Genomic DNA, 57,319 nt, shown 5'->3' on the forward strand with positions numbered 1-57,319 from the left:
CAATAGGGGCTCAAGTTATTCCAAACCCTTCTGGAACGGCACCTGGAATAATTTGGAGCCCTACAAAAAATTTCACAATAATCACTTTACCTGGTGTTCCATTAGAAATGAAAAAAATGTGGATTCAAACCGTGGTTCCATGGCTTCAAGAAAATATTGAAATAAATTCAACATTTATAAGCAAAACACTTCATTTTGCAGGTATTACAGAATCCAAACTTGCAGAAGATTTAAAAGACCTTCTAAACAATGAAAACCCTACAGTTGCACCTTATGCCTCAATCGGAGAGGTGAAGTTAAGAATAACGGCAAAAGCGAAAAATTTTTCCGAAGCGCAAAAACTTATAACTCCTATAGAGAATAAAATCAGACAAGTAACTGGTTTTAAATATTTTGGATCTGATGAAGAAAGTTTAGCTTCAGTTGTGATAGAACTTTTACGACAAAGAGGAGAAAAACTAACACTTGCTGAATCTTGCACAGGTGGAGGGATATCAGCTGCACTTACATCCATTCCAGGTTCTTCTGATGTATTCCTTGGGGGGGTTATTGCATACAACAATTCGATCAAAATAAAATTATTAAATGTTTCTGAAAGTCTTATCAAAAAGTATGGAGCAGTTTCTGTCGAAGTAGTTGAGGCTATGGCTAAAGGTGTTTTAAAAAAATTTGATGCTGACTGGAGTATTGCTGTAAGTGGTCTTGCCGGGCCAGGTGGGGAAACTGTTTCCAAACCAATTGGCCTAGTTCATATGTGTATTTCAGGTCCATTTGGCGAGGAATTATGTACCGAATCATTTAATCCCAAAAGAGGAAGAACCTGTATTCAAAAATTGAGTGTTTTAAAAAGCCTTGATCAACTTCGCTTATTTCTACTCAATAAGAGTTAATGTCAGGTATTAAATAGGAATAGCAATTGAGCTCAGGAACGCTCTACGACAAGGTTTGGGATCTTCACCGGGTAAATGAATTACCCGGTGGTTCTACTCAATTGTTTGTAGGGCTTCATTTAATACATGAAGTTACAAGTCCTCAAGCTTTTGCTGCTTTAGAAGAAAAAAACTTGAACGTTAGATGTCCCAATCTCACAGTGGCCACAGTTGATCATATTGTTCCAACAATTAGTCAGCAACGTCCCTTTGAAGATCCTTTGGCTGAAGAAATGTTGACTACTTTAGAGAAAAATTGCAAGAATCATAAAATCAAACTTTATGGACTGGGTAGTGGTAGCCAAGGCGTTGTTCATGTAATGGCTCCTGAATTAGGACTTACTCAACCTGGAATGACAGTAGCTTGTGGAGACTCACACACATCCACTCATGGCGCGTTTGGAGCAATTGCATTTGGGATAGGCACAAGCCAAGTAAGAGATGTACTTGCCAGTCAAAGTCTTGCAATGAACAAACTCAAAGTCAGAAGAATTTGGTTTGATGGCGTACTGAAAAAAGGTGTATATGCAAAAGATCTAATTCTTCATGTTATTAGTCATCTAGGAGTCAAAGGTGGCGTTGGCTATGCCTATGAATTTGCAGGACCAGCAATTGAAGCTCTAACTATGGAAGAGAGAATGACTATATGCAATATGGCAATAGAGGGTGGAGCAAGATGTGGTTATGTAAATCCTGATTCAACTACCTTTAATTATTTAGAAGGTAAAATAAATGCTCCCAAAGGCGAAGCTTGGACTCTTGCTTTAAAGTGGTGGAAAAGTCTTTGCAGTGACAAAAAGGCAATATTTGATGATGAAATTGCATTTAATGCAAATGAGATAGCTCCAACAGTTACATGGGGTATTACTCCTGGACAAGGAATAGCTATTAACGAATGCATTCCCACTCCAGAGTCACTTGAGGAAAAAGATCGATCTATAGCAGAAGAAGCCTATAAATATATGGAGTTAACTCCTGGAACTCCAATTATTGGAGTTCCAGTTGATGTTTGCTTCATAGGAAGTTGTACTAATGGTCGACTTAGCGATTTAAGAGCTGCCGCTGTAATTGCTAAAGGTAAGCAAGTAGCAGACGGAATTAAAGCATTTGTTGTTCCTGGCTCAGAGCAAGTAGCAAAAGCAGCTATAAAAGAAGGCCTAGATCATATTTTTACTAAAGCTGGCTTTGAATGGAGAGAACCTGGATGTTCAATGTGTTTAGCAATGAACCCAGACAAACTCCAAGGCAAGCAAATTAGTGCAAGTTCAAGCAATAGAAATTTCAAAGGCAGGCAAGGCTCATCAAGTGGAAGAACTCTACTTATGAGTCCGGCAATGGTTGCTGCAGCAGCTATTCACGGAAAAATCACTGATGTAAGAGAAATGCTTTAAAAATACAATCGAGATCTAACTCAAATCATTTATAAATTAATGGAAGCAAATTTCCCGTCAGGAAAAATCAAAGAAGTTTCAGGCAAATGTCTTGCCTTAAAGGGAGATGATATAGATACAGATCGCATAATTCCCGCAAGATTTCTAAAATGCGTAAGCTTTCAAGCTTTAGGCGAACAAGTATTTGCAGATGACCGAAGTGAAGTAAAAGGCTCTCATCCTTTTGATCAAAAAGAGAATCAAGGCAGTTCAATTTTGATAGTTAATAATAATTTTGGATGTGGATCAAGTCGAGAACATGCACCACAAGCACTTATGAGATGGGGCATTAGAGGAATTGTAGGAGAAAGTTTTGCTGAGATCTTCTATGGGAATTGTTTGGCTCTAGGTATTCCATGTTTCACTTCGAGCTCAAAGCAAATCAATGAATTACAAGCAAGTATTACAACACAGGAACCAAATCAATGGGTATTACAAATCAATGAAGAAGTAATAAAGCATAAAAATATTGCATTTAAAATCAAAATTGAAAGTGGTTCAAAAGAGATGCTTACAACAGGTAAATGGGATGCAACTTCCCAACTCATTTCCGAAAAAGAAAAATTAACTCATCTTATGAAGAAATTACCTTACTTAAATAATTTTTCTAAAACCTGAATTTCAATAATGAGTATAAATAAATTACATTTAAAGAACATCTACTAATTGGTTAACAAAGGTTCACCCGTCTCACTAAAATCAAATCCATTTAATCTAAACATAATGCCACCAGCCTTTTGATAGGGCTGATAAAAAAGGCCAAATCCATATGCTCTTCTTTGTATTATGGTCGCGACCTGAGATTTAATAGATTTACCATAATGATTAGATCTTTTATCTATATTATATTCTAGTTTAGAGGCGAAAAGTAAAGGCCCATAAATTTGCTGATCAAGTTCTAAACTTATAGTTCTTAGGTCAACATTATTATCAAATCTAAAAGGACTTGATCCGTCTTTTATCGTAATTCCTGGCATAACTGAAAATCTTGTATAGTCCAAAAAAGATTTGGTATATGTTCCAAAAGTAATTTCTGGTCCCAAATCAAAATTTATCAATGCCTGATTAGTACTATTACCATAAAAAGAATATGAAGTACTTATTTTAGTATTAAAATCTAATCCAGGTTGAATAACATTAGGAGAATAGCGATATTTTAAAATTCCTGAAATTTCATCTTTTTTATTTCGGTAAATAGGAAAGCTTGAATCTAGTGAAGCAAAAATATTTGTTTTCCATAACTCTATTAATTTATTATTTTCGTAGTAATCTTCTCCCTCATAATGCCCTGAACCAAGACTCATATTATATCTATGAGAAATTTGATTAAATTTAAATTCTCCATGTTTATTTAGTTGAACTCCTGATGCAAAATAAATATCACTATCTCCTAATGAACCATTCCAAACCTTGTCCCTGTAAGAAGTAAAAAATGAGGTATTAACTTTATCTATATTATAAATTTTTAAATCTCTGCTTAAAGTTCCATTATACCTATAACCATTAGAAAATCTTTGGCTATCAAATGTAGTTATTTCAGATGAAAGATTTATATCCCAATTAGATTTTTTACCTTCCAAAGCAACATTCAGACCAAACAGATCTGCAAAATTTGTCTCTGTTGATATTTTATCGCTCAAAGGTCCAGCACCATTCTCAATATAATTATTTGTTTTTCCTTTCAAAGCTCTTTGAAGTAAAAATTGTGGTTGAAAATATAATTTAAAATCTTTCCCTATATCCAAAGGTGAGATTTTCCTTCCAAGGAACAAACCATCTTTCTCTTTATAGTCTAGGCCTATAAACCATTTAACTGCTTCACTTTTACCTAGTTTTCTATTTTTTAATAAAGGAATAGAAAATTTTTCTTCAATTATTAAACGACTTTTAGAGCATGAGATTAACGTAGAGTTATTGTCTTCCTTGGCTTCAACATCTTGAGCTTCGATTCTTGCTTGAGTAGGATTTAAGGGGTCATTCGTAAAGCTAATTTTATCAGCAGACCATCCATTCTTTCTTATTATTATCCTTGGAGATTGTATCCTCCAATTATTAATAACTCCATCTTTATCTGTAGAGTTAGCTGATAAGCCTAATTCAGAATCAATACTTCCGCCTTTAATAATATAACCATCTTTTAGTATTATATTTTTGATAGGTGATACCCTAATTTGATCTTCAGCTAAAACTAATGCTTTTTCCGATTTAATTAAATTTATATCATTTGAAATTGATTCAATAGAAAGGAGTCCATATACATCATTTACTTCACCAACCTCGCGGATGAAATCATAATTTAGTGAAGACGCTTGAAAGTATTGGGAGCCCTTTTTAAAAACAACATTTCCTGTAGCAACTAGAATTTTTTTCTGTCTATCATACTCGATTCTATCTGATGCAAGTATAGCTCCATTGAGAATTGCTTTTACATTTCCTTCAGCAACAAAAACTTTCTCATTTAAATCATATTGACGATCGGCATATAAATTAAGTTCTAGTGGAATTTTCTCTTTTCCAATTTGAAAACTTAATTCTTCTATATTATTGGAATTGTCAGAATTATTTTTAAAGGCCCCCAAAGCTTCTATAGGTGTGACACATAAGACTCCTAAGGCAAATATTCCAAAGACTTTTTTGCAATCTAAAGTTTCCGAAAACATACTATTTAATCAACAACAAAATATTGCACGATATAGCCATCTATCAGCCATATCCAGTCCAGTATTTTTCCTGTCTAATTCAGATCCTTTTGGAGGTGAATTTAGTCCTGAGGGCTTTCAAGGTCCTTTCTAGCAGGAACTCTTGACGGATCACTAGCTAAGAATCCAAACAAGAAGACTCCTACAAAAAAGAAGACGATGGTATATACGGAAATCTTTAGAGCAAGCATAAATAATAACTACTTTATAAAAACCAAAGATATCCTAATTGATCCCTCTTTTGACGCAGAGTAAAAAAGGTGTTACACATCCTTGAATTGGAATGGATTGAAATGTTTCCTTTGAAAAAGTTTAAGCATCTAAATGCACTCCAAAATTCTTGATAAAAACCAGTCTATGGTTTGATTTCCAGTAATTCTTATAGTTGAAAAGGAATCATTTCATAGAAGCAAACCAAAACAATTGAATAAGTGTTTATAAAATGGTCGTCGGTTGTACGAAAGGTCCCATACAATAATAAAATTCAAACTCTAAAAGAGGACAAAGCTTCGACATGGGACAGAAAACTGCTATAGGAAGCCTTCTCAAATCAATAGGCAATTCTGGACAAGGCAAGGTTGTGCCAGGATTTGGCGCGGCACCAGTTATGGCCCTTATTGGTGTTCTTCTACTTGTTTTCTTAGTAATAATGCTACAGATTTACAATCAATCACTGGTTCTGCAAGGATTTACAGTTGATTGGAATGGAGTGAACTAACTAAATTTAAATTTCAGATGAGGTTGCTTTAATGAATGTCTTTGGCATTGGCCTGCCTGAGATAGCAGTTGTTGCTGCTATAGCATTGATCGTTTTTGGTCCAAAGCGATTGCCTGAGCTTGGAAAAACTTTAGGAAAAACTCTTAAAGGCCTACAAGCAGCCTCATCAGAATTTGAAAGTGAGATTCAAAAAGCAATGAATGAAACAGATGATTTAAACAATGAAACAGAAGAAGAAAGTAAACAATAAACAGAATCTGCTAATGCAAAATAAAATTAATCACAAGCAAAAGCAAGTGAAGATATTTTAATGAGCGAAATTGGCTTCAAACTATTAGTAGGCTTAGGTAACCCAGGCTCAAAATATAAACAAACTCGCCATAATATAGGTTTCATGGCATTAGAAAGACTTGCAGCACAACAATCAGTTGAATTCAAAGAATCTAAAAAAGTTTTTGGAAGAATTGCAGAAATAGGAATCGGAGATACTAAGCAACGGTTATTGCTACCTAGTACTTATATGAATGAAAGCGGGAGATCAATAAATGCAGCCATTTGTTGGTTTGATATAGAGATTAATCAAGTCATAATAATTGTTGATGATATGGATCTACCCTTAGGGAAACTAAGGATTAGAAATAAAGGTGGTTCAGGTGGCCATAAAGGTTTAAAGAGTACTATCTCGCATTTAAAGACTGAAGATTTTTGTAGATTAAGAATTGGTATTGGCGCTCCATCATTAAATCCCATAGAACGAAAAGTAAAAACATGTGAACATGTTTTAGGTTCATTTAGTTCAACTGAATTACTGGTGGTTGAAGAAGTAATTAAAAAAATATTGGCCAGTTTAGATTTAATAAAAGAAGTGGGTTTAGAAAGAGCTAGCAATGAAATTAATTCATATAAAAACGAATTAATAATATAAAGTCATATGTCAAAAAAAAAGCCTTTAACTACTGCTTATGTATGTGTAGAGTGTCAAAATTTCTCTAAGAAATCTATAAAAGGTAAAGTTTCAGCAAGTAATTTCGAATGGAGCTTTATTTGGAAATTTGGGACTGGAGAGCTAATTATCAAGCCTCCTCTAGGAAGGGCTTTAATTAAAGACTCTCTTGAGCGATTTTTAGTGAAAGACGATTACAAATTGGAACCGGGAGGAAGTTATATGTTTACTATTCGGGCCAAATTTTAAAACTAGTTTGCACTGACCAGGTTAACTTTACATTCAAAAAGTCTTCAGCCAAAATCAATGCTGCTAAAGCATCTAAATTCTCAGATGGTAGTACCATACCATCTGGTAATAGACGAAGAAAAAAATTTTTAGGCCAAATGTCCCAGTATCTATCTCTCGCCCTTAAGGTAGTATTTTTTTCTTCTTGGAAAATAGTTGGAATATTCAATTCTGAATTAATTTCTAAGTTTAAAGAATTACTACTTGTCCCATTCCCAATAATTATTAAATCAACTGAAGCTTCACTTTCCCAGGAATTAATTAAATGGATAGTTGATGCTGTCCTTGCAACTTTTGCATCAATAACACTTTGCAGAGATTGATTTACTAAGACTAATCCACATTTGTGCTTACCTGGGTCTATTGCTATCAATCTCGACATCTTAGAAGTTGAAGCTAATTTTCATTTAATTTATCATTAACCATCAATTTTATTGATATTGGATCAGCAGTAAAACTATTATTTACAGATACAGCATTCAATTTGAGTTTTACCTTTTCTCTTAGAAGTATGCTTTTAGAAATTTTGTTTATCTGAGTTGGATTGATTTTAATTTCAGAACTAAGAGACCCCCTTCTCTTTACCTCCGCCAAGGTTGAAGAAAGAAGGATCTTAAGATTTGAAGTAAAGTCATCTTCAGTATTTATCTCTTTCAAATCCAAGTTTATACTTGCTATGATTTCATCCTTAAGAACAATTTTGGAGTTCTGGATAACCTCAGGGAAAGCATATATATAATCCTCACCCTTTAAGACATTGTCAGCTGAACGAATATGAACCAACCAACTTCCTCTTTTTCTTATTATTTGCTCTAATTTTTTTATATGATCTTTCCTAATTAATAATATTCTTTTATCAGGCTTTTCTCCTGGCTTTATTTTTAAATAAGAGTAATAATTGGCGATTTGAAGAAGATTCTCTATTTTTTTCTGAATTTGATCTGTATCTTTTATAGAAATAACAGAACTTGCCAAAGACTGACCACTGCTTATCACTACATCACCTCTTCTAAGTGCAATGAAATTATTCTCAACTTGCTTTAATACTTTTTCACCATTAACAATTCTATCTTCTAAGGTTTGTCTTTCATTTTGTAAGGCTAATAGATCTTCTCTATTATTCTGTAATTTAGATTGGAGATCTTTTAATTCAAATAATCCTACTCTCAGTTCCCTACTAACCAATAACATAAGACTTAGTGAGATAGCACTAATCAAACTGCCTGTAATAACAGTTATAAATACAGCTGTTCTTCTAGGCCTTAACTTAAAGAGACTTAGTCTTGCCTTACCAATACGACTTCCAAGTAAGTCCCCTAGAGTCGACAGGAGTCCACCAAGAATTAACAAAGAAATAATTAGGAGCCAACCTGTCACGGAAAAATCAAAATTGGTTTATCAGAAAGACAAACTAGAACTATATTTTGACACTAATGGGTTTCAGTTGAAACGTTTTGCAAGGGCAATGGGATCAAATACCGTAATTTTCTTACGATCAATTTGTAAAAGTCCTGAATTTCGTAAATCTCCTAACAATCTTGTAATTGTTACTCGAGTCGAGCCAATTGCTTCCGCAATTGCCTGATGAGAAAGTCTTAAGTCAATGGTGATGCCTTTCTCTCCAGGCATTCCAAAATCTCTGCAAAGGACTAAAAGGAAACTTACCAATCGTGAAGACATGTCTCTATGAGTCAAAGTTTCTATCATCGTCTCTGTTTGCAAGATTCTGCTTGATAAACCTTGCAACAAAAGTAGTCCTACAGCAGTATCTTCTTCAATAGCTTTCCTAACAGATGTAGCTGGAGCTGTAATCATCTCCACTCTTGTAAAAGCAACAGCATGGTAAAAACGGTCTGAGCGATGACCTGTAATAAGGGATAAAACTCCGAATAAACTATTTTCCCTAAGCAAAGCTACGGTTATTTCCTCACCTGATTCATAAACTCTAGATAATCTAACCGCACCGCGTTTGATTAAGTACACCCTTTCGGCAGGATCTCCTGGGAAAAAAATTGTTTTAGATCTATCAACAATCTCTGTACAAGCTCCTTCAAGAGATTTAATTACTTCAAAAAGTGTGGCTTTAGTTAATGAGCCATCTACATTAGAAGAATTAACCGAGTAGTGATTTCTCAATTTCGTCTGATTTGAGCGACTAAAGCCTCTTAGGGGGGTAACCATAGCGACAAAGCCAATGCATGGAGATTAATTTGACACTCCAAAAGCATATGTAGCTATGAGTACTTTTTTAAGTCTTAGTGAAAAGGAATCAAGTTAAACAAATTCAGCAAAAAGATTTGCAGAAAAAGTAATCCACGCCTTTCAGACACAGGTTTCATTTGATTCATAGTAATTTTCTGCACTCACTTCTCAAGAGCACTACCTATAGTGTTAAAAAAGTTGTTATACAGAGCAACAACGCTAGATTGAAAATCATGACTGACTTTTCAGTGAATAAATGACTTCAAGCCTTTGGGACATAAAGGATTACTCAGATAGCAGGGCTGTTGGATTGCAACCAGTACATCAAGTATCTAGTAAATTCCCTTTACATTTAGTTGTCCCGCAAGGACAATTACAAATTCATACCGCTTCTTTTAGAGGAAGTTTCTCAATAGTATTAAGCGAGGCCATAAGAGCAGCTGGATTAGGAAGCAATGTACTAATAGCTCAATTTCTAAAAGGAGGAGTAAATCAAGGGCCTAATCAAGGAATTAATCTTTGTGGCGGACTAACGTGGATAAGACCAGATTTACCTTTCTGCTTGAACAATAAAAAGGAGAATACATCAACCCAAAAGGAAACCGATATTCGCAAAGCAATAGGAAATGTATGGGAGAGATGTAAGGAGAGTTTATCTTCAAAAGCAATCAATCGATTAGTACTAGATGAAATAGGTATGGCAACTTCATTAGGTTATATAGAAAAAAGTGATTTAATTTCTACTCTGAAAGGACGGCCAGCCGAAACAGATTTAATTCTGACAGGACCTTCAATACCAGAAGAAGTCCTGGCAATGGCCGACCAAGTAACTGAACTTCGTTGAACTTCAAATAATGCTCAAAAACGATCTCTGGATAAAGCAACAAGCAGATGCAGGAATGCTGATTCCCTTTCAAGAAAAGTTAATTCGGCATCTAAACCCAGAAGAAAATAAAAATCCTGTTCTAAGTTTTGGATGTTCTTCTTATGGATATGACCTTCGGCTTTCAGCCAAAGAGTTTCTAATTTTTCGTCATATTCCTGGAACAGTAATGAATCCGAAAAAATTTAATCCAGACAATTTAGAAACTACAACTCTTCATAAAGATAAAGATGGTGAATATTTTATTCTTCCTGCCCATTCATATGGACTAGGTGTAGCTCTAGAAAAAATGAAAGTTCCGGAAAATATAACAGTCATTTGTCTTGGTAAAAGTACATATGCTCGCCTAGGAATTATTGTCAATACGACTCCAGCAGAAGCAAGTTGGGAAGGACATTTAACACTTGAATTTAGTAATAGTTCAGGTGCTGATTGTAGGGTTTATGCAAATGAAGGTATTTGCCAACTACTTTTTTTTGAAGGAGACCCATGCCAAACAACTTATAGTGACCGCAAAGGAAAATATCAGCATCAACCTGAAAAAGTAACACTTGCTAAAGTTTAATTATGAAAATAGTTGAATTTATAACAGCAACGCCAGATGCAGAAAAAACTATGGCTTATATAGCAAGAGTAAGCAATCCAAGTAATCAAAGTAATGATAATTTTGAGAAGTTAATTAAATATTGTATTACCCATGAACATTGGAGTGTTTTTGAGCAATCTTATATGACTTTGCAAATAGAAACTAATCGTGGAATAGCTGCTCAGATTCTCAGACATCGTTCATTCACATTTCAGGAATTCTCTCAGAGATATTCAGATAGTACGCAGTTAGGAGAAATACCAATACCAGAATTAAGGCGACAAGATGTAAAAAATAGGCAAAACTCAACCTCTGACTTATCTGTAGATGTTATCCGAAAATTCGAAAATAAAATCAAAGAGCAATTTGAATTAAATAAAAGTCTTTACGAGGAAATGCTTAATTCAGGAATTGCCAAAGAGTGTGCACGATTTGTTCTGCCACTTGCTACCCCAACAAGAATATACATGACAGGTTCCTGTCGATCATGGATACACTATATTTCATTAAGAACTGCGCATGGAACACAGAAAGAACATATGAAGATAGCTGAAGAATGTAAAAATATTTTCATCAAACAATTCCCTACAGTTTCTTCAGCTATGAATTGGTAATAATCAACCATGACTTCTTGGTTTTATTGAGTCTTGATTGTTTTTTATAGCTAATTTTATATTTGATTGAATTGAATTTTGATTGTTATTTGTAATGTTTTTACTAGGTATTCTTTCATTTAACAAATAATTAATTGATTTATTAATTTGCTCTTCTGACTGCAAACCTTTTGATACATATATAACTTTAGCATCCTTATCTAGGAAAGTTAACTGTGGAACTCCATTGACCTCATATTTATCTATAAGTTCTCCCCACCTTGGATTATCCACATTCAATAAGACAAAGTTAACCCTATCAGAGTAATTCTTTTCTATATTGAACATAGAGGGTGCCATTTTCTTACAAACTTCACACCAATCTGCATAAAACTCAAAAACTGTTGGCTTTTCATTATTAATTGCTTGCATAGGTTCCATAGATTTTTCTGCTAACTGATTTAAAGGGGCTTGAGAATTTAAATTCCCTCTAAGAAATAATAAAATTATTATCAAAGACAGGGTCGATATAGTTAAGATTATTTTTTGGAGATTAGTTATAGATTCTGAGCTAATACTTTTCGGCATAAGAAGAAAATATAATATTTCCAAATTATATCTTAAATAATCGATTTAATAATTAAATTACCTTTTGAATATTCCGCTTAAATTTATGTCATTAGCATTCCTTCTATACAAAACCCTGTAAATCTTGAGTTGATTAGCCATTGCATAATGCTCACGTTCAGTAACAACAGAAAAAGGGTTTTCATCCAGCCATTCAAAATCATTCAATGGTTCGCGAGTAAAGCATTGACTGGAATCAACTAAATCTATCATTGGTTTAATAACAGAAAACACATCACTTTGAAGAAAGAGTTCGGCCCCAGGCTTAAAGGATTTAATTAGTGATAAAAGTAAACTAGGCTGCAGGACTCTTCTCTTATAATGCCTTCTTTTAAACCAAGGATCTGGGAATTGAATCGAGACTCTTCTCAGGTTCCCATGGTTAAGTGTATTAAGCCATTTTTCTAAGCTTACATTTGCATTACAATATGAGAAGTTTAAGTTAGCCAACTTCAATCTATCCTTATCTTTTTTCGCGGATAAGACTAGTTTATTGCGAATCTCTATACCTAAGTAATTCCAAGTGGTATCTAGAGAAGCAAGGTCTAGAAGAAAGCGACCTTTTGCACAACCAATGTCTAGATGAATTGGCAAATCAATATTCGCAAAGAGATCCTTTACTTGAGGTATCTCTATCGGTAATTGAAAAAATCTACTAAGAGGGTTTACATGCTGCCGCATTATGGAAAAAAATTTTTAACATTCCTTTTAAAAGAAGAATAAACAAATAATGACCAAAAAGCGGTATAACAATTAATGATGAACTATTTTTGAGTAAAGCCACCTTGACTGAGATCCAATACAGAACTTTAGTTTGGCTAGCCTATAGGCTTGCAGCCACCTTTGCATTCGGACTACCTTTAGTCCTTTTAATATGGTCATCTATTAAAAAAGAACAAGCGATTTCAAGATTGCTCTCAATATATTGGAAGGTTTCAAGTTTAATTTTCATAAGTATTCTTTTATTAACTAGTAATCAACCAATTGGATATATAGCTTCTTTTTTCTCTCTAATCTTAAGCATAGTCTCAATATGGTTTTGGGTCGACCTTAATGAAGAGATTGGAGAAATGCCTCTCTGGAAACCTTTACCTCTTGCTACAAAGGTTTGGAGATGGGGATTAAGCTTCTTGGGAATATTATATGTTGCCTTAAATTCATTAAGTTTAAAATGTTTTCAAGTTATAGACCAATCATTTTGTAATGCTTGGATTATAGGACCTCAAAGTTTACATGAAACAAATAAAATCATCCTAAGATTTCTTTTTGGAGGTAGCTGGAGTCAATCTTTAGCTGGTGTTATAGGTTATTTAGCTTTAATTATTTATATAATTGGCTTAATACAATGGCTCCTAATTAGACTACCTAAACATGGAAGAATAGCTGGTGAATTTTAATCAAATAAAAGATCATATGAGAATTAAGTTTGTTATTAAGATAGTTTTATTTATCTTATATTAATTACAATCTATTTATTATTTCCAAGCACCTAGAACATAGTTTTGGATGTTTAAGATCCTTACCAATATCATTCTCAAAATGCCAACATCTGTCACATTTCGAACCTCTGGCTTTTGATATCTCCAAAAGGCAAGTATCATTTTCTATAATTACAAATGTTTCTGCCCAAGGTTCTCCATCTATCTGCAAAGAAGAGACAAGCAACCAGTCACGCAAATTATCTACTTCTTTAAAAGATGATTTATCTAGCCAATTCATAGCCTCAGCAAGATAACTATCTCTAATTTCAATACGTAATGACGCCTCAAGTGAGGATCCAATGTTATTACTAACTCTACATTCTTCTAACCCTCTATTGACTTCACTTCTTAAATTCCTTAAATAAGAAATTGGTTGAGTTAGGGAATCGTTTACCCATATATTTGGTACTTTAGGCCATCCATTTTTAAAGACAGATTCTACTTTTGTGTCATAAGGGATATTTTGCCATATATCTTCAGCCATATGGGGTAAAACAGGAGCGATCATTCCAGCAAGCCTTTCAATAATTAAGGACAAAACTGTCTGACAAGTCCTTCTAGTCCTATCATTTGGTGCACTAATATAAAGTCGATCCTTCGCAATATCTAAGTAAAAGTTAGACAAATCAACGACACAAAAACTTTGAATTGTCTGGAAAAATTTTGAAAATTCATAATTTTCAAATGCACTTGTTACTTCATCTATAACTTCACCAGTTCTATGAAGCATCCATTGGTCTATAAGAGGTAATTCATTAATATTAATTTCATTTTTATGAGGATCAAAATCATGCAAGTTTCCCAATAAGTACCTAGAAGTATTTCTAATTTTTCTATATACATCAGATAATTGCTTCAAAATATTTGATCCTATCGGCACATCAACCGAATAATCTACAGAGCTAACCCAAAGTCTTAAAACATCAGCTCCGAATGGTGGTTCTTTTTTTTGATTAGAACCACCGTTAATTATAATTAATGGATCAACAATATTGCCTAAAGATTTGCTCATTTTTCTCCCATTTTCATCTAAAGCAAAGCCATGAGTTAAAACTCTTTTATAAGGAGCTTGATTATTCACTGCAACCGAAGTAAGTAGGGAAGATTGAAACCATCCTCTATGCTGGTCTGAACCTTCTAGATATAAATCAGCAGGGTAATTCAATCCATTGTTCTGACAACATATAGCTTTCCAACTTGATCCTGAGTCGAACCATACATCCATAGTATCTGTGCCCTTAATCCATCTAGATGCCTCATTCTTATATGAAGGTGGTAAAAGATCTGATTCATTTTTTTCCCACCAAATATCAGCACCATGGTCAGCAAATAATGTCTCTATATGATTCAATGTTTCTTCATTTAAAAGAACATTACTTCCATTTCTCTCATAGAAAACTGGTATTGGAACTCCCCAAGTTCTTTGTCTAGATATACACCAATCACCTCTATCTTTAACCATTGAAGTAATCCTATTTCTCCCTGAATTTGGTAGCCAATCAACTGAATCTATAGACTCTAAAGCATTTTCACGAAATCCTTCCACTGAGGCAAACCATTGTTCAGTTGCCCTAAAAATTGTAGGTTTCTTTGTTCTCCAATCATATGGGTACTTATGTTCATAAGGGACCTGTTTTAATAAAGCGCCAGTTTCTTCAAGGGACTTGATAATTACTGAATTAGCATCTTTCAAAACATTTAAGCCTGCAAATTCACCAGCTTCTTCAGTGAAAATGCCACTTTCATTTACAGGGCAAAGTATTGGCAAGTTATATTTAAGCCCTGTATTAAAGTCATCAACACCATGGCCAGGAGCAGTATGAACAAGTCCAGTGCCTGAGTCTATATTTATATAGTCGCCTGCAATGACTACGGGACTATTCCTATCAAACAAAGGATGTTTATATAAAATTCCTTCTAATAGAGAACCTTTTACTTTCGCTTCTTCAAGAAATTTTATTTGAGTAATTTCAGAAACTTTTGAAAGCAATGATGAAGCTAATATAATTATTTGACTCTTTCCATATGAAGCAAATGTGTAATCTAGTTTTTCATTAACTCCAATTGCTAAATTTGCAGGAAGAGTCCATGGTGTAGTTGTCCAAACAGCAACTTTTATAGATTTGTTATTTAATAACGCAGAGTCTAAACCCTGTTTAATTAATTCCTTGATTAGTTGCTCAGGAAGTTTGACTACTTCAAAAGTTAAATACACACTTGGGCTAATATGACCTTCTGGATATTCCAGTTCCGCTTCAGCTAAAGCAGTTCTAGAACTAGGACTCCAATGAACAGGCTTAAGTCCTCTATAGATATATCCCTTAAGCGCCATCTCACCAAATAATTTTATTTGAGCCGCCTCATATTTTTTATCCAGAGTTAGATAAGGGTTTTGCCAATCTGCCCAAATACCCCATCTCCTAAATCCTGACATTTGACTGGCGACCTGTTTTCTTGCATAGCTGGCTGCCTTTTTTCTAAGTTTTAGAGGAGTTAAATTTTTTCTTTGTTCTTGATCAAGCGTCTGAAGTACCTTTAATTCAATTGGAAGACCATGACAATCCCAACCAGGAACAAAGTTAACTCTTTTCCCTTGCAGAATTTGAAATTTATTGATTATGTCCTTAAGTACTTTGTTAAGAGCATGCCCCATATGAAGCTTCCCATTTGCATATGGAGGTCCATCATGCAATGTAAATACAGCACCTTTATTATTCCTGCCAAGCTCTAGATCAATTCCGTGATCACTCCAAAAAGCCTGGAGCTCAGGCTCTCGAATAGTGGAATTAGCCCTCATCCCAAAATTTGTCTTCAACAGATTTAGGGTTTCCTTGTAGGACGTAATTATAGTTTCGTCCTTTTTTTTATCCTTAGTCACGTTGATAATTAATTAAAATGATTATGAGTCCTAGGAGGGACTATTTTCAAAATTAAACTGATTTGCAAAAATCTTCAAAGCCTATATTGCATCTCGCCAAGATTAAAATAAATAAATGTTCTCAACTAATAAAATTTGAGGAAACTTCGTCTTTAAGTCCAAACGTAACAAATTAGAAATTTGTAAATAATTGCCTTAGGGACACTGAGTCTAGCTAAAAGTCAAAACCAAGAAATCTCACAACCAAAAAAAATCGGAAAATAATGGCCAATAAGGGTAAGTCTTCAATTACAATTCCTTGAAATCCATTGCCCACCTGGCGGAATTGGTAGACGCGCTGGTTTTAGGTACCAGTGACTTAGGTCGTGGGAGTTCAAGTCTCCCGGTGGGCATAAATTTCTTACACTGGTAAGGTCTTTATCTTTATTGCTCTAATGTTGAATGGCAATAAATCAAGACTTAGCGAAAACTAGTCCAGCATAGTATAAAAAAATTGAAGTCCTCCATTGACTGGCAAAAAGAACTACAGGAGTTCCTGGACCCTCCCAGCGAATGGAACATCACTGTCTTTTTGTTTATTGGAGGTTATTTACTAGCAGGATTAAGCATATGGGAATGGTATAGAGGTGAATGGCCATTACCGCTGTTGGTCGGCTTAGCTTTTCTTGCTCTTCATATGGAAGGCACAGTAATTCATGACGCCTGCCATAACGCTGCTCACCCAAATCGTTGGATCAATCAAGCTATGGGGCATGGAGCTGCAATTCTTCTTGGATTTAGCTTTCCTGTCTTTACCAGAGTTCATTTAGAGCATCACAAATACGTAAATGACCCCAAAAACGATCCAGATCATATTGTCAGTACTTTTGGCCCTGTTTGGTTAATTGCACCAAGATTCTTTTATCACGAATACTTCTTTTTCGAAAGAAAGCTCTGGCGACGTTATGAATTAATGCAATGGGGAATAGAGAGAGGTTTATTTATATCAATTGTTTTGGCTGGACTTAAATTTAATTTTATGAATATTATATATAATTTATGGTTTGGACCAGCCTTAATGGTTGGAGTAACATTAGGGATTTTCTTTGATTATCTACCACATAGACCTTTCTTGTCTCGCAATCGCTGGAAAAATGCGAGAGTTTATCCTAGTAAAACGATGAATTGGTTAATTATGGGCCAAAACTATCATTTAGTTCATCATTTGTGGCCTTCAATTCCTTGGTTTGAGTACAAACCAGCTTATGAAGTGACCAAACCATTATTAGATTCAAAAGGTTCTCCACAAAGAATGGGAATTTTTGAATCAAGTAAAGATGGATTTAATTTCTTGTATGACATAGTTCTCGGTATTAGAAGCCACAAAAGAAATAGAAGTAAGATGAGAAATATTGCTAAGATAATTCCTAATAAAAATTTGAGGAAAAAATTTATTAGCCTTATTCATTCAACAGCCATTATTCCTATAGCTAAAGGCAAGTAACTAATCAGATAATATTTGAGGAACACGAAAGTAATCTGCCTCTCTGCATGGAGCCAAATCGATCAATTCTTCCCTAACTTGAGTAGGCTCAACAATATCTTTTCTCAAGACATTTACAACTTCAACTGCACGGGTAGTTGGCTGAACATCATTGGTATCAATTCTTTCAAGTTGCTCTATATATCCAAGAATGCTCTCTAATTGCTGAGAATAAATATCTATCTCTTCATCTTTCAAATCAATACGAGCTAATTGAGCGACTTTACGTACATCATCAGAAGAAATGTTTGTCATTAACTAGATAAAATAATTTTTTTAATTTCCAAGACTACTCTTTAGATTAGCCTTGGAAAAATTTTGTATATATAAATTATACTAAATTCAGCTTAAGATTTTATTATTACTTCTAGAAATACAAATTAACTTTGAAGATAGTAATTTATTATTAAGGTAAATCTTCGTTCTTTTATCAAAATAGATCAGAAATTATTATCTGAAGATTTTTTTAAGCGCCCAGCAAATTTAGTTGCGCCTGATTTAATTGGATGCAGATTAATCAAAAAAGCATCTAATGGATCACTTCTATGGGGTGTGATAGTAGAAACAGAAGCATATTCTCAAGAGGAGCCTGCATGTCACGGTTTTAAAAAAAGGACCTCCGCTAATGAAACCTTGTTTGGACTCCCAGGGAGATTATATGTATATCTAACTTATGGGTCACATTATTGCGTAAATATAGTGACCGAAAAAGCAAATTGGGCTAATGGGGTTTTATTGCGAGCTATCTCCATACCAGGAGAGAATGAGCGAATAGCATCTGGGCCAGGATTGTTAGCAAAAAAATTCGGCTTAAACAAAACCCATGACAATTTACCTATATCAGTAGAGAATAATATATGGCTTGCAGAGAAAACAGCTTCCATAAGCATGCAAAAAATAATAGAAACAACAAGGGTGGGCATATCAAAAGCTAAGCAATTAAAATGGAGATGGTATTTGCAATCCAGTAGAAGCGTAAGCAAACGAGAAAAAGGAGACAGAGTGCCTCCTAAGGAATTGTCTTGGTACCCGACACATCTTGATGGGCTATGAATAATTGGGCACATAAACATGTTTTAGATCTTGCAAGTTTCTCTCTGGAAGATTATTCAACAGTTATTGCACTTGCTGATCGATTCAGATCTCTTCCTGAAACAGGAACAAGAAAGCTGCCTGCATTGCAAGGTAAATTAATAACCACTTTATTTTTCGAACCCAGTACCCGCACAAGAAGTAGCTTTGAATTAGCAGCTAAAAAACTGTCAGCAGACGTTCAAAACTTTGCTCCCCAGAGCAGTGCTTTAACCAAAGGAGAAAGTCCTCTTGACACAGCAATTACATATATGTCTATGGGAGCAGATGTTTTAGTTATTCGCCACAATTTATCTAACATCTCAGCAGAAATTGCTAGTTATATAGATCAAGAAGGACTAAATACTTCGATACTTAATGCAGGGGATGGTCTTCACAGCCACCCAAGCCAAGGTTTACTTGATTTATTTACCCTTGCAAGTTTTTTTAATCCAAATGAACCCAGCACCAAATCACTTTCAGGCAAAAATATAGCAATCGTAGGGGACATCCTTCATTCGCGAGTGGCCCGTTCAAACTTGTGGGCACTAACTGCATGTGAAGCAAATGTCATTTTATGTGGTCCTCAAAATCTATTACCAGATGATTTCGTACAATTTATAGATTCTCCACCACCCGGAATAAAAAAAGACCCAATTAATAAACGAGGCAATATTTCTATTGAAAGATCTTTAAAAGATTGTTTAAAAGATGTGGATGCAGTAATGACATTAAGGCTCCAGAAGGAGAGGATGAAAAAAAGTCTTATTACAGATATAAATAGATATTATTTTGACTATGGGATAACTCATGAGAATCTTAAATATTGCCGAAGAAAAATACCTGTAATGCATCCTGGTCCAGTAAATCGAGGGATCGAGATTAGTAGTGAAGTTATTCAAGATAATTCAATAAGTTTGATTAACCAGCAAGTTAGAAATGGAATTCCCATAAGGATGGCGCTGCTTTACTTACTTACAAACAGAAAGTTAACGGAGTAGTAAAAAAGTATTTTAGTCCTGCTTTCTATAAAAGCTTAAACCCTTCCATAAATAGTCCATATATCAATCCCATTCTCAACATATCCATCATATTTAAAATAATTAAAGACTTTCTTTTAGAGTCAAACTGTCTTCTTAGCCTAACCATTATCTCAATAATTATAACTACTATAAAAGCACCTACCGGATCCATTAATGCCAAGGTTCCATTAATCATTCCCAATGAAGATCCTAGAAAGAATCCTGAAAGAAAAATAATCAAGTATAATGAATATCGTCTCCATGGATTTCGCCCCCAATCACTTAGTCTTTCGAGGGCCATCCAAAAGGTCTTATGTAAATTTGTAGGTTGAAGTTTCTTTGTCATATCAATAAAGATAAAGAATTAAATAAAGAAAAAGATTGGTCAAGGATGCTTTAAAATTATTTTTGGTTAATTTCCATAAATTTTTGGAGAACATAACTCAATTATCTAAACAGATGTTCTGTTTTTGATTCATTAATTGATCTCTTTTCTTTTTTATTCAAAGACCTTTAGCCTCAAGTAATTATGATTAAGATTATTTTAGCGTCGAAGGGATAAAATAAATATGAAACTAATAATGACTTCAAGCTATTAACTTTTTATCCATTTGAATTAAAAAGCAGCAATCCATCAATGAATAATGAAGAACTACAATCTCTACAAGGAGTAAAAGTACTGGTAGGAGTCGCTGGAAGTATTGCCGCGACGAAAACTCCAATGCTTGTTAGCAATTTAATTAAAGCTGGAGCAGAAGTTCGTTGTGTTGTAACTAAAAGCGCTTCTATGCTTGTTAGCCCAATAGCCTTATCAACACTAAGTAGAAATAGATGTTTTCAAGATGAAGATCAATGGGATCCAAAAGAATCAAAGCCTCTACATATATCTCTCTCCGAATGGGCAGAAATAATTGTTATAGCTCCGCTCAGTGCTACCTCTTTAAGCAAATGGGTAAATGGCTCTGCCGAGGGGCTGCTGGCAAGCATTCTTTTAGCATCTGAGAAACCTATCATTGCAGCAGCTGCAATGAACACAGGCATGTGGCAAAACAGCTCTGTTATAAAGAATTGGAAATCTTTAGATGATTATCCGAAGGTACTTAAATTAAACCCTTCTTCTGGAATCCTGGCATGCGATCGAATAGGAGAAGGGCGAATGGCAAGTGTAGAAATTATTCAATTAGCTATAAAGAGTGCATTAATTACAAAAAATGCAAATCTTCTAATTAAGAAAGACTTATTAGGAAAAAATGTCTTAATTACCGCAGGAGCAACAATTGAATATTTAGATCCTGCAAGACAAATCTCTAATAGAAGTAGCGGAAGGATGGGAATTTCAATCGCTCAAGCAGCCAGATTTAGAGGAGCCAAGGTTGATTTAATTCATGGAGCTCTAAATATTCAAGAACCTTTACTAGAAGGATTAAATACATTTAACGTTAGCAATGCGGATCAAATGCAGGTTTCTTTAAGAGAACGACAAGTTTCTGCAGATTTAATAGTAATGACAGCAGCTGTTTCGGATTTACGGAAGAAAAGAGGAGCTAGCAAAAACAAACTGAGTAAAGCTGAATTAATTGCATCATTACCAGAGGAACTCGAAATTGTCCCGGATTTGCTCAAGGAAGTGACCAGCAGAAAAGAAACAAACCAATTAATTCTTGGCTTCGCCGCATTAACTGGTCAAGATGAGCATATAAAGGCGCTTGGAGAAGAAAAAAGAGTTAATAAAGGTTGTGATCTGCTAATGGCAAACCCAATAGATCGACCAAATGAAGGATTTGGTGAAAATAATAACGGTGGTTACTTATTAGGACCAAACAACATGTCAATAAAACTTGAAGTTCAATCAAAATTTGAACTGGCGCACAAATTAATTGACCATTTATTAGCGTTTAAATCAAAAAATTCGTAGCAAAGCAAAAATTACTACATCTTTCCATTTCTTAACAGAATTGCTCAAAAAGCCTGCCCTGCAAGACATCTCAAAAAAAAATATGCGATTTTTCTGGCTTCAATAAGCTACGGGTTGTTGAGAGCTATAAAAGGCTGGCCATAAGGACCATTTACCCTTGTAAGCTCCCAACTGATTCATTGGGCGGTTTATACCGCAGTCATTTGGCCTTTAACGGCTTCCCTCCCATGCGATTTCGTCCTCTATTAGCCTTGGTTCTGGCTTTCTGCCTGGCCTTCATATCTGCCCCAAGTGATGTTTCTGCAGCCTTTGTCAAAGGTCCTGAAAGGGGTAATGCCCGATTTGGGAACGTTGTAAATACAGGCCAAGCAGGAGAATGTACGACCCTTCCAGAGGGTTCTTCAGGATCCATCAATGCTGATGGAAACTTCAAAAGCCTTTGCTTACAGCCAACCCAAATTTTTGTAAAAGCTGCAGCAAGCAAGCGTAAACAAGCTGAGTTTCAACCTGCAAAAATCATCAGTCCTCGTTTTAATACCAGTATTGACGAGGTTTATGGAGATCTTTCAGGTGGCAAATTCACTGAAAAAGGTGGTATTGATTTTTCTCTAATTACAGTTCTTGCTCCAGATGGAGAAGAATTTCCATTAGCTTTCTCTGTTAAAGATATGGTTGCTGATGGTGGCAAATCAATAGCCCCAGGAGCTGAATTTAAAGGCACAACTTTCACTCCTAGTTATAGGACTGGTGCTTTTCTTGATCCTAAAAGTCGCGCCAAAGATACTGGTGTTGAATATGCTCAGGGTCTAGTTGCTCTTGGTGGAGATGATGAAGATCTTGCCAGAGAAAATGTGAAGAAAGATATTTCTGGCAAGGGTGAAATAACCCTTTCTATCGAAGCTGTCGATTCTGACACTAACGAGTTTGCCGGAACCTTCGTCGCAGTTCAACCATCTGATAATGATCTTGGTTCTAAGGATCCAACTGATATAAAAATCACTGGTAACTTCTATGGCAAAAAAGCTTAAGGAATAGCTTTCTTTCGCTTTAAAACCAATACCAACAAAAAAAGGTGAGAGTCATAAAGACTCCACCTTTTTTTTAACTGAATCAGCTTCTTTTCATTTTTTGTACCATCATCTGGGAGAATTTGCGAGATACAAAAAACCTTTAATGAGCCCTAATAAATATTCTTATGCAAATCAATTAGATTTGATCCCTCCATATGGAGACGAGCTAATTAATTTAATGGCACCAATCAACGAGCTCAAGAATCTCAAACAAAGTGCCAACAAAACCCTTGAATGCTCAGACCGCAATGCTTGTGACATCGAATTACTAGTGATTGGAGGTTTCTCTCCTGCTAGAGGTTTTATGAATAAAGCAGATTATGAGTCAGTTGTAAGAAAGCACCGAACGACATCAGGTCATTTGTTTGGATTACCAATAGTGCTTGATACAGATCAAGAAGATCTGCAAAAGGGAGATCGAGTATTACTCAAGTACAAAGGGCAAGATCTTGCTGTAATTGATATAGAAGAAAAATGGATTCCGGACAAAGTAACTGAAGCAAAATTCTGTTATGGAACAACTTCCCTAGAGCATCCAGCAGTCAAAATGATTGCAACAGAAAGAAAAAAATACTACTTAGGAGGCAAAATTCAAGGAATCGAACTACCCGAGAGAGTTTTCCCTTGTAAAACTCCTTCTGAAGTGAGATCAACACTTCCATCAGGAAGTGATGTTGTTGCTTTCCAATGTCGCAATCCTATACACAGAGCACATTATGAGCTTTTTACAAGAGCTCTAAAAGCAGACAATGTAAAAGAGAATGCTGTTGTATTAGTTCATCCAACTTGCGGGCCCACTCAACAAGATGACATACCAGGTCCTGTCAGATTTCAAACTTATGAACGATTAGCGAAAGAAGTTAATAATCCAAGTATTCGTTGGGCATATCTTCCATATTCAATGCACATGGCAGGCCCGCGAGAAGCTCTTCAGCATATGATTATCAGAAGAAACTATGGATGCACTCACTTCATCATTGGAAGGGATATGGCTGGTTGCAAATCGAGCCTTACAGGTGAAGATTTCTACGGAGCTTATGACGCACAGGAATTTGCAAAAGAATGTGCAAAAGAACTTGAGATGAAAACCGTACCTTCATTAAATTTAGTTTTTACAGAAGAAGAAGGTTATGTAACAGCAGAGAAAGCAAAGCAACTGGGGCTTCACATCAAGAAACTCAGTGGAACTCAATTCAGACAAATGCTACGTTCTGGCGAAGAGATACCAGAGTGGTTTGCATTCAAAAGCGTAGTGGATGTTCTAAGGGACTCCAAATAAGCACTAAATCCTATTAACATTACTTTCATAACAGAAAAAGAACCTTGAACAAACGCTGGCGAAACATTAGTCTCTATGTACTAATGGTTATTATTGTAATTTTTGTTGGTAGTGCTTTCTTCGACCAATCTGATACTGCTAAGACTGCCAAAACCCTTCGATATAGTGACTTTTTACAAGCTGTCGAAGGGAATCAAGTTAGTAGAGTCTTAATATCTCCAGACAATGGAACTGCTCAAGTTGTCGAAAATGATGGAAGTCGAGCAAAAGTAAATCTTGCACCAGATAAAGATCTGATAGGACTGCTTGAAGAACACAAAGTAGATATAGCTGTTCAACCGACAACTGAACCAAAACCCTTACAGCAAGCCGCAACTAGCTTGCTTTTTCCCATAATTTTACTAGGGGGTATATTCTTTCTTTTTCGAAGATCTCAATCAGGCGGTGGTGGCAACCCAGCCATGAGTTTTGGAAAAAGTAAAGCCAGATTGCAAATGGAACCATCCACCCAAGTCACATTTGGGGATGTTGCTGGTATTGAAGGAGCCAAGCTTGAATTAGCAGAAGTTGTGGACTTTCTAAAAAATCCTGATCGATTTACGGCAGTTGGAGCGAAAATACCAAAGGGCGTTTTGTTAGTTGGCCCTCCTGGAACTGGAAAAACACTTCTTGCTAAGGCAGTTGCAGGAGAAGCGGCAGTTCCTTTCTTTTCAATATCAGGATCAGAATTTGTAGAAATGTTTGTTGGAGTTGGAGCGAGCAGAGTAAGAGACCTCTTTGAACAAGCTAAAAAAAATGCGCCATGCATTGTATTTATAGACGAAATAGATGCCGTTGGTAGGCAAAGAGGAGCAGGACTTGGAGGAGGTAATGATGAGAGAGAGCAAACTCTAAATCAACTATTAACAGAGATGGATGGATTTGAAGGTAATACTGGAATTATCATTATTGCGGCTACTAATAGACCTGATGTACTTGATGCAGCTCTAATGCGGCCAGGTAGATTTGATCGTCAAGTAACTGTAGATAGACCAGACTACCAAGGCAGATTACAAATATTAAACGTACATGCCAGAGGCAAAACTCTTGCTAAAAATGTTGATCTAGATCAAATCGCAAGAAGAACACCAGGCTTTACTGGAGCAGACCTAGCAAATCTTTTAAACGAATCTGCAATTCTTGCTGCAAGAAAAAATCTAACGGAAGTTAGCAATGAGGAAGTAGGAAATGCTATCGAAAGGATTATGGCTGGACCAGAGAAAAAAGATCGTGTTATGAGTGAAAGGCGCAAAAAACTAGTTGCTTACCATGAAGCTGGCCATGCGGTTGTGGGCGCATTAATGCCCGATTACGATCCAGTGCAAAAGGTATCTATTATTCCAAGAGGACAAGCTGGCGGGCTAACCTTTTTCACACCTAGTGAAGAAAGAATGGAATCAGGACTTTATTCAAGATCATATTTGCAAAATCAAATGGCTGTAGCTTTAGGAGGGCGTGTAGCAGAAGAAATTATTTTTGGAGAAGATGAAGTAACGACTGGCGCATCTAATGACCTCAAACAAGTGGCTCAGGTCGCAAGGCAAATGATCATGAAATTTGGGATGAGCGACAAACTAGGCCCTATTGCATTAGGGAGATCTCAAGGAGGAATGTTTCTTGGCAGAGATATTGCTGCAGAGAGGGATTTCTCAGAAGACACTGCTGCAACAATAGATTCAGAGGTATCTGAACTTGTTGAAATTGCATATAAACGAGCAAATAAAGTTCTCAAAGAAAACCGAGTAGTTCTTGATGAGTTAGCTGAGATGCTGATTGAACAAGAAACAGTTAATTCAGAAGAGTTACACGAACTATTAATAAGAAACCAAGTTAAGATTGCAGAATACGTTTAACAACAATAATCAATCCATATGGATTAAAAAGCAAAAGGTGTTTATTAATGCCTTAAAAGAGCAAAAAATAATAGTAGTTTTAAGAATAAATGAAAGTATTTTAATAGATAAAGAATCAAAGCATAAATTTTTGCAGAAAATAAGAAAGATTAATGATGCAGGTATAAAGAATATAGAAATAGGCTGGTTTCCTCATGAGGGATGGCCTTTACTAATAACAGAAATACTTGCAAATTTCCCAAATATTTATTTAGGTGCGGCCTCTATAACAAATAGAGAGGCCTTAAAAGCAGTTATTGAAGTTGGCTTAGCATATTCAATGAGTCCAATTTGGGATGAAGATCTACAAGAAGAAGCTCGTCAAAAGAATCAACTCTTGATTCCAGGAGTTTTCTCCCCCACAGAAATTCAACGGGCTAAATCATTTGGATGGAGAATAGTAAAACTTTTTCCTGCTTCTACTTTGGGAATTGACTATATACAAAAATTACATATCTCACTGAAACCTCTTCCATTTATCATTGCTGCAGGAGGAATTAATCCTAAAGAATGCTCTAAATGGCTCATTGCTGGTCATGGTGCAATTGCAATTGGCAGAGAGATAAAAACAGATAAAGAGCTTGACTTACTAGTCAATATATAACTTAAGACGAATATATAAATACTAATAAATATAAATTATTTACCCCTTTAATTCCATAAAAGTTCTATTTAGTTCATGTATTTAATATTAAATAGATAATGTCAATTCTCAATAGTTTAAAGATTTACTTTTAACCACACTGTCCTCTTTGTCTTAAGAAATGATCCGCAAGGACAAGAGAGACCATAGCTTCAACCATTGGTACCGCCCTTGGAACCACACAAGGATCATGCCTACCTTTGGACTCTAAATCCACTTGATTTCCTTCTGAGTCAATCGTTTTCTGATTTTTCCGAATAGTAGCTGTTGGTTTAAAACCAACTCTTATGACAATTGTCTCTCCATTACTGATGCCACCTTGAATACCGCCAGAGTTATTTGTTCTTGTTTTTAGTCGACCATCTTGGGAAGGAATAAACTCATCATTATGTTCACTACCTTTTTGCAAAGTACCTTGGAAACCTGAACCAATCTCAAAACCTTTTGTAGCAGGCAAAGACATTAAACCTTTCGCAAGATCTGCCTCTAACTTGTCAAAAACTGGCATACCCAGACCGACTGGAGGGTTCCTGACAACACACTCAATAACTCCTCCACAAGAGTCTCCTTCCCTACTTATTTCCTGAATTCTATTAATCATTAATGCAGCAATATTCGAATCTGGACATCGCACTATATTTGATTCAACATCTTCTATTTTCACACTGCTTTGATTAATATCAGCTTCTATATCATGTATGCGTTTAACCCATGCTAAAACTTCTGTATTAGATTCTTTAAAAAGTAATTGCTTTGCAATAGCTCCTGCTGCGACTCTCCCAATCGTCTCTCTAGCAGAAGCCCTTCCACCCCCACTTGAAGCCTGAATTCCATATTTTACTTGATAAGTTCCATCAGCATGTGAAGGTCTAAAAACCTTTCTCATCTCAGCATAATCGCCAGGCCTCTGATCTTTATTTCTTACAACCATAGCTATAGGCGTACCAAGAGTTTTATTTCCATCAAGACCACTAAGGATTTCTATCTGATCAGTCTCTTTTCTTGGGGTAGTAATTTGACTTTGCCCAGGTCTTCTTCTTGCCAATTCAAATTGGATATTTTCTATATCTACTTCCAAACAAGGAGGACAACCTTCTAATATGACTCCAACTGCACCTCCATGAGATTCTCCAAAGGTACATATTCGAAATAAAATCCCAAAACAACTTCCCATAATTAAAGTTATCTAAAAAAAAATGCAGAGAGAAAATATTTTCTACAAATAATTAAATAAAAAAATAAAAAGCCCCCTAATAATAGGAGGCTTTTTAAAAAAACAACTAAACCTTAAGCTCAACCAATGGAAGGAGCTACAAGTGCAACTGAAGTTGTTTCAGCAGAAGCAAGGTCTAGTGGGAAGTTATGAGCATTACGCTCATGCATTACTTCCATACCTAGGTTTGCACGGTTAAGTACATCACCCCAAGTAGGAACAACCACGCCATTTGCATCTACAACTGACTGGTTGAAGTTAAATCCATTCAAGTTGAAAGCCATGGTGCAAATGCCCATTGAAGTCAACCAAACGCAAATAACAGGCCATGAAGCCAAGAAGAAGTGAAGGCTACGGCTATTGTTGAAGCTGGCATATTGGAAAATCAAACGACCAAAGTAACCATGAGCGGCAACAATGTTGTAAGTCTCTTCCTCTTGTCCAAACTTATAACCATAATTTAAAGACTCAGTCTCAGTTGTTTCACGGATTAGTGAAGAAGTCACCAAAGAACCGTGCATTGCAGAGAAAAGAGCTCCTCCAAACATTCCAGCAACACCAGCCATATGGAATGGGTGCATAAGAATGTTGTGCTCAGCCTGGAAAACAAACATGAAGTTGAATGTTCCAGAAATTCCTAATGGCATTCCATCAGAGAATGAACCCTGACCAAATGGATATACAAGGAAAACAGCAAAAGCAGCTGAAACTGGTGCAGAGTAAGCAACACAGATCCAAGGACGCATACCTAAACGGTATGAAAGCTCCCACTGACGACCCATCCAGCCGCAGATACCAATGAGGAAGTGGAAAATAACTAGCTGGTAAGGACCGCCGTTATATAGCCACTCATCAACGTTTGCTGCTTCCCAGATTGGGTAGAAGTGAAGACCAATAGCGTTACTTGAAGGAACTACAGCTCCAGAAATGATGTTGTTGCCATAGAGGAAAGATCCTGCAACTGGCTCACGGATACCGTCAATATCAACTGGTGGCGCTGCAATAAAAGCAACAGTAAAACAAATAGCTGCGGCAGCTAAGCAAGGAATCATCAATACACCGAACCAACCGATATAAATACGGTTGTCAGTTGAAGTGACCCACTCGCAAAACTGTGGCCAGCCTTTGAGCAGCGAAGAACGCTGCTGCCTAATGGTGGTCATGAGGACGAAATGAGTATCCCTAATTAAGGGAGTAAATAAGAGCAGGCATACACCTGCCAGGGAGACTTTAAATGATAAAAATCCTTTTTGTGGCAAGAATGAAGGACAATGTATGAAGAAAATACAAAATTGGCATTATAAAGTCTTAAGATTTTGCCCTGTAATCGGTTAGAGCAAGAAATTGGTATTAATCAAGTGGTTAAAAAACGGCTGTCATCTTGAAGAAAAGGTTCCTCTAGCCTTAGCTAGGCATCGGAGAATAGAACTAGAGGAGGAAGGGGCTACTGTTTATTGGAGTGAAAGGTTGCTAATTTATAATTAAAAAACTTATTTAAATTGATTTGAGCAAATTTTCAGCTAAAAATCTAAATAATTTTTTTTTAAAACCTTTTATACTGCTTATTAGTTGTTTTTTAATATCTAGCTGTCAAAAAAATAGGCCTCCCGCAGGGGATGAATTAACTGTAGAGACTTATCCATATTTAGAATCTGAACTAAATCAAATTAAAGTTCAATTGTCTCAACTTGAAGAGCATGTTCAAATTAAAAAAAATATTAATGACATACAGAAAATAAAGTCTCTTTCAAAGTCTATAAAGTCAATAACTTTTAGATTTGACTCCAAAGACGACAGAATTAGAATTTATTGGTCAGATGGTAGTAAAACTGACCTTCCTTGTACAAAAGAACAGAGCATTTGGGCCTGTGGTTAATTAATAATTAAATCTCGCAAGGCAAATTTCCACTGTTCTTCTAATCTCCAAGTTTCTTTACTGGTTAATCCCATAGCTATATTTTTTTCTAAATAAGCTGCCTCGTTAATAAATACTGGCGTATAAGAATTTTCCTTAGAAGCCCGAACTATTTGATTATCTAGACTCTGAAACAAAGGATCTCCAAATTGAATAGGTTGCCAATCTTTATCTTGAATCTGATTATGAATAAAATAATTTGGAGATCCTTGTAAATCTCTAGGAAAATCAAGATTTCTCAAATGCCTGTGAATAATAATTTCTTCTGGGAAACTATTTTCATCACTTCTAATTTTGGAAATCTCTTCAAGGAAAACTTCCAAAATTAATTTTATTTGTAAAACAATTCTTGTATGTAATAGAGCTTGGGCTACTGGGCCAATTTCTATTACCAATCCACAAGGCCATCTCTCAACAAGAAATCCATTTTGACATTTATCTCCTTCATGTAAATATATTGGTAATCCCAATCGGAACTGGATCAAAGAAGCTAGTGCAAGATCTTCTGGACGACGTCCATAAATAACCAAGCAAGATCCCATTGAAGAAGTAGTGCTATGAAAGTCAAGCGCTATTTGACATGGATTTTCTCCAAGAGTCCCATATAAGTTAAGTAATTCCTTCGCTCTTTGACTCTCTCGATCACCTGCATAATCTGATTCGATTAATTCACTGGAAAAACTTCGATTTAAATCTCTATCTAAATAACGTGTACATTTCTCTCTAGAAGCTGGATTTCCTATTACTCTTAAGACATTTACTCCGCTCGTTTGTATTAAATCATCATTTTGATCCCACTGATCAAATAGCCATGGCGCATTAATCTCATTCCCATGAGTTCCTGCAACCAAAAGCACTTGAACTCCTGACATTTTATCTCTCAATAAATTATTAGTTTTGAAAATAGCCTGAATTCATGCCAATACCCCCACTTATTGTTGCTACTGCAAAAAAAGGTTGGCACTGGCAATGGAATCAATTGATGAATGGATTAGCACCTAGTGATATAGATGGAAATTATTTAAGACCAATCAGTCAAAAATTAAATGCCATTGCTCCTTCTGCGAAAGATCTTCTTCATAGGCCAAATGAAAGTTCTCTAAAACTTATAATTGGAAGAAGCTGTCCTTGGGCTCATAGAACATGGTTAGTTTATAAAATTAGGAAAATAGATAATAAGCTTGATATTTTTTTAGCCAGGCCAAATCTTGAAAAAGGGTTATGGGATCTTGAACCATCATTATTAGGCTGCAAATCTCTTATAGATCTTTATAGACTCTGTCAAACGCCTCCTTCCCATAGAGCAACTGTTCCTGCTCTAATCGATCCAGGAATAGAAGCAAATCAAAAGCCAAGATTACTTGGTAATGAAAGCGCACAATTAGTAGAAGTTCTTAATAGCTGGCCAACTCAAGAAGAATCACAAAATCTTGCTCCAGTTCATCTTCAAAATGAAATACATGAATGGTCAAAGATATTTCAGTTATTTGTAAATGATGGTGTATACCGCTGTGGGTTTGCACGTAATCAAAAAGCTTATGAAAAAGCATCTAATAATCTTTTTAATGTCCTCGAAAAACTAGAAAAACATTTATCTCAATATGGTCCTTGGATATGCGGAGAGACTCTTACTCTTGCTGACATAAGATTATTTCCAACTTTGATAAGATGGGAAATAGTTTATGAGCCTCTATTTATATGCAGTGGAAAGGCTTTATGGATTTTCCCTAATATTTGCAAATGGAGAAAACGATTTTTCGAAATGTCTAATATTGCCGAAACTTGTGATTCCAGAGGTTGGAGACAAGACTATTTCGGCGCATTATTCCCTCTAAGGCCGAGTAATATAATTCCTAAAGGATTAGATATAAAAGAAATTGTGAAAGGACCACAAAATTAATTCTATGAAAGACCAGTTAAAAGATGAATTCCTTGGATTTTATGGTCCTTATACCATTAATGCTCAAGATAAAAATGAAGTCAAGCTCTATAGAGTCTCATTGTTAATTTGCGGTTTAGGGTATTTTTTAGGAATATCTCAATGGATTTTACTTGGTCCTTCTTATGCATGGTTATGGTTAATCCCTATGACATTAGGACTAGGATCATGTCTTAAGTGGATTCATATATATATAAAGATTCTGCATCAATTACTTCAACTCTCATGGATTATTGGTTGCATTGGAATACTTGCCTTGTTATTCAATTATGGAGGAAATAATCTTCTTTCAGAGTTATCTTTAAATCCACTACTAACAATTGCAATTGGTCCATTTTTTATATCATTAACTGGTTTAGGCTTTAAAGAATTTTTTTGTTTTAGAAAGCCAGAGGCAATTGGTTTAACTTTTCTATTACCTATCACTTTAATTTCTCATATAGCTCACATTCTGAGTGGGAGAATCATAATGGGTATGCTTCTAACATCTTCAATACTTTTACTGTTATTAGCAATACGTAAACTTGGCTCGGACCCTTCTGTTGACATTGGAGACAAAAGTGTTTTTGAATACTTAAAGAAACAAAAAGCCTCTAATTCCAAAATAAATAAATAAGAATTAACTACGACTATCTAATTATTATCTATATCGACTGGTAACTAGGGATACATTCTCTATCCAAAGTGTTGTAAACCCAACCAAAAAACCTTTACACAAATCACATATCTGCTCAAGCTAATTATTATAAGAGAGATTAAGCTCTGGCTAAACCCAAGACTCCATGAAATCTATCGAGGAACACATTCTTAAGGATCAATCTGAGATCCAATCCGCTAAAGAAGCAGGGGATACCCCAAAAGTAAGACATCTAACTGAAGAGCTTCACTCTCTTGAAGAGTATAAGGAGCACCATAAAGAAGAGATCGAGGCTGGTGATCATCATGATCCAAATGCCCTAGAACTGTTTTGTGATGCAAATCCAGATGAGCCGGAATGCTTGGTATATGACGACTGAATAACAATAAAAAAAGCGGTTAACCAACCGCTTTTTTTATTGTTTTAATTTCAATATAACTTTTATCCATAATCCATGTTGAAATCTGAAGGACTGCTAGTCAAAGAGCAGACAACTGCTTCTTCGTTTTTCATTTGACGAACTTCCGCGATAGGTCTTCCCATCCTTTTTAGAACCTCAATTTCTTGATCTGTTTGACATCTTGCTATCACTTGGCCATTCCCATCAAAACAAGAATAGAAATTCATAATCTAAATAATGCCTTTCTATTTATGACCAATAATTAAGAATTAGACAAGTCAATTTTCAAACCTTTAAACATAATCGGCACAAAATCTTATTTATCTAGTTCATGCCAAACAAGATTCAATAAATCATCTAGTCCATCTTTCAATAGAGCAGAAATGTAAATAGCTTGATGTTGAGTTGCTAAGAAAACTTTATCCAGCAATTCTTTTTGGGAAATTGGATCTATTAATTCCTTTTTACTCAATACCAATATTCTTGGACGCTTCATTAATTCGTGACCATAATCTGCCAGCTCTTTTTCAATGACACGAATATCTTCAAGCGGGTCGAGAGAAGCTGCATCAACTAAATGAATCAACAACTTCGTTCTTTGTATATGTCTCAAAAAATCGTGTCCCAATCCAGCACCAGTAGCAGCTCCTGAAATCAAGCCAGGAATATCTGCAAATAATGTTCCATCACCACTTGGTCTTCTTACTACGCCAAGATTAGGAATCAATGTAGTAAAGGGATAGTCTGCAACCTTAGGTCGGGCCGCAGAAATTGAGGAGATTAATGTACTTTTTCCTGAATTAGGTACTCCAATAATTCCCACTTCCGCGAGTAATTTTAATTCAAGTTGTAATAACCATTCTTCTCCATCCTTGCCTTCAGTGCATTTTTCCGGAGCACGGTTACGGTTACTTAAATATCGTGCATTCCCAGCACCTCCACTTCCTCCATAAGCAACTACTAAATTCTCCCCATCTTTAGTTAAGTCTCCAAAAATTATTCCTGAGGTGAAATCTCTTACTTCTGTTCCTGGAGGGACACGAAGAACTACATCTTTCCCGGCAGCTCCAGAACGCTTATTAGGGCCTCCTCGTTTTCCATCTTCAGCCAAAAAAAGTTGCTTATATTTAAAATCCAATAAGGTCTGAAGATTAGAATCAGCCTGAAAGATAATTTTCCCCCCATTACCACCATCACCTCCAGACGGGCCTCCAGCTGGGACATATTTCTCTCTACGGAAGGCGACAATTCCATCTCCGCCTCGACCTGCTTTAACTGTTATTCTCGCCTGATCTATGAACTGCATTTGATTCTAATCAAAGAAATAAGTAGATTATAAAAAATATATCTCCTCGCAAGAGACAATTAAGCAATAATTTTTTCAACGCAACCAAATAACACTACATCCTGCTCCTCCTTCAGATTGAGAGGCATCTTCCACTCTCTCTACGTAAGAAAGTGTTTCCAACCAAACTCTTAATCCTCTTTTCAATTTACCGGTACCTATTCCATGAATGATCCAAATAGGGCCATCCACATTACGTATTTTCTCATCAATAACAGCCTCAGCTTCATGAACACGTAAACCTCGAACATCCAAAGTATTCTGCTTATTTCGTAATACTGCCCCCTTCCTAGCTGAAGATTTTATTTTTAAGTGAACCTCTGGTTTAGGAATTGTCGGTTTTAATCCATCAATACTTTCAACATCAGAAAGATCTACGGTACTCCGAAAGACACCACAAATAACTGTTAATTGCAATCCATCATCAGATATATGAATAATTTCACCTGCCTTACCCAAGGCGATTAATCTAACTCGATCACCTTTTTTAGGAAACCATATCTGAACATTTTTTTTCATATGCTTCGGATGGTTTTTGCTTTGCAACTCGCGTAATCGCTTACCAGTTGTCCTTGCAATCTCACCATTAGCACCAGCATCTCTCAATCGATGAATTAGTTGCCGTACTTCCTTCTGTCCCTCACGAATAGACATCTCTAATTTATGTCGGCCACGCTCTTGAAAGTCATCAGATTTTTTCTGCTGTTTTTTCCAATTACCTAGCAACTCCTCATGTAACAATTCTGTGCGAGCTAATAATCTAGCTGCATCCTCGGCTGCAACTTGTTGACGTTCTCGCTCTTTTTCAAGTCCTTTGATTACTTCATTTACGTCATTTATACCTTTACTACCAATAAGTTTTTGCGCATTATCAATTACCAATTGGTCTAAGCCTAGTCGTGAGGCAATAGCCAACGCATTGCTTCTACCCGGTATACCCCACTGCAAGTTATAGGTTGGTTGAGTCGTTTCACTATCAAATGCAACAGATGCATTTTCAAAGCGAGGATCATTATATTTTAGTGCCTTAAGCTCTCCAAAATGAGTAGTGGCAATTGTGAGTCGTGCTCTGTCTGCTAAAACCTTTAATAGAGCTATAGCTATAGACGTTCCCTCAGTTGGATCAGTACCAGCTCCAATCTCGTCGAGTAAAACAATTGCCGGTCCAGGTAGGGTAGCTATGTCATCTAGAATTTTTGATATTCTTACTAAATGTCCACTAAAAGTTGAAAGATTTTGCTGAAGAGATTGTTCGTCTCCGATATCAGCTAAAACTTGATTGCACCATGGAATAGAAGGAGTTCCGATGCATGGCAATAACAATCCAAACCTTGTCATGAGTATTGCTAATCCAAAGCTTTTTAAGGCTGCTGTCTTCCCACCAGTATTGGGACCGGTAATAGCAACAACTCGTAAGGTTGAATCTATTTCGAAACTTATGGGAACAACTTTATCTCCTCCTTCATATACCTGCTGCCAAAGCAATAGAGGGTGACGAAAATTTTGAATAGAAAAAGAATTATCTTGATCATCCTTGATAGAGGGGGGAACCCCTCCTAACCAACTTCCATAACGAGCTCTTGATAAAGCAAGATCCAACTTCAATATCACACCAGACAAATAATCCAATTTTAAAAAATTCTTACCAACTTCTTTACTCCATAAAGCTAATAAACGTTGTTCTTCTTGAAAAGCAACTGACTCAACTTGCGAGATTCGATTACCTAATGAGATAACACTTTGAGGTTCAACAAAAATAGTATTACCTGAAGAAGATGTGTCATGAATGATGCCAGCAATTTGATCAGTGGCTCCTAGTTTCAAAGCCAATACGGGGCGGCCAAATCTTTCAGAAATAATAGTGTCTTGAATAATAGAATTATTCTTTCTTAAAAGATCCAGCAATTTTTCTTTTCGTTCTTTACGAAGGTCTTCTAATTGACGACGGGTCATCGTCAATTTCTGACTAGCTCTATCAGCGACTCTTCCACCTTCTTCTAATCCAAATTGAAGAAGTTTTTCTAATTCAGGTAATGTTGACAAATTTTCTAGTAATAATGAAAGTGATGGTCTTACTTCTGGATCATCTATTTGTCGTCTCAACTGTCGAGTAGCTCTTAAAGTTGAAGCAACTTTAAGTAAGTCTTCACCTGAGACAACACCTCCCTTTTCACATATCCTAAGAATGTTATTTAAGTCATAAATTCCATAAAAGCTAATGCCACCCTCAATTAATTCATCTAAAGCACCTATTTCTAAAGTCTCATCTAAATAACGACGAGTTATAGAGACATGCTGAGGTATCAATAAATTTTTACATTGAATTTCACCTTGAGGAGTACTTGCAAAAGTAGCCAAATGAGCACATAGCCTTGGCCATTCCAATAACTCCAAGCTTTCATGAAACGCCTCTCCGATCGAGTTATGCGAAATATTTTTTAATTGCTCATTCAAAAAACTATTAAACCTCTTTTTGATTAGTTGGTATCCCCTCAGGAGGCTCATAAAGCATTTCCAACCAATTACCCTCTGGATCTTTTAAATAAAATGAGGCTGTTCCATCTCGGTGATCATGTAAAGAACCTACTGAGACACCGGATTCACTTAATTCAGAATGCAAGAGCTCAACCTCTTTTCGGTCTGTAAAATGAAAGGCAAAATGAGGTCCAGCAGCTTTATAGCCAGGACCTAACAATGCAAGGCCATCATTAGTAGGTCCAGCTTCCAAATAGCACCAATCTTGATCATCCCAAATTAATCGCATACCTAATTTTATATAAAAAGATTTCGCACGATCGACGTCCTTAACCCGTATGGCTATATGCCCAAGCCTTTTAACAAAAGTAGATCTTTTTTTTAAAGATGTTGGAACCATTCGCGAAAATGATAGAAGCTTGAGAGAAAAGGTTATTTATCAATTTTAAAACAAATACTTCATTCTTGTTTTAACCATTCCGCTGCATCACACGCGTGATAGGTCAAAATTAAATCCGAACCGGCCCTTTTAAAACTCAATAATGTTTCTAATACTACCGATTTTTCATCTATCCAACCCTTCTCTGCAGCTGCTTTAACCATGGAATATTCACCACTAACGTTATATGCGGCAATAGGTAATTCAGACTCTTCTCTGAGCCGATGGATAATATCTAAATAAGCCAAGCCAGGTTTGACCATAAGTATATCGGCACCTTCTTGCTCATCAAGCTGGGCCTCTATGATTGCTTCTCTAGCATTAGCAGAATCCATTTGATAAGTACTTTTATCTTTGGGAATTGGCTTCTCGCTAATAGATCTAGGAGCGGAATCAAGAGCTTCGCGAAAAGGTCCATAATACGCAGAAGCATATTTAGCGGTATAACTAATTATTCCTACCTGTTCAAATCCTTCATCATCAAGAGCTTCGCGAATTGCACCTACACGTCCATCCATCATGTCACTGGGACCAATTAAATCAGCTCCAGCTTGAGCTTGAACAATAGCCTGTCTACACAAAAACTCAATAGTCTCATCATTTAGGACAATACCTTCAGGACTAACAATCCCATCATGGCCATCGATGGAATACGGGTCCAAAGCAACATCAGTCATTATTGTCATCTCAGGCAATTCTTTTTTTAATAGTTCAATAGCCCTTGGAATAAGTCCTTTTTCGTTAAAGCACTCTGCTCCATCTTCAGTTTTTAAAGATTCATCAACTTTTGGAAATAAGACTACGCATCTAATGCCTAGGCTCCATGCTCTTTCCACTTCTTTTATTAAAGCTTCCAAAGGCCATCTATACGAACCAGGCATAGCCCCGATTTGTTGAACATCATTTGCTTCATGAACAAACAACGGATAAATGAAATCAGCAGGACTCAAACTGTTCTCTCTTACCATGCTTCTTAAAGCATGAGAGCGACGAAGACGACGTGGACGATAAGTAAGATCCATAAGGACCAATTAAAAAAATAATGATGATCGTATAGTCAAGCTAAGACTGTGAGGATTCATTCCACTCTTTTCTAGGATCAAAGCTTCTAAATTTTTGCAATTTGTGAATAAGTTCAAGCTCATTAGATGACCAATTAGGAGGAAATTTTACTTTAAGAGTAAGAATTAAGTCTCCTCGACTTCCCTTAGAAGGCCATCCTTTGCCTTTTAAACGCAAATTTTGACCAGGTAAAATTCCAGATGGAATATTTATTTCAGTCTCTCCATCAGGTATTTGTATTTTAACTGTTGTACCTAAAGCAATTTCGTCAAATGTTACTGGTAATTCCCCACGAAGATTATCTCCATCTAATTTCCATATAAAATGAGGCTGGATATCTACTTTTAAAAACAAGTCTCCTCTTCTTCCTATGCCAGGCTGAATATTACCTTTTCCCTTAACTCTAAGACGCAACCCTGTTTTTACTCCCTTTGGAATTTGAATTTGAAAACGCTCATTATTTACTGAGAGCGTTCTTTGAGTACCATGAAATGCCTCCAAAAAACTAATTGATAAATTCACCTCAGCGTCTAAGTTTATAGGCTTTTTAGAAGTGTTAGCCCCAGCAAAGCCATTAGAACTTGAATAAGTATTAGTACTTACCCCTCCGAAACGCCCTAAAAGCTCATTAATAAAATCATCGAAGTTACCGTAATTTCCAAAGTCTCTATTAAAACCAGAAGTAAAATTAGAATCCTGGCCAATTCCTCCTACTTGATTCCAATATTTTCCATATTGTTCATATTTAGCCCTTTTCTCTGGATCAGATAAGACCTCATATGCCTCATTAATCTCCTTAAACTTTACTTCTGCAGTGGAATCACTTGGATTTACATCTGGATGCAAAGTACGTGCAAGTGCTCTATATGCTCGCTTAATATCCGCTTCTCCAGCATCACGCTCCACTCCAAGGATTTTGTAGTAATCTTTAAATCCATCAGAAGCCATTTAAGACCTTACTTCTACTGCTTCATAACATCACATCCTCCCAATTAAAATTGCAACTTGGGGCAAATTTAATGGAGGGAAGCCCGAACGAATTACACCTTTAAGATATAGGCTATTAAGAGTTATTAGGCATTCGGAGAGCTTCAGTGTCGATTATTCATGGCTTTCATCTAAAAAACATAAGAGGTGACATTTTAGGCGGTCTTACCGCTGCAGTAGTTGCATTGCCTCTTGCACTGGCTTTTGGTAATGCAGCGCTAGGACCTGGAGGAGCAATATATGGGCTATATGGGGCAGTTGTTGTTGGATTCCTTGCTGCCTTGTTTGGCGGCACTCCAGCTCAAGTCAGTGGTCCTACTGGCCCTATGAGCGTCACAGTCGCTGGCGTAGTAGCCAGCCTTGCAGCAGTTGGAGTCCCTAGAGATCTTTCAGCCGAACAGATTTTACCTTTAGTTATGGCCGCAGTTGTTATTGGCGGCTTATTTCAGATTTTATTTGGAATATTGCGTCTAGGTAAATACATAACGCTAGTTCCTTATTCAGTTGTCTCAGGATTTATGTCTGGGATTGGCGTAATCATTATTGCCCTTCAAATTGGACCATTACTTGGAATTAGTACTAGAGGCGGCGTAATTGAATCTCTCAAAACAGTATTTACTAACTTTGAACCCAATGGAGCAGCTATAGGTGTTGCAGTAATGACTCTTGGAATAGTTTTTCTAACACCAAGGAAAATCAGTCAATGGGTTCCTTCTCCACTACTAGCTTTATTAATAGTTACTCCTATTTCAATTTTTCTATTTGGAGAAACAGCACTGGATCGAATAGGTACAATCCCAAGAGGAGTACCTTCATTAAGTATTCCAAGCTTTACTCAATATTTGCCAATAATTTTCAAAGCAGGATTAGTGCTTGCAGTGTTAGGAGCCATTGATTCTTTATTAACTTCTTTAGTTGCAGATAATATTTCTCAAACTCGTCATAACTCAGACAGAGAATTAATAGGTCAAGGTATAGGTAATGCTGTGGCTGGACTTTTTTCAGGTCTTCCTGGTGCAGGCGCAACAATGAGGACAGTAATAAATGTGAAATCCGGTGGAGCAACTCCTTTATCAGGAATGGTTCACTCAATAGTTCTATTAATTGTCTTAGTAGGAGCAGGGCCTCTTGCAGAGCAAATCCCTACAGCTCTTCTTGCAGGAATTCTTATAAAAGTAGGCTTAGACATTATTGACTGGGGCTTTCTTTTAAGAGCACATCGTCTTTCACTAAAAACAGCAGCTGTAATGTATGGGGTTTTATTAATGACTGTTTTTTGGGATTTAATTTGGGCAGTTCTAGTGGGAGTTTTCATCGCAAATATGCTGACTATTGATTCAATTACTCAAACCCAATTAGAAGGAATGGATGCAGATAATCCAATAGATATTGCAGACAATAGTTCTGTAGATGAGCCACCATTACCTTCGGATGAACAAGCTCTCTTGGATCGCTGTTCTGGTGAAGTAATGCTATTTAGACTTCGCGGACCATTAAGTTTTGGTGCTGCTAAAGGTATAACAGAACGAATGGTACTTGTAAGAAACTACAAAGTGTTAATTTTGGATATTACTGATGTACCAAGACTAGGCGTTACAGCAACTCTCGCAATAGAAGACATGGTGCAAGAAGCGAAAATAAATTCAAGAAAAGCTTTTGTTGCAGGGGCGAGTGGAAGAGTTAAAGAAAGACTTTCTAAATTTGGTGTTCAAGTAATAGGCACAAGAAAAGATGCGTTAGAAGCAGCCATTAATGAATTAAAAACTTAAGTGAAAATTAGATTATTTAACTACATATAAAAACTATTCAATCCATGGAAGCAAACTTAATACTGCAAAATGTATTATCACCGCCAATTTTATTTTTCTTTCTTGGCACAATCGCAGTAGCGCTTCGCTCTGACTTAGAAATACCTGCTCCTTTACCAAAACTATTTTCTCTTTATCTTCTATTAGCAATAGGGTTCAAAGGAGGAGTAGAGCTTCAAAAGAGTGGTTTAGGAGGACAAGTCCTGCCTACGGTCAGCGCTGCAATATTGATGTCTCTTCTAATACCTATTATTTGCTTTTTAATATTAAGAGTCAAATTCGATGTATTTAATTCAGCTGCAATAGCAGCTGCTTACGGTTCCATTAGTGCAGTTACATTTATTACTGCAGAGAGTTTTCTCGAAAGTCAAAATATTCATTTTGATGGGTTTATGGTTGCAGCATTAGCTCTGATGGAATCGCCTGCAATTGTTGTTGGTCTTCTTTTAGTAAAGATTGGAGCTACAACAAAAAGGCCTAATGCAAAATCAATGAAGATAGGTTCTATCTTGCATGAATCGATGCTGAACGGATCAGTTTATTTGCTCCTAGGCAGTCTTTTAATCGGATTCCTAACAGCTGGAAACAATCCAGCCGGAGTGGAGAAGATGCAACCTTTTACTGGAAAATTATTTTACGGAGCTGAATGTTTCTTTTTACTAGATATGGGAATAGTCGCGGCTCAAAGACTTCCAAGGCTTAAAAAAGCAGGATCCTTTTTAATTGCCTTTGCGGTTCTAATGCCAATTTTTAATGCAATTATTGGTGTATTTATTGCCAAATCTTTATCTCTAGGTCCTGGTAATGCTCTTCTTTTTGTAGTTCTATGCGCAAGTGCTTCTTATCTAGCTGTTCCAACTGCAATGCGTATGACAGTTCCTGAAGCAAAATCAAGTTACTACATCTCAACTACGCTTGGCTTAACTTTTCCTTTTAATATTGTTATTGGAATACCAATGTATATGACTTTAGTTAACAAGCTAATCCCAGCAGGTATTTAAGTAAATGAAAAGACTAGACCTAATCTTCAGTGAAAGAGAATTAGAAGAGGTGCTAGCTGCTCTTGAAAAAGCAAATGCGCCTGGATATACAGTCATGAAACATGCAACTGGGCGAGGCCCAGAAAGAGTAGTAACAGAGGACATGGAATTTACTGGATTTGGATCAAATGCTCATGTAATTGTTTTTTGTGACCAAGAAGTAATTGATAAAATCAGAGAGAATATAAGGTCTATTCTTAATTATTATGGTGGTGTAGCTTACTTATCTGAAGCAACACCTCTGTAAGATCTGGTTAAATCTTAAGCGTCTAACTAGATAATTAAAATTTATATTTCAACTAAAAGTAAAACCTTTTCTAATTAAGAGTGAACCCAATCAACTCTTATAGATTTTCTACTATTTAAAAATCTATCGATAGCCATAGCAGCAATACAACCATCTGATGCTGCAACAACAGCTTGCTTAAAAGGTGTATTTCTAATATCACCTATCGCCCAAACCCCCTCAGAAGTTGTTGCCATAAAATCATCTACTACAACACCTCCATCATCATTTAATGCAACTTGCTCACCAAGAAAATCAGTGATGGGCTTAGAACCACTCATATAAACAAAAACACCTTCTAATTTTAAAGTTTGATGTTCTTCAGAAGCTCTATTTTTAACTTGAATTCCAGTCACTCCAGCTTCATTTCCCTCTATTAACATCAAGCGTGTCTTACTCCAATGCTTAACATTTTTCCTAGACAAGAGTGCTTGAGCCTGCAAATCTTCTTCTTTAGGGTCATTCGATGTAATCCAATGAACAGTAGATGCAAACTTAGTTAAAACTTGGGCTTCTTCTATAGCTTCTTTATTTACTCCTATGACTGCCACCTCTCTATCTCTATAAAAAGCGCCATCACAGGTTGCACAATAACTAACTCCTCTTCCTAAAAAGTCAGCTTCACCCTTAAAAGATGCAGGCCTTCCCATGGCTCCACTTGCAAGAACCAGTGATTTACCTTTAAAAGTCCCTTCTGGCGTATAAACCGTCTTCCAATCACCGCTAACGTCAACACCAAAAACCTGGGCTCTCCTGTAATCCGTTCCATATTGAATTGCCTGCTCACGCATTAAATCCAAAAGAGCCTCTCCACTCATTTCTGATGAAACCCCAGGATAATTGGCTATCTGATGAGTAATTGCCAAAGCACCAACTGCAGGATTCTTGTCAAGAATGACTGTCTTTAAATCAGCTCTAGATGTATAAAGAGCACAGGTACAGCCTGCAGGCCCTCCTCCAACTATGACAACATCGGTTTCTATTGTTTCCAAGGCTGGGTCTTCTCCTGTAAGAGTCTGATTATGCTTTAAAGCGATAGAAGCTCAGGCTGAAGTGAGCCAATGCAATAAGATCACCTTAGCCATCAAATAGCTTCTATTAAAGGATCTTAGGAATTGACTTACTATAAATTAAAAAAAATTTTATAACTGTAGTTTATGAAATCAAATAAAAATACTCATTATCGAAACTACATTCAAGGGAATCTAAGCAAAAAATCATATCGAGGAATAAAAAAAAACAAACAACTCCAAAAAATCTCTGAATTTTGGATTACACCATTGCTAATAGGTTGTCTGGTAAGTCTTGGTTACAATTTTACTAAGCGATCTCTGTTAATCACAAAAAATACAGAGGTCATTCTGCCTTCAAACAAAAATAAGCCAAGGATTAAAAAGGAATATACAAAAGTGAATAAGGGTATTAATAAATCAGAAAACTCAATACCTAATCAAAGTATTGAGAAAAAAGAGAAGGAGCTATCAATAGAAAAGGAAATTGAACACAAGCTAAAACAAAGTCCTGAGGAAGACAATATGCTGAAAACGGAAAAAGTCAAATTAACTATTGAAACAAGATCCAAAAAGCAACCACTAAAAAAGGCAGCTAAAGAACCTGAAAAAGAAGAAAATAAAAATCAGCTAAATGATTTTTTTTCTTTAGAAGCTAACGAGTATTTCGAGAAATTCAATGCAGAAGAACTCTTGAAAACTCTTCCTTCAGAATAAAGTCGCGCCAAACTCACTAAAATATTTTATTCTAGATTTTTCATTAAGGCGTCATGAATTCTTCTGACACCTTGCTAAGAGCAGCTTTAAATCGGTTGTCAGCAAGACTAGGAAAAAAAATAGTTAATACAGCAGCAGAGATTGCAGTTTTAGCTAAAGACGCCCCAGACCAACTGAAAAAAGAATGGGAAATTCTCAAAGAAGAAATATATGAAGAAGCTGAAAAACTAAAATCCGATTCAAATAACGAAAAAAGATCTGACTCGGATTTTTCTGAGGAGTTTGATTCGAGCTTCTCAGAAGAATTTAATTCAGATCAAATCAGAGATAAGATTGATCGAATCAGAGGAAAAGTAGCAGCATTAAATAAAAAAATTTAAGCCAAAAATTGACCATAATAAAGAGATTCTAATTTTCATGCGCAAAGTTCTTCGTTCAATCCAAATATGGCTAGTAGTCATAAAACTTGTATTTTTTCTTTGGTGGGATGCTCGAAGATGGTCTTATATCGGCGGGCATACTCAGATCAAGCAAGAATTTAGGCAATCTCTGAGAGCGCGATGGTTAACTAGAAAACTTCTTCAGCTGGGGTCAGCATTTATAAAGTTAGGTCAATTGTTATCTGCAAGACCTGATGTATTACCTACAGGCTGGATAAAAGAATTATCGGATTTACAAGATAAGGTACCTCAATTCCCTTTTGAGATAGCAGAAGAAATCCTTCAAAAAGAACTTTTAGAAAAATTTGAAGAAATTAAAACACTTAATAAAACTCCTTTAGGAGCAGCATCAATAGCGCAAGTCCATTTAGCTGAATTATCAAATGGACAAAAGGTTGTATTCAAAATTCAACGTCCAGGGTTAGAAGATTTATTCATACTTGATCTTGAAGTGATGCAACAAGTAGCTGGATTGCTACAAAAAAACAAATCATGGAGCTATGGAAGAGATTGGATAGGAATTGCGAAAGAATGTAAGAGAGTTTTGATAAGAGAATTAGATTTTGGAATTGAAGCTCAATACGCAGCAAGATTTAGACAACAATTTTTAGATAATCCAAAAGTATGTATCCCAGCAGTGGTTTGGAATCTAAGTACAAGTAAGATTTTATGTCTTGAGTATATAGAAGGTATAAAAATCAATGATCGCAAGTCTCTAGAGAAAAAAGGAATTGATCCCTCTTCAATAATTGATATTGGAGCACAAAGCTATCTGAAACAACTTATTGAATTTGGTTTTTTTCATGCAGACCCACATCCAGGAAATCTTGCTATTGGGAGTGATGGATCTCTTATTTACTATGACTTTGGAATGATGGGTTTAATATCTGAGCGACTAAGAGAACGAATAGGTTCTATGGTACGAGCGGCAGCCTTACAAGATGCAAAAGGACTAGTTCAAGAATTACAAATTGCAGGAGTAATTGCATCTGACATAGATACTGGACCTGTAAGACGTTTTGTAAGATTAATGCTCAAAGAAGCTCTTACGCCACCTTTTAATCCAAATATATTCGAAAAACTTTCTGGTGATCTATATAATTTGGTTTATGAAAAGCCATTCAAGCTCCCAGTTGAATTAATATTTGTTTTCAGAGCACTTTCCACTTTTGAAGGAGTTGGAAGAAGCCTTGATCCAAATTTTAATCTAATTTCAATCGCTAAGCCATATCTCCTCCCTCTTATGACATCAAACAATTCAAATCCCAATGACCTAATTAATGAAATTGGACGTCAGGTTGGAGAAATTAGTAGCAGAGCTGTTGGTATTCCAAGAAGGTTAGATGAAAGTTTAGAAAGGCTAGAGCAAGGCGACCTTCAACTTCAAATAAGAATGGGAGAATCAGATAGACAATTAAGGAGGATGATCAGTGCTCAACAATCATTAGGGCAATCAATCTTATTAGGATGTCTTGGGATTACTGCAGCACTTTTAAGCTCTAATAACAAGCCAATATTTTCAGCTTTTCCATTATTTTTTGCCTTTCCTATATTATTAAATTGGATGAAATTACAATTGAAAATGAATCGTGATAGTCGAATTGATAGATTGCAAGGTAAATCTAGATAAGGAGTATAATTACTTCAATATATTTATGAATTATTTACCTCTTGGACCAAGGCCAATAGAACCGGCGTAAACAGATTGCTTACCTAATTCATCTTCAATTCTTAGTAATTGATTATATTTTGCAACTCTTTCACTACGACTAAGAGAGCCTGTTTTTATTTGTCCGGACCTTGTACCTACACATAAGTCGGCAATAGTTGTGTCTTCTGTTTCACCACTCCTATGGCTAATAACACTTGTATAACCTGATCTAGTCGCAAGGTCTATAGAATCTAGAGTTTCTGTCAAAGAGCCAATTTGATTAACCTTTATCAAGATAGAGTTTGCGACTTGCATATCAATGCCTTTTCTTAATCGAGTTGAATTAGTAACGAATAAATCATCTCCAACTAATTGAACTTTATTTCCTAGTTTATTAGTTAATGCTTCCCACCCTTTCCAGTCATCTTCTGCAAGCCCATCTTCAATGGAAACTATCGGATAATTTTCAACCAATTTCGATAATTCCTCAACCATTTGATTGCTTGAATATTGATTTCCCCCATAGGTATATAAATTTTCCTTGAAGAACTCTGTACTTGCAACATCAAGGGCCAGAGATATTTGTTCACCAGGTTTGAAACCCGCCTTTTCAATTGATTCCAAAAGCAAATCACCGGCAACCTGATTACTTGGCAGATCAGGAGCAAAGCCACCTTCATCTCCAACCGCAGTAGATAGCCCTTGAGCAGTTAAAAGAGCCTTAAGCACATGAAATACCTCGGTTCCCATTTTCAAAGCTTCTCGAAAGCTATTTGCTCCATGTGGAACAAGCATAAATTCCTGAAAGTCAAGATTATTTGCAGCATGTGCCCCACCATTAATAACATTCATCAGTGGAACCGGTAAAAGAGTGGACATAGGTCCACCCAAGTACCTGTAAAGGGGTAAACCTAATGCTTCTGCTGCAGCATGTGCATTAGCCATGCTTACTGCAAGAATTGCATTAGCCCCAAGATTGGATTTATTTTCTGTTCCATCTAAATCACACATAATTGAGTCAATATTTACCTGCTCCAAAGCAGAGAGTCCGCAAAGCGAAGGAGCAATTCGATCTTCAATATTTTTTATGGCTTTCATTACTCCTTTCCCCATATACCTTTCCCCACCATCTCTTAATTCATGAGCTTCATAAGCTCCAGTACTCGCTCCACTAGGCACTATTGCCCTTCCAACTGCACCTCCATCAAGCATAACTTCCGCTTCAACAGTCGGATTACCTCTGGAATCGAGAACCTCCCTGGCCACAATTGCGTCAATGAGTAGATCTAGTGAATCGTTCAATTTCTTTAATCAACTTTTGAAGATCCTATGTTTTTGAGGTTGCATTGTCTCTGTGATGTTTAGCACTCCTGGTATTTCAAAATCACTATTTTGCACATTTAGAAGGAGAATGAAGAATAATTCTTGATCGAGAAAATTTACTGAACATGAGCATAAGCCTCACTCAAGAACCAGATCGATTTAGTGACGAAGCTTGGAACCTATTGCTGGAAGGGGAAGAAGCTGCCAAAAGGTGGAGGCATGAGAACCTTGACGTAGAACACTTGCTACAAGTTCTTTTTACAAATGAGGACTACAAAAAATTTATTGAAGTTTTACCTTTAAACCATTTTGATTTACTTGAAAATTTAGAAGACTTTCTTGCTGAGCTACCAATTTCAAAAAGCCAAAACCTTTTTATTGGAGAAGATCTTGAAGATTTACTTGAAAACGCAAATAATTTTCGAAAAAGCTGGGGTTCTAGATTAATTGAGATTTCTCATATCCTCAATGCTCTTGGAAGAGATGCAAGAATTGGTGAACTTTTGTTAGAAGAAGCAGGCCTTCCCAGAGAAAAACTGGAAGCAGAATTACGGAATTTGCCAGTCCCTTCTTCATTCAACAAACAAGTAAAAAAGGAACCTAATAATAATGTCCGTTCTATTAGAGAAACTAAAAATGAATCAAATAAAACTCTTATAAAAAATAATAATATCTCTTCCTCCAGCACAAAAAACAATCCTCAAGCCAATAGCTTAGTTAATACAAATATAGAAAAGGAACAACAACAAAACTCAATAGAAGCTTTTGGGAAAGATCTAACAGAGGCAGCAAAATCCGGAAAACTAGATCCTGTTATTGGAAGAAGCGAAGAAATACGCAGAGTTATAAAAGTTTTATCACGAAGAGGAAAGAATAATCCTGTATTAATTGGTGAGCCAGGAGTTGGTAAAACTGCAATAGCTGAATTATTAGCACAAAGAATAATCTCTAATGAAGTTCCAGAATCTTTAAAAGGTTTAAAACTCATTTCTCTTGATATTGGAGCATTAATTGCAGGAACAAAATTTCGAGGACAATTTGAAGAGAGACTAAGATCTGTGCTGTCAGAAGTTAGCAATTCAGATACTGGAGTAATCTTGTTTATTGATGAATTGCATAATATTTTAAATAACGATCGTTCAATTGCAGATGCAGGAAGTTTAATGAAACCTGTATTAGCTAGTGGTGAGTTGAGATGTATTGGAGCCACTACTCCTGAAAACTATAGAAGGACAATAGAAAAAGACCAAGCACTAAATAGAAGATTTCAACAAGTTCTTATAAAAGAACCTGGTCTTGAATTAAGTCTAGACATTCTTCGAGGAGTTAAAGAAAACTATGAAATTCATCATGGAATTAAAATCTCTGATGAAGCTTTAATAGCAGCTAATCGTCTTGCTAATAGATATATAAGTGATCGTTGTTTACCAGATAAAGCAATTGATCTAATAGATGAAGCAGCAGCACAATTAAAAATAGAAACCACTTCTAAACCACAAATTATTGAAGACTTAGAGGCTAAGATAAGTCGATTAGATATTTTTATTATTGAAAATGAAAAAAAAGAATTATTCGAAGAAATGAAGCGTTTGGAAACAGAGAGAAAAAATCAACTAATTAAATTAAAAGAATTAAAAGAAATGTGGAAGAAAGAGCATATATTAATTGAAGAACTGGAAGTATTGAATCAAGAAGAAAGTCAGCTAGAAAATTCAATTACCCAAGAAGAAGAGTTTGGCAACCTTGAAGAAGCCGCAAGGCTCAAGTATGAGGATCTAAATAGGGTTTCTAAGCGTAAATACGAAATCCAAGAGTATATTCATTCAGACAAAAGATCCGATATTACATTCATTCGAGATCAAGTAGAACCAGAAGATATAGCAGATGTTGTTGCCAGGTGGACAGGTATACCTGTCAACAAAGTCCTTGCAGGAGAGAGACAAAAGTTATTAGATTTAGAGTCTGAATTAGGCTCTAAAGTAATTGGACAATCCAAAGCGGTTGAGGCCGTAGCTGCAGCGATAAGAAGGGCAAGGGCGGGCATGAAAGACCCGCATAGGCCAGTTGGTTCATTTATGTTCTTAGGACCAACTGGGGTAGGGAAAACAGAGCTAGCGAAAGCATTAGCTACATCTTTATTTGATGAAGAAGAAGCATTAGTAAGACTGGATATGAGTGAATTTATGGAGAGGAATGCTGTAGCACGACTTTTAGGAGCTCCACCTGGATACGTTGGATATGAAGAAGGGGGACAGCTAACTGAAGCCGTAAGGAAAAGACCCTATGCAGTGCTCTTATTAGATGAAATAGAAAAAGCTCACCAGGATGTCTTTAATATCTTGTTGCAAGTACTTGATGATGGTCGACTAACAGACTCCCAAGGAAGAACTGTTGATTTTCGTCATACGATAATTGTTATGACAAGTAATCTTGCAAGCAAAGATATCCTGGAAAGTTCACAAAATAATAAGGGGAATGAAGGCAATCTTGATAATCATTATGACAATCTGAATTCAAAGATTGATAATGCTTTGAGAAAACAATTCCGTCCTGAGTTTATAAATAGAATAGACGAAGTTATTAGGTTTAATTCACTAAATAGTCAAGATCTAAAACAAATTGTTCGACTTTTACTAGTTGATCTTAGAAAACTCTTAGAAGAACAAGACTTAGAACTTCTTATTGATGAAAAATCAATAGAACTTTTAGCATCTGACGGATATGAACCGGAATATGGAGCAAGACCTTTAAGAAGGGCCTTAAGACGAAAGATTGAGAATCCTCTTGCGACAGAATTATTAGAAGAAAATTTCTTAAACGCAAAAGCCATTCAAATAGAGCCTCCAGGAGAAGGCTCTGAGTTCTTTAAATTTATTGCGATAAACTAACAAATCAACTATCAATTAATGTAAGCGCTTGCAGGCTTTTAAATCTGCTCAATTTTTCAATATGATCTTTTCTTTCAAGTGACAGGATCTACCTCTCCGCAGAACGAAGAGCCTTCCAACATTCAAAAGGAAGACTTACCTCCTCCTAAGCAAGGATTTATTGCTTCAACAATAGAAGAGCTAAAATTAGTTGTATGGCCAACTCGTCAGCAACTTTTCAGCGAATCAATAGCTGTAATTTTAATGGTTACAGTTTCAGCAGCCACAATTGCTGCAATCAGCAGATTTTATGGGTGGGCAGCCTCCCAAATCTTTCTCTGAATTCGATACCTGAACTCAACAACTTTTCAACTTTTATATCCAGTGACAGAGCTTGATACAACTTCCAATACACCAGAGGTATTGGACCTAAGTTCACCCGTTGACGGTGAAGATCTTTCCTCAAAAGCCAATCAATCGGCTCAAACTTCAATAGCAAGATGGTATGCCATACAAGTAGCGTCAAGCTGTGAAAACAAAGTGAAAGCCACTCTCGAACAGAGAGCTATAACTCTTGGCGTCAGTACAAAAATTCTAGAAATTGAGATTCCCCAAACACCTGGGGTGAAATTAAAAAAAGATGGAAGCCGTCAAACTATTGAAGAAAAAGTCTTTCCTGGTTATGTCTTAGTTCGAATGGTGCTTGATGAAGACACAATGATGGCAGTTAGAAGTACACCTAATGTGATTAATTTTGTTGGAGCAGAAGATAGAAGGGCTACCGGTAAAGCTAGAGGTCACATAAAGCCAAGACCATTAAGCCGGCAAGAGGTAAATAGAATATTTAAACGAGCAGCTGAAAAGAAAACAGTTGTAAAACTGGACTTGGCAGAAGGAGACCAAATTATTGTGACCTCTGGGCCTTTTAAAGATTTTCAAGGCGAAGTTATTGAAGTATCAGGTGAGCGCAGCAAGTTAAAAGCTTTATTATCAATTTTTGGTAGAGAGACACCAGTAGAACTTGAATTCTCTCAAATCAGCAAACAAAACTGAATTATCTAGGTCACAGCCTTTAGTGGGCGGCCTAGGGGTTAGGTTTGCTAATAATCCAACTAAACTGCCTAATTAATTAGTCAGTCAATCCATAGTTATTCAATTTTCCTGAAGATGGCCAAGAAAGTAGTAACAGTGATCAAGCTTGCCTTACAAGCAGGCAAAGCAAACCCTGCACCTCCTGTAGGCCCTGCACTGGGGCAACACGGTGTAAATATTATGGCGTTTTGTAAGGAATACAATGCGCGCACCCAAGACAAGGCTGGTTTTGTCATTCCTGTAGAAATTTCAGTCTTTGAGGATAGAAGTTTCACTTTTATTACTAAAACCCCTCCAGCATCAGTTCTTATAACCAAAGCCGCAGGAATCAGTAAAGGTTCTGGAGAATCTTCTAAAGGTGACGTTGGTTCAATCAGCCGATCTCAACTAGAAGAAATCGCGAAAACAAAATTACCTGATCTAAATTGCAGTAACATTGAATCAGCGATGAAAGTTATTGAAGGAACTGCTCGTAATATGGGCGTTACCATCAACGATTAAAGTCCTAAATCTAATCTGAAATCCATTGGGGGAGACTTCTTTGTCGACTGTACCCCACAAAAATCATGAAAAACCCTCCTAAAAGAATGGCCCTCCTCAATGCCAAAGTTGAGGATCGAGCTTATCAACCAATTGATGCGATTAATCTTGTAAAAGAAAACGCAAATGCAAAGTTCGATGAAACAATCGAAGCTCATATGAGATTAGGTATTGATCCAAAATATACGGACCAGCAATTACGAACTACAGTTGTACTGCCAGCAGGGAGTGGGCAAAAGGTAAGAATTGCTGTGATTACAAGAGGGGAAAAGGTTGCGGAAGCAAAATCTGCTGGAGCAGATCTAGCTGGAGAAGAAGAGCTTGTGGAATCTATAAATAAGGGTGAAATGAACTTTGATCTACTCATTTCAACTCCAGACATGATGCCAAAAGTAGCAAAACTAGGACGAGTACTTGGTCCTAGAGGACTTATGCCAAATCCAAAGGCAGGTACTGTCACAACTGATCTAGCTAATGCAATAAAAGAGTTTAAAGCAGGTAAATTAGAATTCAGAGCTGATCGAGCAGGCATAGTTCATGTTCGATTTGGAAAAGCAAGTTTTAAAGCAGATGCGCTTCTGGAAAATCTGAAAACCCTTCAGGAAAGTATTGATAGAAATAAGCCCAGTGGCGCTAAGGGTAAGTATTGGAAAAGTCTATTTATAACTTCCACAATGGGACCTTCAGTTCAAGTAGATATCACAGCTCTACAAGACATCACACAAGAATAGTTAACTCATTGTTTTATAATAATGTTATGGCGTAAGCCATGGGCATGCGCCCAGCCAAAGACCGTAGGTAATAAATTCAATTCAATGTGAAAACATCGAACTGAGTTTTATAAATCCTACCGAGGTATACGCAAAGATTTTCTCTAATTCGATTGAATCGACAGCGGTCTCGTCTCTATTAATTGAGAAGCTATGGTCGCTTGTCCAAACTCTTCCCCTGATTCGATCCAATTATTATGGGCCGCACACTGGAGAGCAAAAAAGAGATCGTAGAAGAACTAAAAGTTCTTCTTGACGATGCAGAAATGGCACTAGTGCTTGACTACAAAGGATTATCTATCAAAGAGATCTCTGATCTGCGGACACGTCTGCATGAAACCAGTGGTATCTGCAAGGTGACGAAAAACACCTTGATGCGAAAAGCAATTGATGGAAAATCCGCATGGTCTCATCTTGATTCACTTTTAACTGGAACAAATGCATTTGTTCTAATTAAAGGTGACATAGGAGGAGCAGTGAAGGCTGTTCAGAACTTTCAAAAAGAAACCCAGAAGTCTCAAACTAAAGGAGGACTTTTTGAAGGTAAGCTTCTTTCTCTTGATGAAATAAAAGCAATCGCAAGTCTTCCTTCTAAGGAAGTTCTTATGGCCCAAATTGCAGGTGCATTAAATGGTGTTACAACCAAAATTGCAGTTGGTATCAACGAAGTGCCTTCAGGTCTTGCACGGTCTCTAAATCAGCATTCCGACAATGGTCAAAGCTGATCTTATTTCTCTCGACTTATCTTTTTTCTCATTAGCTGCTGAATTAAAACTATGTCTACCAAAACAGACGAGATTCTTGAATCTCTGAAATCCCTTTCTCTCCTTGAAGCTTCTGAGCTTGTAAAGCAAATAGAAGAAGCCTTTGGTGTATCTGCGGCAGCCTCTGCTGGGGTTGTCATGGCGGCACCTGGAGCAGGTGGCGGCGGTGAATCCGCAGAAGCTGCTGAAGAGAAGACAGAGTTTGATGTCATTCTTGAAAGCTTCGATGCCTCCGCGAAAATCAAAGTACTAAAGGAAGTAAGAAATGCTACCGGTCTTGGCCTTGGAGATGCAAAAACATTAGTGGAAGCTGCTCCAAAAACAATCAAAGAAGGGATGCCTAAAGCTGATGCGGAAGCCTTACAAAAGGCAATAGAAGCAGTCGGTGGAAAAGTAACCTTGAAATAAAAATCAGTACAAACTGTTTCACTCTTACAATTTTAAAAGCCGGTCTAGATAAAGACCGGCTATTTTTTTAAAATTATGGATAATAAGAAAGTAGCTATACTCGCTGCAACTGATGGTGCATGTAGTGGCAACCCTGGACCAGGTGGATGGGGTGCACTAATTCGTTTTGAGGATGGCAGTGTTGAAGAATTTGGAGGTTTCGAATCAAAAACAACAAATAATAGAATGGAACTATTTGCTGCTCTTCAAGTATTAAATAGACTAAACAAACTCAATCGACAAGCAAATCTATCTATCAAAACTGACAGCAAGTATCTTATTGATGGATTAAATATATGGATTAAAGGATGGAAAAAGAAAGGGTGGAAAACAGCTTCTGGCAAACCAGTATTAAACCAAGATCTATGGAAGGCATTAGATATGGCACGAATTGAAGGCGTGGCACTAACTTATGTCAAAGGTCATAGTGGAGATATAGATAATGAAAGAGTTGATGAAATTGCAGTAAGCTTCTCGAAAAAAATTGCAATCAACCTTAAGGGCATGAAATAAGTTAGAGATGAATCAATCATTCACAAAAAACGTCATCTATACCCAAGAGCTTTACAAAAAATTCATTGGTCCAATACTTGCGAAAGACGAAGGTTTTGATGCCGAACAATTATCTGACATTGCTTTAATGGCTCTAAGTAAAGCCTCAATGTATCGTCAATGGCCAGGAATTTCGTTAGTAATAAGTCAGCTCAAACGTGATTTGCAAATTCATAATGTGAAATTAGAGCAACAACTCTTTGGTTGTCATTTTAATAATCCTGTTGGTCTTGCTGCAGGATTTGATAAAAATGGAATCGCCGCTGGAATATGGGATTCATTTGGTTTTGGGTTTGCAGAAATAGGCACAGTTACTTGGCATCCACAACCAGGAAACCAGAAACCTCGTTTATTTCGCTTGGCACAAGAAAAAGGTGCCCTTAACCGAATGGGGTTTAATAATAAAGGTGCAAAAAAAATGGGCCTTACAATAGAGAAACAAGGTCTTAAAAAAAGTAATTTGAGACCTACTGTTCTGGGCATAAATTTAGGAAAATCTAAAGTCACTAGTCTCGAAAAAGCACCAGAAGATTACGCTGCTTCATTAGAAGTCCTTGCATCACTCGCTGATTATGTTGTAATCAATATAAGTTCTCCTAATACACCAGGGTTAAGAAAACTTCAGGATTCCAATAAACTAATTCGATTAATCAAGAAATTAAAAACGATACCACTCTGCCCACCTTTACTCGTAAAAATAGCTCCTGATCTAAATAATTCAGAGATTGATTGTTTAGCAAAATTAGCAAGTGAAGAAGGTTTAGCAGGGATTGTTGCTGTTAACACAAGTCTCAATAGGCTGGGACTAGAAAAAAGACTAATCTCTCAAACAGGTATTGAACTTGGGAAGGAGTCCGGTGGACTCAGTGGTGATCCTTTACAAGGTAGAGCCATAGAAGTTCTACGTCGTCTACGTTACAACTCAGTAGACTTAAAATTAATAGGTGTTGGAGGCATCAGTACTCCTAAGTCTGCATGGGAAAGAATTGCAGCAGGCGCATCACTAATACAACTTTATACAGGTTGGATTTTTGAAGGGCCTATTTTGGTCCCAATGATTCTAGAGGGACTATTAACTCAGATTGATAGGCATGGGTTCAAGAATATCTCAGATGCCATAGGTACAGAAGCACCTTGGATATAAAACATCATTCTCAAATAAGCAATTCGAATAGTTTTCTTCATGGAGGAAATCTAGAGCAAGAAGCAAAACAACTCGGCATTGAACCTCACAAGCTTTTAGATGCAAGTGCTTCAATGGTTCCATTTTCAGCTCCAAAGGAACTACTGAATCACCTAATCGATGATATACATAACGAGAGATTTAAAACCTATCCAGATAGATCGCATTCTTCTTTAAAAAAACAAATTGCAAATTGGCATTGTATTGAGCCAGAAATGGTTCTACCTGGAAATGGCGCAGCAGAACTAATTACTTGGTGTGGTCGGGATGCCTCAATCAATGGCTCAAGCGGACTCCCTGCACCATGTTTCTCAGATTATGAACGAGCAATTAAATGCTGGGAAGGCCGTTTTACTTATAAACCGCTTAAAATGAGTTGGGATACATCTCAGCCCAACTCATTCCCACTCAAGTTCGAAACAAATGTTGTATGGATAACAAATCCTCATAACCCTACTGGACAGTTATGGGATATTAAATCTCTAATTCCGTTATTAGAAAAACATCAACTTGTTATTTGTGATGAAGCATTTCTTCCTTTAGTAGGCAAAGGAGAAAAACATTCTCTAATTCCATTGATTTATGATTACAAAAACCTAATTGTTATTCGCAGCCTAACAAAATTATTTGCTATTCCAGGACTACGACTAGGGTATGTAATTAGCACACCAGAAAGATTAAAAGAATGGCAAGAATGGAGAGATCCTTGGCCAATTAATAGTTTTGCAATTAGTGCAGGGGAAGTATTAATGAAGAATCAAATATTGACAACAAAATGGATGACTAAAGTTCAAGAATGGATAAGCAAGGAAGGTCCATGGTTGTTTTCTAAATTAGGAAGTCTTCCTGGAATAACTTCGTATCCCTCATCAGTGAACTTTCAATTAATTAAGGGTGATAAATGCCTTAATTATTTAAGAAAAAGTCTTGCATACAAAGGTATTCTAGTAAGAGATTGTCAATCCTTTAAGAATCTAAGCTCTAGTTGGCTTAGAATTAGTTTACAGAAAAAGACTGAAAATAAAAAAATCTATTACTCTATTAGAGAGATTTTGAAACAGAGTTAACAACTATTTGAACTAATTTCTTAGATGAATTACTTGCAGAAAAACTCCTCATTTCTTGTCTCATATTAGCTAAATAATTGTTACACTCTTGATCATTATTTCTCAGTTTGTTGCCCAATAATCTTAAGACAGATTTTAATAATACTCTTTGTGAATTAGAGTGTTCATGAATAAGCAAAGCACCTCCAAACTCAGCAATACAAGAAGCATTGAAATCCTGATGATCGTCAGAAGAATATGGAAAAGGTACTAAGATTGCTGGTGTTCCGCAAATGGCAAGCTCACTAATTGTTCCAGCTCCTGCTCTACTAATTACCAACTCAGCATGCTGAAATAAACTAGCGATTTCTTTAGAAAATGACCTCGCGACGTAATTAGGATTAGAAGTTCGAAATTGATCGCTTTTAATCTCTCCTGTTACATGAACAATACGACAATTTTCATTCAATAAATGTTTGATTGTAAGTTTTACCATTCGATTTAGACCAACTGCTCCCTGGCTTCCTCCCAAAATGACTATTAATGGACCTAATCCAAATGGAGCCCAAGCAGGAAATTGCTGTGGAACATAAAAATCTTTTCTAACTGGGGTCCCTGTAAAAATCGTCTTACATCCTTTTAAATATTTGTCGGCTGTAGG

The 57,319-nt window shown here is 36.3% G+C and carries 60 protein-coding genes, 1 tRNA gene and 1 pseudogene (2 of these 62 running past the window's edge); 40 read left to right on the forward strand and 22 right to left on the reverse strand.

The annotated features are described in order from the left end of the window. The 3 genes in view from SOI85_RS04925 to SOI85_RS04935 are tightly spaced (at most 39 nt apart) and all read left to right on the forward strand, a layout consistent with a single transcriptional unit that may run on beyond the window. Window positions 1-890, forward strand: the 3' portion of a protein-coding gene (locus SOI85_RS04925) for a competence/damage-inducible protein A (protein ID WP_320663318.1). 370 nt of this gene lie to the left of the window's left edge; only the last 890 of its 1,260 coding nucleotides appear in the window; its start codon lies beyond the left edge, outside the window; the stop codon is at window positions 888-890. A 26-nt stretch (window positions 891-916) separates the two neighbouring features. Continuing rightward, window positions 917-2,320 carry a 3-isopropylmalate dehydratase large subunit gene (gene leuC, locus SOI85_RS04930; RefSeq protein WP_320663319.1) on the forward strand — a complete coding sequence of 468 codons (1,404 nt, stop codon included), beginning with the start codon at window positions 917-919 and terminating at the stop codon, window positions 2,318-2,320. A gap of 39 nt (window positions 2,321-2,359) precedes the next feature. Continuing rightward, window positions 2,360-2,977, forward strand: a complete 618-nt coding sequence (locus tag SOI85_RS04935) for a 3-isopropylmalate dehydratase small subunit (protein WP_320663320.1) — start codon at window positions 2,360-2,362, stop codon at window positions 2,975-2,977. A 44-nt stretch (window positions 2,978-3,021) separates the two neighbouring features. Here SOI85_RS04935 and SOI85_RS04940 read toward each other — a convergent pair whose 3' ends face one another. Next, on the reverse strand, window positions 3,022-5,019 hold the full coding sequence (locus SOI85_RS04940) for a DUF3769 domain-containing protein (RefSeq protein WP_320663321.1): 1,998 nt from the start codon (window positions 5,017-5,019) through the stop codon (window positions 3,022-3,024). 101 nt (window positions 5,020-5,120) lie between these two features. Beyond that, window positions 5,121-5,249 (reverse strand): photosystem II reaction center protein I, encoded by a 129-nt coding sequence (locus tag SOI85_RS04945; RefSeq protein WP_320663322.1) that lies wholly within the window; start codon window positions 5,247-5,249, stop codon window positions 5,121-5,123. 323 nt (window positions 5,250-5,572) lie between these two features. On the opposite strand from SOI85_RS04945, the gene psbH reads away from it, so the two are divergent. From psbH to SOI85_RS04965, 4 genes are read left to right on the forward strand one after another with little or no spacing between them, the layout of a single operon-like run. Further along, window positions 5,573-5,776: a photosystem II reaction center phosphoprotein PsbH gene (gene psbH / locus SOI85_RS04950; protein WP_320663323.1), complete on the forward strand. Its 204-nt coding sequence runs from the start codon at window positions 5,573-5,575 to the stop codon at window positions 5,774-5,776. 31 nt (window positions 5,777-5,807) lie between these two features. After that, complete coding sequence (locus SOI85_RS04955) at window positions 5,808-6,026, forward strand: TatA/E family twin arginine-targeting protein translocase (RefSeq protein ID WP_320663324.1); 219 nt, start codon at window positions 5,808-5,810, stop codon at window positions 6,024-6,026. 60 nt (window positions 6,027-6,086) lie between these two features. Beyond that, window positions 6,087-6,701, forward strand: a complete 615-nt coding sequence (gene pth / locus SOI85_RS04960; RefSeq protein ID WP_320663325.1) for an aminoacyl-tRNA hydrolase — start codon at window positions 6,087-6,089, stop codon at window positions 6,699-6,701. A 6-nt stretch (window positions 6,702-6,707) separates the two neighbouring features. Further along, complete coding sequence (locus SOI85_RS04965) at window positions 6,708-6,968, forward strand: DUF3146 family protein (protein WP_320663326.1); 261 nt, start codon at window positions 6,708-6,710, stop codon at window positions 6,966-6,968. On the opposite strand, the gene SOI85_RS04970 is transcribed toward SOI85_RS04965, so the two are convergent. The 3 genes from SOI85_RS04970 to ntcA form a co-directional block, all read right to left on the reverse strand. After that, window positions 6,949-7,389 carry a resolvase gene (locus SOI85_RS04970; RefSeq protein ID WP_320663327.1) on the reverse strand — a complete coding sequence of 147 codons (441 nt, stop codon included), beginning with the start codon at window positions 7,387-7,389 and terminating at the stop codon, window positions 6,949-6,951. The genes SOI85_RS04965 and SOI85_RS04970 overlap by 20 nt on opposite strands. A 14-nt stretch (window positions 7,390-7,403) precedes the next feature. Continuing rightward, complete coding sequence (locus SOI85_RS04975) at window positions 7,404-8,384, reverse strand: DUF3084 domain-containing protein (protein WP_320663328.1); 981 nt, start codon at window positions 8,382-8,384, stop codon at window positions 7,404-7,406. A 63-nt stretch (window positions 8,385-8,447) separates the two neighbouring features. Beyond that, window positions 8,448-9,188, reverse strand: a complete 741-nt coding sequence (gene ntcA / locus SOI85_RS04980; protein WP_320663329.1) for a global nitrogen regulator NtcA — start codon at window positions 9,186-9,188, stop codon at window positions 8,448-8,450. A 277-nt stretch (window positions 9,189-9,465) separates the two neighbouring features. Between ntcA and SOI85_RS04985 the strand changes: the two genes are divergently transcribed. The 3 genes from SOI85_RS04985 to thyX are packed head-to-tail and all read left to right on the forward strand — an operon-like array spanning window position 9,466 to window position 11,292. Continuing rightward, window positions 9,466-10,053 carry a cob(I)yrinic acid a,c-diamide adenosyltransferase gene (locus SOI85_RS04985; RefSeq protein WP_320663330.1) on the forward strand — a complete coding sequence of 196 codons (588 nt, stop codon included), beginning with the start codon at window positions 9,466-9,468 and terminating at the stop codon, window positions 10,051-10,053. Between the two features lie 10 nt (window positions 10,054-10,063). Next, window positions 10,064-10,657 carry a dCTP deaminase gene (gene dcd / locus SOI85_RS04990; RefSeq protein WP_320663331.1) on the forward strand — a complete coding sequence of 198 codons (594 nt, stop codon included), beginning with the start codon at window positions 10,064-10,066 and terminating at the stop codon, window positions 10,655-10,657. Between the two features lie 2 nt (window positions 10,658-10,659). Then, on the forward strand, window positions 10,660-11,292 hold the full coding sequence (thyX, locus tag SOI85_RS04995) for an FAD-dependent thymidylate synthase (protein ID WP_320663332.1): 633 nt from the start codon (window positions 10,660-10,662) through the stop codon (window positions 11,290-11,292). Between the two features lie 3 nt (window positions 11,293-11,295). On the opposite strand, the gene SOI85_RS05000 is transcribed toward thyX, so the two are convergent. Beyond that, complete coding sequence (locus tag SOI85_RS05000; protein ID WP_320663333.1) at window positions 11,296-11,859, reverse strand: thioredoxin domain-containing protein; 564 nt, start codon at window positions 11,857-11,859, stop codon at window positions 11,296-11,298. Between the two features lie 57 nt (window positions 11,860-11,916). After that, on the reverse strand, window positions 11,917-12,579 hold the full coding sequence (gene trmB / locus SOI85_RS05005; RefSeq protein WP_320663334.1) for a tRNA (guanosine(46)-N7)-methyltransferase TrmB: 663 nt from the start codon (window positions 12,577-12,579) through the stop codon (window positions 11,917-11,919). Between the two features lie 104 nt (window positions 12,580-12,683). On the opposite strand from trmB, the gene SOI85_RS05010 reads away from it, so the two are divergent. Then, on the forward strand, window positions 12,684-13,295 hold the full coding sequence (locus tag SOI85_RS05010) for a DUF3177 family protein (RefSeq protein WP_320663335.1): 612 nt from the start codon (window positions 12,684-12,686) through the stop codon (window positions 13,293-13,295). 64 nt (window positions 13,296-13,359) lie between these two features. On the opposite strand, the gene ileS is transcribed toward SOI85_RS05010, so the two are convergent. After that, on the reverse strand, window positions 13,360-16,266 hold the full coding sequence (ileS, locus tag SOI85_RS05015) for an isoleucine--tRNA ligase (RefSeq protein ID WP_320665118.1): 2,907 nt from the start codon (window positions 16,264-16,266) through the stop codon (window positions 13,360-13,362). A gap of 301 nt (window positions 16,267-16,567) precedes the next feature. On the opposite strand from ileS, the gene SOI85_RS05020 reads away from it, so the two are divergent. Together SOI85_RS05020 and crtR are read left to right on the forward strand one after the other, a co-directional pair. Next, a tRNA-Leu gene (locus SOI85_RS05020) sits at window positions 16,568-16,649 on the forward strand. Window positions 16,650-16,741: 92 nt separating this feature from the next. Next, complete coding sequence (crtR, locus tag SOI85_RS05025; protein ID WP_320665119.1) at window positions 16,742-17,740, forward strand: beta-carotene hydroxylase; 999 nt, start codon at window positions 16,742-16,744, stop codon at window positions 17,738-17,740. Here crtR and gatC read toward each other — a convergent pair whose 3' ends face one another. Beyond that, window positions 17,741-18,034 (reverse strand): Asp-tRNA(Asn)/Glu-tRNA(Gln) amidotransferase subunit GatC, encoded by a 294-nt coding sequence (gene gatC, locus SOI85_RS05030; protein WP_320663336.1) that lies wholly within the window; start codon window positions 18,032-18,034, stop codon window positions 17,741-17,743. A 246-nt stretch (window positions 18,035-18,280) separates the two neighbouring features. On the opposite strand from gatC, the gene SOI85_RS05035 reads away from it, so the two are divergent. Both SOI85_RS05035 and SOI85_RS05040 read left to right on the forward strand, forming a co-directional pair. Continuing rightward, window positions 18,281-18,832: a DNA-3-methyladenine glycosylase gene (locus SOI85_RS05035; RefSeq protein WP_320665120.1), complete on the forward strand. Its 552-nt coding sequence runs from the start codon at window positions 18,281-18,283 to the stop codon at window positions 18,830-18,832. Continuing rightward, window positions 18,829-19,851, forward strand: coding sequence for an aspartate carbamoyltransferase catalytic subunit (locus SOI85_RS05040; RefSeq protein ID WP_320663337.1), 1,023 nt, complete (start codon window positions 18,829-18,831; stop codon window positions 19,849-19,851). Before SOI85_RS05035 ends, SOI85_RS05040 begins: the two co-directional genes overlap by 4 nt. Before the next feature lie 25 nt (window positions 19,852-19,876). Here SOI85_RS05040 and SOI85_RS05045 read toward each other — a convergent pair whose 3' ends face one another. Next, entirely contained in the window at window positions 19,877-20,218 is a 342-nt protein-coding gene (locus SOI85_RS05045; protein WP_320663338.1) for a DUF565 domain-containing protein, read from the reverse strand. A 291-nt stretch (window positions 20,219-20,509) separates the two neighbouring features. Here SOI85_RS05045 and coaBC point away from each other — a divergent pair, with 291 nt between their 5' ends. From coaBC to SOI85_RS05070, 5 genes are all read left to right on the forward strand, one after another. Beyond that, window positions 20,510-21,787: a bifunctional phosphopantothenoylcysteine decarboxylase/phosphopantothenate--cysteine ligase CoaBC gene (coaBC, locus tag SOI85_RS05050; protein ID WP_320663339.1), complete on the forward strand. Its 1,278-nt coding sequence runs from the start codon at window positions 20,510-20,512 to the stop codon at window positions 21,785-21,787. 227 nt (window positions 21,788-22,014) lie between these two features. Continuing rightward, window positions 22,015-22,815, forward strand: coding sequence for a photosystem II manganese-stabilizing polypeptide (locus SOI85_RS05055; protein ID WP_320663340.1), 801 nt, complete (start codon window positions 22,015-22,017; stop codon window positions 22,813-22,815). A 145-nt stretch (window positions 22,816-22,960) separates the two neighbouring features. Further along, entirely contained in the window at window positions 22,961-24,136 is a 1,176-nt protein-coding gene (gene sat / locus SOI85_RS05060) for a sulfate adenylyltransferase (RefSeq protein ID WP_320663341.1), read from the forward strand. Between the two features lie 44 nt (window positions 24,137-24,180). Then, entirely contained in the window at window positions 24,181-26,028 is a 1,848-nt protein-coding gene (ftsH, locus tag SOI85_RS05065; RefSeq protein WP_320663342.1) for an ATP-dependent zinc metalloprotease FtsH, read from the forward strand. Continuing rightward, window positions 26,012-26,671 carry a bifunctional 4-hydroxy-2-oxoglutarate aldolase/2-dehydro-3-deoxy-phosphogluconate aldolase gene (locus tag SOI85_RS05070; RefSeq protein ID WP_320663343.1) on the forward strand — a complete coding sequence of 220 codons (660 nt, stop codon included), beginning with the start codon at window positions 26,012-26,014 and terminating at the stop codon, window positions 26,669-26,671. Before ftsH ends, SOI85_RS05070 begins: the two co-directional genes overlap by 17 nt. 130 nt (window positions 26,672-26,801) lie before the next feature. Here SOI85_RS05070 and aroC read toward each other — a convergent pair whose 3' ends face one another. After that, a complete protein-coding gene (aroC, locus tag SOI85_RS05075) occupies window positions 26,802-27,884 on the reverse strand; it encodes a chorismate synthase (protein ID WP_320663344.1) in 1,083 nt (360 codons plus the stop codon). A gap of 119 nt (window positions 27,885-28,003) precedes the next feature. Next, window positions 28,004-29,086: a photosystem II q(b) protein gene (psbA, locus tag SOI85_RS05080; RefSeq protein ID WP_320665121.1), complete on the reverse strand. Its 1,083-nt coding sequence runs from the start codon at window positions 29,084-29,086 to the stop codon at window positions 28,004-28,006. Window positions 29,087-29,427: 341 nt separating this feature from the next. Here psbA and SOI85_RS05085 point away from each other — a divergent pair, with 341 nt between their 5' ends. Further along, window positions 29,428-29,799 (forward strand): hypothetical protein, encoded by a 372-nt coding sequence (locus SOI85_RS05085; RefSeq protein WP_320663345.1) that lies wholly within the window; start codon window positions 29,428-29,430, stop codon window positions 29,797-29,799. On the opposite strand, the gene SOI85_RS05090 is transcribed toward SOI85_RS05085, so the two are convergent. Next, window positions 29,796-30,710, reverse strand: a complete 915-nt coding sequence (locus tag SOI85_RS05090; protein ID WP_320663346.1) for an aspartoacylase — start codon at window positions 30,708-30,710, stop codon at window positions 29,796-29,798. The two genes, SOI85_RS05085 and SOI85_RS05090, sit on opposite strands and share 4 nt — an antisense overlap. Window positions 30,711-30,754: 44 nt before the next feature. Between SOI85_RS05090 and SOI85_RS05095 the strand changes: the two genes are divergently transcribed. The 3 genes from SOI85_RS05095 to SOI85_RS05105 all read left to right on the forward strand — a co-directional run bounded on the left by SOI85_RS05095 (window position 30,755) and on the right by SOI85_RS05105 (window position 32,793). Further along, complete coding sequence (locus SOI85_RS05095; protein WP_320663347.1) at window positions 30,755-31,738, forward strand: glutathione S-transferase family protein; 984 nt, start codon at window positions 30,755-30,757, stop codon at window positions 31,736-31,738. A gap of 4 nt (window positions 31,739-31,742) precedes the next feature. Beyond that, entirely contained in the window at window positions 31,743-32,393 is a 651-nt protein-coding gene (locus tag SOI85_RS05100) for a DUF2301 domain-containing membrane protein (RefSeq protein WP_320663348.1), read from the forward strand. A gap of 166 nt (window positions 32,394-32,559) precedes the next feature. Continuing rightward, window positions 32,560-32,793: a CP12 domain-containing protein gene (locus SOI85_RS05105; RefSeq protein WP_320663349.1), complete on the forward strand. Its 234-nt coding sequence runs from the start codon at window positions 32,560-32,562 to the stop codon at window positions 32,791-32,793. Between the two features lie 62 nt (window positions 32,794-32,855). Here the strand turns inward: SOI85_RS05105 and SOI85_RS05110 are convergent, their stop codons facing one another. The 6 genes from SOI85_RS05110 to SOI85_RS05135 all read right to left on the reverse strand — a co-directional run bounded on the left by SOI85_RS05110 (window position 32,856) and on the right by SOI85_RS05135 (window position 39,083). Beyond that, window positions 32,856-33,041 carry a hypothetical protein gene (locus SOI85_RS05110; protein ID WP_320663350.1) on the reverse strand — a complete coding sequence of 62 codons (186 nt, stop codon included), beginning with the start codon at window positions 33,039-33,041 and terminating at the stop codon, window positions 32,856-32,858. Between the two features lie 89 nt (window positions 33,042-33,130). Further along, window positions 33,131-34,120: a GTPase ObgE gene (gene obgE, locus SOI85_RS05115; RefSeq protein ID WP_320663351.1), complete on the reverse strand. Its 990-nt coding sequence runs from the start codon at window positions 34,118-34,120 to the stop codon at window positions 33,131-33,133. Between the two features lie 75 nt (window positions 34,121-34,195). Then, window positions 34,196-36,613 (reverse strand): endonuclease MutS2, encoded by a 2,418-nt coding sequence (locus SOI85_RS05120; protein WP_320663352.1) that lies wholly within the window; start codon window positions 36,611-36,613, stop codon window positions 34,196-34,198. A 7-nt stretch (window positions 36,614-36,620) separates the two neighbouring features. Next, entirely contained in the window at window positions 36,621-37,034 is a 414-nt protein-coding gene (locus tag SOI85_RS05125) for a VOC family protein (protein WP_320663353.1), read from the reverse strand. A 59-nt stretch (window positions 37,035-37,093) separates the two neighbouring features. Continuing rightward, the gene (gene hemB, locus SOI85_RS05130; RefSeq protein WP_320663354.1) at window positions 37,094-38,095 is read right to left on the reverse strand and encodes a porphobilinogen synthase; all 1,002 of its coding nucleotides are present in this window, start codon (window positions 38,093-38,095) and stop codon (window positions 37,094-37,096) included. 40 nt (window positions 38,096-38,135) lie between these two features. Next, complete coding sequence (locus SOI85_RS05135) at window positions 38,136-39,083, reverse strand: DnaJ C-terminal domain-containing protein (RefSeq protein ID WP_320663355.1); 948 nt, start codon at window positions 39,081-39,083, stop codon at window positions 38,136-38,138. Window positions 39,084-39,229: 146 nt separating this feature from the next. On the opposite strand from SOI85_RS05135, the gene SOI85_RS05140 reads away from it, so the two are divergent. The 3 genes from SOI85_RS05140 to SOI85_RS05150 are packed head-to-tail and all read left to right on the forward strand — an operon-like array spanning window position 39,230 to window position 42,217. Continuing rightward, complete coding sequence (locus SOI85_RS05140; protein ID WP_320663356.1) at window positions 39,230-40,891, forward strand: SulP family inorganic anion transporter; 1,662 nt, start codon at window positions 39,230-39,232, stop codon at window positions 40,889-40,891. A gap of 44 nt (window positions 40,892-40,935) precedes the next feature. After that, window positions 40,936-41,931 carry a sodium-dependent bicarbonate transport family permease gene (locus SOI85_RS05145; RefSeq protein WP_320663357.1) on the forward strand — a complete coding sequence of 332 codons (996 nt, stop codon included), beginning with the start codon at window positions 40,936-40,938 and terminating at the stop codon, window positions 41,929-41,931. Between the two features lie 4 nt (window positions 41,932-41,935). After that, window positions 41,936-42,217 (forward strand): P-II family nitrogen regulator, encoded by a 282-nt coding sequence (locus SOI85_RS05150; protein WP_320663358.1) that lies wholly within the window; start codon window positions 41,936-41,938, stop codon window positions 42,215-42,217. Window positions 42,218-42,291: 74 nt separating this feature from the next. On the opposite strand, the gene SOI85_RS05155 is transcribed toward SOI85_RS05150, so the two are convergent. Next, window positions 42,292-43,248, reverse strand: a complete 957-nt coding sequence (locus SOI85_RS05155) for an NAD(P)/FAD-dependent oxidoreductase (protein ID WP_320663359.1) — start codon at window positions 43,246-43,248, stop codon at window positions 42,292-42,294. Between the two features lie 165 nt (window positions 43,249-43,413). Here SOI85_RS05155 and SOI85_RS05160 point away from each other — a divergent pair, with 165 nt between their 5' ends. From SOI85_RS05160 to SOI85_RS05170, 3 genes are read left to right on the forward strand one after another with little or no spacing between them, the layout of a single operon-like run. Further along, entirely contained in the window at window positions 43,414-43,983 is a 570-nt protein-coding gene (locus SOI85_RS05160) for a hypothetical protein (protein WP_320663360.1), read from the forward strand. Window positions 43,984-44,036: 53 nt separating this feature from the next. After that, window positions 44,037-44,363: a hypothetical protein gene (locus SOI85_RS05165; RefSeq protein ID WP_320663361.1), complete on the forward strand. Its 327-nt coding sequence runs from the start codon at window positions 44,037-44,039 to the stop codon at window positions 44,361-44,363. A 37-nt stretch (window positions 44,364-44,400) separates the two neighbouring features. Continuing rightward, window positions 44,401-46,053 carry an AarF/ABC1/UbiB kinase family protein gene (locus SOI85_RS05170; RefSeq protein ID WP_320663362.1) on the forward strand — a complete coding sequence of 551 codons (1,653 nt, stop codon included), beginning with the start codon at window positions 44,401-44,403 and terminating at the stop codon, window positions 46,051-46,053. A 30-nt stretch (window positions 46,054-46,083) separates the two neighbouring features. On the opposite strand, the gene eno is transcribed toward SOI85_RS05170, so the two are convergent. Beyond that, a complete protein-coding gene (eno, locus tag SOI85_RS05175) occupies window positions 46,084-47,376 on the reverse strand; it encodes a phosphopyruvate hydratase (protein WP_320663363.1) in 1,293 nt (430 codons plus the stop codon). Window positions 47,377-47,522: 146 nt separating this feature from the next. On the opposite strand from eno, the gene SOI85_RS05180 reads away from it, so the two are divergent. The 10 genes and pseudogenes from SOI85_RS05180 (at window position 47,523) to SOI85_RS05225 (ending at window position 56,679) form a co-directional block, all read left to right on the forward strand. Continuing rightward, the gene (locus tag SOI85_RS05180) at window positions 47,523-50,285 is read left to right on the forward strand and encodes an ATP-dependent Clp protease ATP-binding subunit (protein WP_320663364.1); all 2,763 of its coding nucleotides are present in this window, start codon (window positions 47,523-47,525) and stop codon (window positions 50,283-50,285) included. A gap of 78 nt (window positions 50,286-50,363) precedes the next feature. Further along, window positions 50,364-50,606: a preprotein translocase subunit SecE gene (gene secE, locus SOI85_RS05185; RefSeq protein WP_414477773.1), complete on the forward strand. Its 243-nt coding sequence runs from the start codon at window positions 50,364-50,366 to the stop codon at window positions 50,604-50,606. Window positions 50,607-50,648: 42 nt separating this feature from the next. After that, complete coding sequence (nusG, locus tag SOI85_RS05190) at window positions 50,649-51,317, forward strand: transcription termination/antitermination protein NusG (RefSeq protein WP_320663365.1); 669 nt, start codon at window positions 50,649-50,651, stop codon at window positions 51,315-51,317. A gap of 114 nt (window positions 51,318-51,431) precedes the next feature. Then, window positions 51,432-51,857 carry a 50S ribosomal protein L11 gene (rplK, locus tag SOI85_RS05195; RefSeq protein WP_320663366.1) on the forward strand — a complete coding sequence of 142 codons (426 nt, stop codon included), beginning with the start codon at window positions 51,432-51,434 and terminating at the stop codon, window positions 51,855-51,857. A gap of 65 nt (window positions 51,858-51,922) precedes the next feature. Next, a complete protein-coding gene (rplA, locus tag SOI85_RS05200) occupies window positions 51,923-52,627 on the forward strand; it encodes a 50S ribosomal protein L1 (protein WP_320663367.1) in 705 nt (234 codons plus the stop codon). A 236-nt stretch (window positions 52,628-52,863) separates the two neighbouring features. After that, the gene (gene rplJ / locus SOI85_RS05205; protein ID WP_320663368.1) at window positions 52,864-53,391 is read left to right on the forward strand and encodes a 50S ribosomal protein L10; all 528 of its coding nucleotides are present in this window, start codon (window positions 52,864-52,866) and stop codon (window positions 53,389-53,391) included. Window positions 53,392-53,442: 51 nt separating this feature from the next. Beyond that, window positions 53,443-53,838: a 50S ribosomal protein L7/L12 gene (rplL, locus tag SOI85_RS05210; protein WP_320663369.1), complete on the forward strand. Its 396-nt coding sequence runs from the start codon at window positions 53,443-53,445 to the stop codon at window positions 53,836-53,838. A gap of 75 nt (window positions 53,839-53,913) precedes the next feature. Beyond that, a pseudogene (gene rnhA, locus SOI85_RS05215) lies at window positions 53,914-54,357 on the forward strand (ribonuclease HI); the annotation flags it as partial. Between the two features lie 40 nt (window positions 54,358-54,397). Beyond that, window positions 54,398-55,573 (forward strand): quinone-dependent dihydroorotate dehydrogenase, encoded by a 1,176-nt coding sequence (locus SOI85_RS05220; RefSeq protein WP_320663370.1) that lies wholly within the window; start codon window positions 54,398-54,400, stop codon window positions 55,571-55,573. Next, complete coding sequence (locus SOI85_RS05225) at window positions 55,564-56,679, forward strand: pyridoxal phosphate-dependent aminotransferase (RefSeq protein ID WP_320663371.1); 1,116 nt, start codon at window positions 55,564-55,566, stop codon at window positions 56,677-56,679. Before SOI85_RS05220 ends, SOI85_RS05225 begins: the two co-directional genes overlap by 10 nt. Here SOI85_RS05225 and murG read toward each other — a convergent pair. Beyond that, window positions 56,654-57,319, reverse strand: partial view of an undecaprenyldiphospho-muramoylpentapeptide beta-N-acetylglucosaminyltransferase gene (gene murG, locus SOI85_RS05230; protein ID WP_320663372.1) — the 3' portion only. The gene runs 423 nt beyond the window's last position; 666 of the gene's 1,089 nt are visible here — the last part of the coding sequence; the start codon falls outside the window, past its right edge; the stop codon is at window positions 56,654-56,656. The genes SOI85_RS05225 and murG overlap by 26 nt on opposite strands.

Source organism: Prochlorococcus sp. MIT 1223, from assembly GCF_034092465.1.
Lineage (GTDB): Bacteria > Cyanobacteriota > Cyanobacteriia > PCC-6307 > Cyanobiaceae > AG-402-N21.

Excerpts from the sequence above, each read along its gene's own strand:
- SOI85_RS04965 (WP_320663326.1), top strand. The coding sequence starts at position 6,708 with ATGTCAAAAAAAAAGCCTTTAACTACTGCTTATGTATGTGTAGAGTGT.
- SOI85_RS05160 (WP_320663360.1), top strand. The coding sequence starts at position 43,414 with ATGAAATCAAATAAAAATACTCATTATCGAAACTACATTCAAGGGAAT.
- SOI85_RS05090 (WP_320663346.1), bottom strand. The coding sequence starts at position 30,710 with ATGTCAGGAGTTCAAGTGCTTTTGGTTGCAGGAACTCATGGGAATGAG.
- trmB (WP_320663334.1), bottom strand. The coding sequence starts at position 12,579 with ATGCGGCAGCATGTAAACCCTCTTAGTAGATTTTTTCAATTACCGATA.
- SOI85_RS05165 (WP_320663361.1), top strand. The coding sequence starts at position 44,037 with ATGAATTCTTCTGACACCTTGCTAAGAGCAGCTTTAAATCGGTTGTCA.
- SOI85_RS05220 (WP_320663370.1), top strand. The coding sequence starts at position 54,398 with ATGAATCAATCATTCACAAAAAACGTCATCTATACCCAAGAGCTTTAC.
- hemB (WP_320663354.1), bottom strand. The coding sequence starts at position 38,095 with ATGGATCTTACTTATCGTCCACGTCGTCTTCGTCGCTCTCATGCTTTA.
- SOI85_RS05180 (WP_320663364.1), top strand. The coding sequence starts at position 47,523 with ATGAGCATAAGCCTCACTCAAGAACCAGATCGATTTAGTGACGAAGCT.
- psbH (WP_320663323.1), top strand. The coding sequence starts at position 5,573 with ATGGGACAGAAAACTGCTATAGGAAGCCTTCTCAAATCAATAGGCAAT.
- SOI85_RS05095 (WP_320663347.1), top strand. The coding sequence starts at position 30,755 with ATGCCAATACCCCCACTTATTGTTGCTACTGCAAAAAAAGGTTGGCAC.
- SOI85_RS05110 (WP_320663350.1), bottom strand. The coding sequence starts at position 33,041 with ATGAATTTCTATTCTTGTTTTGATGGGAATGGCCAAGTGATAGCAAGA.
- SOI85_RS04970 (WP_320663327.1), bottom strand. The coding sequence starts at position 7,389 with ATGTCGAGATTGATAGCAATAGACCCAGGTAAGCACAAATGTGGATTA.
- rplA (WP_320663367.1), top strand. The coding sequence starts at position 51,923 with ATGAAAAACCCTCCTAAAAGAATGGCCCTCCTCAATGCCAAAGTTGAG.
- SOI85_RS04940 (WP_320663321.1), bottom strand. The coding sequence starts at position 5,019 with ATGTTTTCGGAAACTTTAGATTGCAAAAAAGTCTTTGGAATATTTGCC.
- SOI85_RS04935 (WP_320663320.1), top strand. The coding sequence starts at position 2,360 with ATGGAAGCAAATTTCCCGTCAGGAAAAATCAAAGAAGTTTCAGGCAAA.
- SOI85_RS05135 (WP_320663355.1), bottom strand. The coding sequence starts at position 39,083 with ATGGCTTCTGATGGATTTAAAGATTACTACAAAATCCTTGGAGTGGAG.
- SOI85_RS05125 (WP_320663353.1), bottom strand. The coding sequence starts at position 37,034 with ATGGTTCCAACATCTTTAAAAAAAAGATCTACTTTTGTTAAAAGGCTT.
- rplK (WP_320663366.1), top strand. The coding sequence starts at position 51,432 with ATGGCCAAGAAAGTAGTAACAGTGATCAAGCTTGCCTTACAAGCAGGC.
- SOI85_RS05170 (WP_320663362.1), top strand. The coding sequence starts at position 44,401 with ATGCGCAAAGTTCTTCGTTCAATCCAAATATGGCTAGTAGTCATAAAA.
- SOI85_RS04945 (WP_320663322.1), bottom strand. The coding sequence starts at position 5,249 with ATGCTTGCTCTAAAGATTTCCGTATATACCATCGTCTTCTTTTTTGTA.
- SOI85_RS05150 (WP_320663358.1), top strand. The coding sequence starts at position 41,936 with ATGAAAAGACTAGACCTAATCTTCAGTGAAAGAGAATTAGAAGAGGTG.
- SOI85_RS05000 (WP_320663333.1), bottom strand. The coding sequence starts at position 11,859 with ATGCCGAAAAGTATTAGCTCAGAATCTATAACTAATCTCCAAAAAATA.
- SOI85_RS05100 (WP_320663348.1), top strand. The coding sequence starts at position 31,743 with ATGAAAGACCAGTTAAAAGATGAATTCCTTGGATTTTATGGTCCTTAT.
- SOI85_RS05105 (WP_320663349.1), top strand. The coding sequence starts at position 32,560 with ATGAAATCTATCGAGGAACACATTCTTAAGGATCAATCTGAGATCCAA.
- SOI85_RS05055 (WP_320663340.1), top strand. The coding sequence starts at position 22,015 with ATGCGATTTCGTCCTCTATTAGCCTTGGTTCTGGCTTTCTGCCTGGCC.
- rplL (WP_320663369.1), top strand. The coding sequence starts at position 53,443 with ATGTCTACCAAAACAGACGAGATTCTTGAATCTCTGAAATCCCTTTCT.
- ntcA (WP_320663329.1), bottom strand. The coding sequence starts at position 9,188 with ATGGTTACCCCCCTAAGAGGCTTTAGTCGCTCAAATCAGACGAAATTG.
- SOI85_RS04985 (WP_320663330.1), top strand. The coding sequence starts at position 9,466 with ATGACTTCAAGCCTTTGGGACATAAAGGATTACTCAGATAGCAGGGCT.
- SOI85_RS05045 (WP_320663338.1), bottom strand. The coding sequence starts at position 20,218 with ATGACAAAGAAACTTCAACCTACAAATTTACATAAGACCTTTTGGATG.
- coaBC (WP_320663339.1), top strand. The coding sequence starts at position 20,510 with ATGAATAATGAAGAACTACAATCTCTACAAGGAGTAAAAGTACTGGTA.
- SOI85_RS05040 (WP_320663337.1), top strand. The coding sequence starts at position 18,829 with ATGAATAATTGGGCACATAAACATGTTTTAGATCTTGCAAGTTTCTCT.
- SOI85_RS05145 (WP_320663357.1), top strand. The coding sequence starts at position 40,936 with ATGGAAGCAAACTTAATACTGCAAAATGTATTATCACCGCCAATTTTA.
- pth (WP_320663325.1), top strand. The coding sequence starts at position 6,087 with ATGAGCGAAATTGGCTTCAAACTATTAGTAGGCTTAGGTAACCCAGGC.
- sat (WP_320663341.1), top strand. The coding sequence starts at position 22,961 with ATGAGCCCTAATAAATATTCTTATGCAAATCAATTAGATTTGATCCCT.
- aroC (WP_320663344.1), bottom strand. The coding sequence starts at position 27,884 with ATGGGAAGTTGTTTTGGGATTTTATTTCGAATATGTACCTTTGGAGAA.
- psbA (WP_320665121.1), bottom strand. The coding sequence starts at position 29,086 with ATGACCACCATTAGGCAGCAGCGTTCTTCGCTGCTCAAAGGCTGGCCA.
- rplJ (WP_320663368.1), top strand. The coding sequence starts at position 52,864 with ATGGGCCGCACACTGGAGAGCAAAAAAGAGATCGTAGAAGAACTAAAA.
- gatC (WP_320663336.1), bottom strand. The coding sequence starts at position 18,034 with ATGACAAACATTTCTTCTGATGATGTACGTAAAGTCGCTCAATTAGCT.
- obgE (WP_320663351.1), bottom strand. The coding sequence starts at position 34,120 with ATGCAGTTCATAGATCAGGCGAGAATAACAGTTAAAGCAGGTCGAGGC.
- thyX (WP_320663332.1), top strand. The coding sequence starts at position 10,660 with ATGAAAATAGTTGAATTTATAACAGCAACGCCAGATGCAGAAAAAACT.
- SOI85_RS04955 (WP_320663324.1), top strand. The coding sequence starts at position 5,808 with ATGAATGTCTTTGGCATTGGCCTGCCTGAGATAGCAGTTGTTGCTGCT.
- dcd (WP_320663331.1), top strand. The coding sequence starts at position 10,064 with ATGCTCAAAAACGATCTCTGGATAAAGCAACAAGCAGATGCAGGAATG.